The following is a 54,665-nucleotide window of genomic DNA, read 5'->3' as shown; positions in this document are numbered from 1 at the left end:
CATCCTGTGCGTAATACGTAAAAAATCCCTTCCAGCACTTTCCTTGGCGGTATCGGAGGACGGCCTTGTCCGGGTGCGTGTTTATACTTTTTCTGCGGGTCCCGCTTTTTTACTGGTATCTTATCCTTGATTTCTTCCCAAAACTCATCCGATATTGTCCATGACTGATAAGATTTCTTCTCTTTCATTCTTCTCTCACCAGTCCCTATTTTACACCTTGTTTTAATTTATGGATAGGCTCTAAGTCCCATCAGCTATCTGACCGAGTGCCGCATACGCCGGTCGAAAGAGCTGCTCCAAACCTGCGGGTGTCCCATATCGCAGGTGGCCGAGTGCGTGGGGTACACGGACAGCTTCTATTTCAGCAGGCTTTTTAAACGGCAAACCGGTTTGTCTCCCACAGAGTTCCGTAAAGGGATTCACGAAGAATCCTGGAATGGTTGAATCCGGCAGCATAAATACAGAAAAAGCCGGTAAATCGGCCGAACAAGAAGCAGGCTTTGCCTTTCGCCCGAAAGGCGTTTCGGCAAAAGTCCATGTGGATTGTAACTATGTCCATTCCAATACGCGTTGTGCTTTGGTATACTACTCTTTAGCATTGAAACCCGATTTCAATATCGAGTTAGTTGCATCAAACATAATGGAGGAAAGGACAAATGAAAAGATTAATAGGTCTTATGCTCTCGCTTGCCCTGCTGACGGGCATATTGGCCGGATGCGCCAATACAACAGCCGGGGGCAGCGGCACAGCCTCGGATGACTCTTCTGCGGTCTCGCAGACGGGAACGTCGGATGCGGAAGAAGCTTGGCCGAGAACAATCACAGACGCCTTAGGAAAACAGATCACCCTTGAGAAAAAGCCCGAACGGGTCGCACTCCTGGATTTTGGTTATATCGAAACCCTGTTTGCATTGGATATCACTCCCATCGCGTCTACCCTTGCCGAACGGTCGATCAACGGCTTCGGTACGCTGCAGCCTTATGCCGCGAAGGCGCAGATTGAGGAATTGGGGGAAAACAAGGCGCCGAATCTTGAAAAGCTTGTGGAGCTGGAGCCCGACCTGATTCTCTATACCGCTGAGGAGAGAAATCTGGATATGACGCTTTACGAGGCGGCTTCCCGAATTGCTCCCGTGGTAACATTCAACATTCCCGATTGGAAGGAACAGCTGAGGGCGTTTGCCGAATGCCTTGGCGAAGAAGAAAAGGCGGAAGCCTATATTTCCGAAACGGAAGCGCTGATTGCCGAATCCAGGAAAAAGCTGGCCGGATACAGCGACAAAACGGTGGCGATACTGTTTGAGCGCAGCAGCGACGTAGGTAATTTCCTTGTTCTCGCCTCTGATGACTATCCCGTATGGTTTGATAAAGAGAACGGCCTTGGATTAACGACTCCGGATGGCTATATCAAGACCGGGCAGGAGATGATTTCTCTGGAGGGCATATCGGCGCTCAATCCGGATTACATTTTCCTGTTAGGGTCGCTGGGAACGCAAGCGAACGGCTACAAGCAAATCTACCTGTCCGAAGAAACGAAGGCTTCCTCCGTATGGCAGTCGCTGAACGCCGTAAAAGACGGGCACGTCTACTACCTGGACGCGGCTGTGCGGGCAGCCGGCCCCCTGAGCATCAAGCTTGGGGTGGAATCCATCGTGGAAAGCATGACTGAGTAAAGGAATCAAACGGAAAAGGGGGCGCGTAAAGTGAAAATCGAGCTCAATACGCTGGTGGCGCATTTTGCCCGCGCCTCCTTCCGGGTACAGGGCGTTTACCACTATACGATCGAGCCGGGCATGGCCGGATGGCAGCAAACGGCGCCGTTTCCCGGTTTTATCTTTCCGCTCTCCGGGCAGGCGGAGCTCCAGTTTAATGGCACGCCGTATCTGGCGGGCGCCGGGAACGTGATCCACGGCGGCGCGGATATGAGCCTGGACAAGCGCGTAGTGGGCAATACGAAATGGGAATATATCTCCCTGCTGTATGACATAGTCGGTACTGAGCCGGAGGGTATTTGCCTGCGGGAGGCGCATTTTGCGTTGGCCGTCGGGCACAGTCCGCACCTGACAGAAATTCTGTGGCGTTTGTGGGAGGCATTCAATCAACCGGGGGCGCTTCCCGCGTTCCGGACGCAGACGCTGTTCCACCGTGCCCTGGAGGAGGTTTTCGTCCGTGCCCGCAGCCAAATAAGCGGCAGTGCGCAGGCGCTGTTCGAGCAGGTATCCTCTTGTATCCATGAGCACTATATGGACGCGCTGACGGTGCGCGGACTGGCGGCGCAAAGCGGTGTCAATGAAAACCGGCTGTTCTACGTATTCAGCAAGTTCGCGGGTATGGGTCCCGGCGATTACCTGATTGCTTGTCGCCTCAATCGCGCCAAAGAGCTGCTGATTACCGGCGATGGGCCGGTCGGCGAGGTGGCCAAGTCCGTAGGGTACTCGGACGCGCTGTATTTCAGCCGGATGTTCAGGGATCGGTTCGGCGTTCCGCCCAGCACACTGCGGGAGAAATTCAGGAATAATCCATGTGGATTTCAGGATGCCTCCATTCCAATAGAATGAATGTTTTGTTATACTGGTGTATGTTAGTTAGACAAGACAAACTATTTTAATTGGAGGAATCACCGATGAAACGACTGATGGGACTGATCGTCTTACTTGCGCTTTTGACAGGCATCGCGGCGGGCTGCGCCCAAACGCCGCCGGAAAATAGAAGCACGCCGGAAAGCGCGTCCTCCGCGCCGGAAGAGGGCGGATGGCCGAGAACGATCACGGATGCGGCCGGGCATGAGGTCGTTCTGGAAAAGCAGCCGGAGCGAATTACCCTTCTCCATACCTTTTATATGGAACACTTCCTTCTGCTCGGCACACCGCCCACGGCGTCCTCGATCGGCAATGCCCTGGGGCAGACGGAAGCGCTCCAGCAATCCGAAATGTTCGGGCCTTTTCTCAAAGACGTGGAAATCATGAATCTGGGCAGCGCCAGTGAGATCAATCTTGAGACGATTCTGGAATCCGACCCCGACGTCATCGTGACCTTCTCCACGCAGGGGGGGCTCGATAAGACATACGACCAGCTCGTGCAGATCGCGCCGGTGGTGCTGCTGGATTATACCTCGTCGTGGCAGGATCAGCTTCGCGATTGCGCCGAGATCGTGGGCAAAGAGGACGAGGCGCAGAGTATGATTACGGAGATCGAAAAAACCATCGCCGACACAAAAGAAGCGATGGCTCCGTACGCCGACAGGACGTTCGCCCTTTTCCGCACAGACGGAAAGAACTTTATTACCCGCGGCAACGCAGCATACTACGAAACCTTCGGCATTACAAAACCCAAAGGCTACCCGGATACTTATGAGACCGTATCTCTGGAAGCTGTGGCCGAGATGAATCCGTATTACATCGTGTTCCAACATAACCACGAGGCCGCCGCGGCCTTTGTGAAGAGCATGGAAGCTTCCTCGGTCTGGCAGTCTATCGATGCGGTGAAGAACGGGCGCATCTACTATTTTGATGAGAATATGAACACCTTCGGGCCGCTCGCCCTGCGCCTTACCGCCGAAAAACTGGCAGAGATTTATTCCGGGCAAACGTGAGCGATCATGCATGAAAACCGGGCGCAGCTTTCTCTGATAGCCTGCGCCCGGTTTTTCTTTTCAACAAGCATCCGCACGGTGTCGAGGAGGCAGTCATTGATAAGACAAACAAACGAACCGGCACAACCGGTTCAGGACATACAAACGATCAAAATGAAAGGCCGTGCGTGGGCGGCATGGCTGATTATCTTATTCGGCGGGGGCGCGCTGATCCTGCTGATGGCGTTTTCGATTACAAAAGGGGCGGCGGAGATTCCGCTGTCAACGGTGTGGGACGTCTTGCTGCACTTCAACCGGCAGGATACCCATCACCTGATCGTTGTCGATCTGCGCCTGCCCCGCGTACTGGCCAGCGCCCTGGTCGGCGCTGCTTTTGCCGTGGCGGGGGCGGTCATGCAGGGCGTGACCCGCAACCCCATGGCGGATTCCGGACTGATGGGCTTAAACGCCGGCGCGGGCTTTGTCCTTTCTCTCTGCTTTGCTTTTTTCCCCGGGCTTTCCTACCTGCAGCTCGTTCTGTTTTCCTTTGCGGGAGCGGCATTGGGTGCAGGTCTGGTCAGCGGCATCGCGTCTTTGCGGCGCGGCGGAGCATCCCCGATGCGCCTGGTGCTGGCGGGAGCCGCGGTGAGCGCGCTTCTGTCCGCGCTCAGTCAGGGCATTGCCCTTTATTTTAACGTGGCGCAGAACATCATGTTCTGGACGGCAGGCGGCGTTGCCGGTTCTACCTGGCCGCAGATCCGGATTATGGCCCCGTGGATCGCGGGCGCGCTCCTGGGCGCAATCGTTCTTTCGCGTTCCATTTCCATCATGAGCCTGGGCGAGGATGTTGCAAGAGGCTTGGGGCTGAACACTTTGCTTGTCAGGGCTCTTTGCACAGCCGTTGTTCTGATGCTGGCCGGCGCTTCCGTGGCGGTGGTCGGTTCGGTGGGTTTCGTGGGCTTAGTTGTGCCGCATGTCGCGCGGTTTCTCGTAGGCAGGGATTACCGATGGATTATTCCTGCCTCCGCGGTGCTGGGAAGTCTTTTGGTGGTATTGGCGGATTTGGGCGCAAGAATGCTCAACCCGCCCTTTGAAACGCCTATCGGCGCGGTCATCGCGCTGGTCGGCGTGCCCTTCTTCCTGTATCTGGCCCGAAGGGAAAGGAGGGCATTGTAATGAACGCACAGCAGAGTAAGAACGAAGAATATAAACGAAAAACGGCGCTCCGGAATGTCGCTGTCGTGCTCATTTTTTCGGTTCTTCTGATCTTGTCATTCATCGTCAGCATGAATACCGGCTATTCAAAGCTCTCGCCGCTGGATACGCTGCGCACGCTGTTCGGCGGCGGCAGCAGCAAGGAAAATCTGATTCTGTTTGGCTTCCGGCTGCCCCGTATCGTGATTTCCATGCTGGTGGGCGCGGGACTGGCGCTTTCCGGCTGCATCATTCAGGGGGTGTCCCGCAATGCCCTGGCGGACCCGGGGCTTCTGGGCATCAACGCTGGGGCAGGGCTGACCGTTATTTTATTCGTGCTATTTTTTGGTTCGCAGTCCTACCTGTCGGTTTTCACCCTGCCGTTTCTGGCGCTCCTTGGTGGCGGGCTCGCAGCAATTTTGATCTATGCCCTGGCTTACAAGCGCGAGGGCGGCCTTGCTCCGATCCGGCTGATCTTGACCGGTGTGGCGATGCAGGCAGGCCTTTCTGCGCTGACTACCGTGCTGGTGGTCAAGCTGGACGAAACTCAGTTTGACTTTGTGGCGACATGGCAGGCAGGAAGCATTTGGGGCTCCAACTGGAAGTTCGTGCTGGCCCTGCTGCCCTGGCTGCTGCTGCTGATTCCCTATGTGCTGTCTAAATCCCGCGCGCTGGACGTGCTGAGTCTGGGCGACGATATTGCCTATGGCCTGGGCGCTTCTGTGGAAAAGGAGCGCCGCCGTCTGCTTGTCTCTGCGGTGGCGCTGGCGGCATCCTGTGTGGCGGTCAGCGGAAGCATCAGCTTCGTGGGGCTGATCGCGCCGCATTTGGCTCGGCGGCTGGTGGGGCCGCGCCACCGGATTTTGCTTCCCGTCTGCGCTTTGGCGGGGGCGGTACTGGTATCTGTTTCGGATACTGTTGCGCGTGTGATCGCCCAGCCCTTCGAAATCCCTACCGGCATTATGGTTGCCATTATCGGCGCACCGTACTTTTTATACCTGCTCGTAAAAAACAAGCAGTGAGCAAAGGATGAGATTATGAACAGCATTGCAACACAGAATCTGGCCGTCGCCTATGAGGATAACCTTGTGGTGGACGATCTGGACATGCAGATCCCGCAGGGCAGGATCACCACGATCATCGGGCCGAACGGCTGCGGAAAGTCCACGGTGCTTAAGGCCGTGGGCCGTATCCTGAAACCAAAGGGCGGCGTGGTGTACCTGAACGGGGACGATATCCGCCGCCTGACCACGAAGGAAGTGGCGCAGAAGATGGCGATTCTGCCCCAATCCCCCCAGGCTCCGGCCGGGCTGACGGTGGGGGAACTTGTGGCCTACGGGCGCTTTCCCCACCAAAGAGGCTTTGGCAAATTAATACCTGAGGACAAAAGGATCATTCAGTGGGCGCTGGAGGTGACGCGCCTGACGGAGTTTGAAACCACGGCGGTGGATAACCTTTCCGGCGGGCAGCGGCAGCGGGTATGGATCGCGATGGCGCTTGCCCAGCAGACCGACCTGATTCTGCTGGACGAACCGACGACGTATCTTGACCTTGCCTATCAGCTTGAGGTGCTCGAGCTGCTTTACCGCCTGAACCGGGAGCAGGGCTGTACCATCGTGATGGTGCTGCATGACCTGAATCTTGCCGCCCGCTTTGCCGATTATATGATCGCCATCCGCGGAGGGGACATCATTCAGCATGGCACGCCGGAGGAAGTGATGACCGCTGAGGTGCTCGAAGAAACCTTTCATATTGACGCGGAAATCGTCAAAGAACCCCGCACCGGCCGTCCCACCTGCATTTCCTATGATCTGATCCGTCAGGCCCAGGATACTACCGGCATATATAAGAAGGTGAATCAATGAAAAAAATAGCGATTTACGGGAAAGGCGGCATCGGCAAGTCCACCACCGTATCCAACGTATCGGCAGCGATCGCGGCCATGGGACTTACCGTCATGCAGATCGGCTGTGACCCAAAGGCCGATTCCACCTGTAATCTGACAGGCGGAAAAAATATTCCCACAGTGCTGAATACTCTGCGGGAAAAGGGCGACGCGGTTCTGGAGGATATTGTGGTCAAAAGTCCCTCCGGCGTACTTTGCGTGGAATCCGGCGGCCCGGTTCCCGGCGTAGGCTGCGCCGGGCGGGGCATCATTACCGCTTTTGAAAAGCTGGAGGAACTGGATGCCTATGAAATCTACAGGCCGGACGTCGTGCTTTACGACGTACTGGGAGATGTCGTGTGCGGCGGATTTGCCATGCCCATCCGGGGCGGTTACGCCGACGAGGTGTGCATCGTAACCTCCGGCGAAATGATGTCGCTTTACGCGGCCTCCAACATTGCCCATGCAGTCAAGAGCTTCGGAAAGCGCGGGTACGCGACGCTGCGGGGGCTGATCCTCAACGCCAAGAACGTCGAGGGGGGAAACGAGCTGGTGGACAAGGCGGCAGAGGAGATCGAAGCACCGGTTCTGTACCGCCTGCCTCGTCACCCTCTGGTACAGCAGGCCGAGGCACAGGGAAAAACCGTGGTAGAGGCCTTTCCTGATTCTGATATGGCCGCCCATTACCGTGAACTGGCGCAGCTTTTGATTCAGGAGACAGCCGGAGGTGGATGTTCATGTCCAATGTAAATCATTTGAAGCGCTTGTCCGCCGTTCGATCCAACGCGGGCGTAAAATTCCTAATGCCCTGCGCCTTTCCGGGCAGCCACTGTCCCTTGCATTCGGCGCTGGCCCTTGCGGGAAATATCCGGGGCGTATCCTCACTGGTGATCGGTACGCCGGAATGCGTTACCTACAGCCGGGTCGTTCTGCAAAAGCCAGGGCGCAGACACGGGGAACTGCACTGGATGTATGTGCTGGACGCTCATGAAGTGGTGTTCGGCTGCCGCAAGGGTCTGCTGGATGCGATCCGGAAGATGGACCGGGCGGGCGCAAAAGCCATCCTGCTGATCGGTACCTGCGTGCCGGACCTGATCGGCGAGGATATCGAGGGGATCGTCCGGGAGGCGCAGCGGGAGCTGTCCGCGCGCCTTACGTTTATCACACTCGGGCATTTCAAGTGCAACAGCTTTCCCTCCGGCTCCTGGAACATGTTAAAGGCGATCGGTTCGCTGATGGAACCGAGAACGATCCGTTCCCAGGTGGTCAATGTGATGGGGCGCGGCCCGGACGAAGAACATATCCCCATGCCGCCTTTGCTGAGCGCATTGGAGAAACGGGGCTTTACCCTGCGCTGCCTCGCGCCGGGGTCTGCGCTGGAAGATTTTCTGGAGGCGCCCGACGCGGCGGCAAATCTGGTACTTTCGCCGTTTACCGATCCTCTGGCAGCGGACATGGAGCAGGCCTTCGGCACACCCACCTTCCGCCTGCACAGCGCCTATGCCCCGGCACAGATCGATTCGCTCTATTCCGCTCTTGCTGAAAAGCTGGGGATTCAATGGGAAAATGAATTCGACCGTGAACGGAGCGAGGCGCTGTCTCTTCAGGAACAGGCTGGCGGCCGCCTTCACGGCCTTCGTTATGTCGGTGCGCACCTTGGTCCGCTCAGTGCGCTGCCTCTTGCAGCCTATCTGGCATCCCTGGGTATGGAGCCGCTGATGCTGCATCTGGAAGAATTCTGGCCGGATGATAAAGAGTGTGCAAAGGCCTTGCATGCGTACGGATATGACCCGTATGTCTGCCATATGGTCAACAGCGATTCGGACGCTCCGCTTTTGGAAAGCTTTGCTCCCGATTTATGCCTGGGGGAGCTGTCGGGCGCAAGGCTCGGGTTTCCCTGCGTGCCGCATCTGTCCGACCTGTACGGTCTGTGCGGGCATGAGAGGACGGCCGGCCTTTTGAAGAAGCTTCTGCATGCCCTGGAGGAACCGGGAGAAAGGAATGACAATGGGACTGTATCAATTTAAACCGATTCCTTCCGGCCGCATGGGAACACTGTGGACGCTGGCTTCCATCCGGGACTCTGCTTTGCTGGAGTTCGGCTGTATGGGGCATATGAATTACAGCCGTGTATTCCTGGAACGGGTGGGTGTTTCAAATGCCTGTAAGCTCTATTCCACCCACATCGATGAAACCGATATTGCCCTTGGCGGCGTGCGTCGGTTCAGCAGTGCGGTAGCAGATATCGCGCAGCGGGACAAACCCGGGCTCCTTTTCCTCCTGCCCTCAGCCGTGCCGGAGATCATCGGGACAGATCTTCCCGCCCTTTGCCGGGAACTGCAGCCGGATTATCCGGACATGCGTCTGCTGCCTTTCGGCTGCGGCGGCTTTGACGTGAACCAGCATCAGGGAATACGAAAGGCGCTTACTCTGCTTTCCAGAACGCTGCCGGTAGACGTGGAGAGAACGGTGCGGCCAAGCTTTAATATTATCGGCTCGTGTGCGGATCTGTTCCGCTTCCAGGCGGACGCAGCCGAGATCGTCCGCATCGTGGAAGGAGCCTTCGGGATGAAGCCGCTGTGCGTTATGACCTCGGATACGTCTGTGGCGCAAATCGAGCGGATGGGCGGGGCAAATGTCAATCTGGTGATCCGGCGCGAAGGCCTGCCGGCTGCTGAGCACCTGCAAAAGCGATTCGGTACGCCGTACCTGCTCGCGCGGCCCTACGGCATACAGGGCACCTGCGAATGGATCGGACGGGTATCGCGGATCATGGGAATCTCCCCTGACCGCAGCTTCGTCGAGGGCGAGCGGGAGGAAGCCCTGCGCCTGATCTCTCCCGCGCTGCCGATGTTCCGGCACGCGGCGTGGGAGCATCCGGAGAACGTGCGCGTAGCCGCAGGCGGACATGCCGACGTCGTTCAAGGGATTGTTTCCTTTGCCGGCAGCGAGCTGTCCCTTTCCAAAGGCGCGTGCTGGTGCGACAGCCCCGACATGGCGGACGGGGATCTTCCTTACTATGCGGAGGAACAGTGGACTGAGACAGTACAAAAGGAAGGAAAATCACTGCTTATGGCCAGCGGAGAGGCGCTGGAATGGGCCGGGCGCAGCACAGAGCTGCAAATCGCCAATCCGGACGTGAAGTGGCGCCTGAATCCCTATGAGCCTCCTTTTGTGGGCTTTCACGGCGCCGTGCATCTGGCCAATCTGTGGGTGAATGCCATCATGGAAGAAACGTTTTGACCGCTTATAATCTATATGGAGAAGCTTGCCGTCTTTGATCGAAAGCGGCAGGCTTCTCTATCTTTCATTTTCAGAAAAACACCGGCTTTCTGATACGGATATTCTTTCATTGCGGTAAAATCGATGCGTATGCTTGCCTTGAAAGCAAGGTTGCTGATTGCCTTTTCGTACGATTGCCCTCGGTTCAGTAATTATCCCTAGTTCAATTTTCAGGTAGTAGCAATTCAGTCATTTTCAGATAGAAAATCTTGTCTTCTTCAACTGGGCATGGGATCACAGTCGGTATGTGATTTAGGAAGAAACGCAGCCTTCAGGCTCATCTGGAAAAGATTTTGCAAAATCACAATCATCGATGGGGATGCCTAAAGCGGAAGCTTCTCCCTGCCTATGAAAGTACACCTTCGGGGTGCATTCAAGAAGTCAGCGGTTTGATCCCGCTTATCTCCACCAGGGGAAGAAACCTGAAGACAGATGTCTTCAGGCTTCTTTTTCGCTTTTATAGAATGGATACAAAATGGCTGCTGAATCTTTTGTTTGGGCGCAATATGATTAGAAGCTGATTTAACAGCAGAAAGATCCGACGCGGTTTTGATATACGGCGTCGGATCTTTCTGCTATATAAAATGATGGGAACCTACCTATTCATTCTAATCGAAACTGCATGAAAACTCATACAAATTCTTCATTACTCTAAAAATATTCCATTGACAATTCTACTTCGTTTACACAAGAAAGCATGCGACGATGATGGTCGCAGCGAGGCCGGAGAACACGGGTATGACGTTTTTGCGCACCAGTTCCTCCGGTTTCACACCGCAGATCGCAGCGACAGGGATGACCGCCCATGGAATGAGCGTACCGCCGTCTACCCAGATGGTAACGATCTGGCCGAGGGAGGCGAGCATTTCCTTGTTGATGGGCAGCGCCTGCGCAAAGGTGGCTGCTGTCGCGCCAACGATGGGCAGCCCGGAGAATCCGGAACCGTCAAGCCCGGTGACAAAGCCAGCGAGCGCCTCCGCGATCACCACGGGTACGCGCGAAATAGGCACGTTCTGCGCGAGGTAGAGGCCGATATCGTTCATAATGCCCGTATCGCTGCCAAGAACGGCCTTCGCACCGTCCGCGCCGCCGAGGAAGAAGAAGCCCGCGATGAAGATGACCGGCGTGAAGATATCGATGCCGAAGCCGAAGCCCGCCTTTAGATGCTCGATGACTTTATCAAATGCCTTCATGATGCCGCCGTTGACACAGGTCGCGGCGACGAGGATCATCAGTGCCGTGCCACCCACAAGCGCCGTGGCATCTCCGCCCTGCAATTTGAAGAGCAGCATGAACACGATGTCCAGTGCGAATGCGACGGGCGTGGCAATCGCGATTGCCACCGCGGCGGGCTTAGCCTTTTCCGTGGAAATTGCAGGCCGTTCAATCTTGATCGGCGGCAGATTTCTCACGTCGCGCCGGAACATGATGAACGCCACCGTTGCGGTAACAACGGCCATCACGGCCCAGAGCACAAAGCCCTCGCGCATCAGCGCGCCAACCGTTGTATCTGCGGCTTTTGCGGTGATGGTGGGCGCGCCCTGTATGAAGAAGTCCCCCGAGAGCGCCATGCCGTGACCGAACAGGTTCATTGCTACGGCAGCCCACACAACGGGTATGCCCGTCTCAAGCGCAAGGGGCAGGATAACGGCGCCTACGAGAGCGACTGCCGGGGAAGGCCATATGCACATGGAAACGGCAAACATGACGAAACCGAGCAGAAGGAAGGTGGCGCTTCTATTTTTCATGTAGCGGCTAAACGGGCGGATCATCAGTGCGTCCGCGCCTAGGGCAGAGAGTGCCTTGGACATCGCCACGACGAGTGATATCACGGCGATAACGCTCCAGAATTCTCCCCCAGACCAGACCAGTGCATTGAAAAGCGCCTGTATGCCGCCGATCGCGCTTTGGGTAGTCACCCAGCCGATGATGAGGATGCCTGCCACACAAGGCAGCACGATGCTTTTGCGAAAGACCATCAGGCCGAGCATGACAAAGATCAGCGTGATATATAAGATGTGGAGATAGCTTAAAGTTACCAACGGATGGCCCCCTTTTCACAGGTGTTGATATTTGAAATATACTATGTTGGAAAATACAAGCATGTGAAGGGGTCCAACCAAGGGTTGATGGTGCGGTACGTTTTTTTCTCGCCAGCAAAACCGGACCGGGGAGCTATTTTCTACTGGAAAAAAGCAAGTGTTCTGATAGCATCTTCCAGATGCTATCAGAACACTTGCTTTGATGCGGGCTATCCTTTCTCAAAACCGATTATCAATTATATGGTAGTCGATATTTAACGTTTTTATTGGATGTTATTGGGTGGATGTAAAGTATATAAAAGTTAAAATATCATCAAATCAAATAAAGATTCTTTCTCGTAAAAGAGTTGAGAATTTTTAAAATAATGGAAGTCATCGCTATTTCATTTTCCGGTTATTTACATGTCATACATTACCATATTTAAAGATAGGTTATTTATATTGACGGCGTTCTATCTTTCCCTTATGCTTTAAACTTGACGGCGCCGAACAAGCATAAGGGAGTAGAACATGAATAGGTTATTAAAGCACACTGCGGCATTTTTATCCGCAGTAATTTTGATGCAATCTTTCACCTCTGTGGCGCTTGCGGCAGAAGCACCTCCGGAGCAGAACGGCGCAATTTCCATCAGTGATCAGGCGCAGGAGGCGGGCATTCCGGAAAATTCGGATACCACCTTTGAAAATGCACAGATCATTACAGAATACCCGAAAAAACGAACAGAAACTTCTAAAACATTTTTCATGAGCGACGGTACCTTTCTAACCGCTTCATATAGAGAACCGATCCATTATCAGGATGCTTCCGGCAGCTGGCAAGACATCGACAACACTTTACAGGTTGTCAATTCCAAGGTTGCGGAAAGTGCACAGCAGCTGGAAACAAAAGCAGGCAGCATGAAGGTCAGCCTATCAAAAATCATGTCTGCGAAAAAAGCGGTGTTTGTAAAAGCTGGGGCCAACACCATCAGCTGGGGACTAGATGGAGCCGCGGCGACCAAATCAAAGATCGTACCGCAAAAGACGGCATTGGCAGCTGAGAGTAAAAATGATCAGTTTCTGACGCTGAAAAAGCTGAATAACGAACTTCTTTATTCAGATGCATACCCGAATGTAGATGTTCAGTATCTGCTCTCTTCTTCCAAGGTCAAGGAAAATATCATCCTGAAATCAAAAGAGGCACAGAAGCAGTTTACCTCTACTTATCAGATCGGTGCACTGGTTCCGAAACAAACGGACAGGCAGACCATCGAGCTGTATGAAAAAGCGGATACCGAACAGAAGAATCCGGTTTTCACGATCAAAGCTCCGGTCATGTCGGATGCTAAGGGCCAGATCAGCGATGCGATCACCTTGGAAATCCTGAAGCAGGAATCGGCCACACTTCAGATCGCAATCCATACCGATGAAACCTGGCTGAATGATGAAGCCAGAGTTTATCCCGTTACGATTGATCCGTCCATTGGTTCGGGCGGTACTACCCGCGATACCTTTGTAAGCTCCGGTGCCCCGAATAATAATTTCGGTTACATGGGGAGTATGTACATCGGCAATGAAGTGACCACATACAAAACCTGCCGGATGTTACTAGATTTTGATCTGCCGAAAATGTACAAGGGCGATATGGTTGTACAGGCGCAGCTGAACCTGGTACAGTTCGCAAATGGGATGAGTCCTTCTACCGGTACCATGCAGATCAACGCGTATGAAATGAGCTCCGCCTGGAATGAACATACCGATACCTGGAGCAATACCAGCGCAGCGGTCGAAACGGCAAAGAACAGCCCTATCCTCGATTACGCCATCACTTCACAAAGTACGAATCAGAAGGTTGTCTCTTGGGATTTAACTAAACTGGCCAAAGGCTGGTACGACAGTTCAAGAACCCACAAGGGAATCTTGCTTGCGGCAAACGATGAAGTTGCAGCCGTACGAAATCAATTTTACACTTCCGATTACCCGTCAGGTACCGGATTGTATCCTATCCTTACCATCCGTTATGTCAACCATACCGGTCTGGAAGAATACTGGAGTTATCACCAGCAATCCGCAGGCCGTGCCGGAACTGGTCATGTGAATGATTATACCGGAAATCTGGTATTTACCATTCCGATTACCGGCACAACAGGAGAACTGATGCCGCTGGATTTTGGCCTGACCTTTAACAGCAGTTTGTCCGGTACGCAGTTTAAGGATGGTCAACGCGGCGGAACTTTTGGCTTTGGATTTCGGAGCAATCTGAATCAGAGAATTGAAGGAATCTCTGAAGCCAATGCAACCAATGCGGCGGAAAAGGAAAAATTCAGATTGTTGGCTGCGGCCGGATACAAATTTTTCTATCTGGATGAGGATGGAACAGAGCATTATTTTGTGACAGATCCAACGAATTCTGCCAGATATAAGGATGAGGAAGGTTTTGATCTGACCCTTACCACCGGCGGGCCTACCGATGAGTACTATACGCTCAGTTATGCGGATGGTTCCAAAAAAACATTCACTCTTTCCGGTTATTTAAAGAAAATCTACGACAGTGATAATAATGCGCTGAACCTCACCTATAGCGGAGCAAAAATTGCTTCTGTTACCGACGGCGCGGGCCGTGTTACTACCTTAGGCTACACTAGCTATGGAACTTTGGATTCCATCACTACGCCAGACAGAAAGGCGACACGTTTTCGCTACGACGCGAACTACGAGCGGTTGACCTCGATTACTCACTTTGATGGCAAAGTTACGCTCTATACCTATCATGACAATGATCTCTTGAAGTCGGCAACAGACATTGACGGAAGTAAAATGGAGTATGGCTACCAACTCAACGCATCTGATTGGATGGTGAGAAACCGCGTTACCAGTGTGAAGGAGTATTCCGCAGACGGTGAAGCTGGAAATACCCTTTCTATGACTTATAACACGGATAACACGACCGATTTTGTCTATTTGAGCGCACTCGGAAAGAATCAAAAAGAGATCTACGGTTTTGACCGGTACGGACGTGCAGTCAGTATTGTTAACGCGGATGGTTCTGCCGAAGATGTCTCGCCCACAGATGCTTCCGCCGCAACCTATAAATTCACCGATAACGGAGAAAATGATGTACGCAAAAATAAGATCGCAGAACAGGCAAAAACCAGCCTTCCAGTTGTCAACCTGCTGACAAATCATAGCGCGGAGCTCACAGATTCATCCTGGACTCTGTATAATCAGACTTCGCCCGGGGGGCAGATGACGATTGCTTCGGACGCTGCTTATCTGGGCAATAAGTCCTTAAAGGTAACGCAGGAGCAATCAAATCCCACCCTTGTCAGCGCAAAGCAGGTGGTAAAGGGGCTGAAAGGCGGCGATACCTACACATTTTCCGCCTATATCAAAACCGATCTGGTTACCGGCGGGCAAGGTGCAAATTTGTTTGCCGTAGCCTCTGATGGCACCAAAGAGATCACCTTTCAGGGACAGGGTGTTTATGGCACCGGAGAATGGCAGAGAATCAGCGTAACTTTTACCTTGCCTCAAAACGCCACAGAAGTGGCTTTGCATGCCGGGCTGATGAACGCAAGAAAAACCGCCTGGTTTGACTGCCTGCAGCTGGAAGCCGGGAATGTAGCGAATCCTTATAACCTGCTGGAAAATCCGTCGCTGAAATATTCCTCCGGTAGCCCCACTTACATTCCTTCCTTCTGGACTCCTGCCAATTTTGAATCAAATGACGGAATTTCTAACGGGGAGCTTCACATTAAGGGGAATCCCAGTAAAAACAAATCGCTTTCCCAGAGCATTCCGATCAACAAAACAGCAGAAACCATTGCTTTTACCATGGCGGGAAAAGCGAAAGGAAATTCCGTTCCCCTCTTTGGTAACCGGCATTTTGCGATTGATCTTGGCCTTTATTTTACAGATGGAACCACTCAGTGGACGGTCATCCCGTTTAACGCAGACTCCAATGGAGAGCAATATGCTACCGGCCCTGTCTATGCGAAAACGGAGTATTCGCAAAAAACAATTGAAAAGGCCGTATTTTATATCATCTATTATCAAAATGCAAATTCCACCTACTTCTACGACATGCAGCTGAATATGGATGAAACCGGTTCTGCCTTTGTTTATGATGAGAATAACGGAAAATTAAAGATTTCGCGACAGAATGCCCAAAACAATAAAACGTACAGCTACGACACCAGTTCCAAGGAGCTGATAACCGCCCAAAACGGAAATAATGAATCGTACCGGTATTTTTATCAGGATGCTAAGATTCATCAGCTGAAATCTGCTCGGTCGGAGAAAACCAAAATTGGGATGTACTATACCTATGATGGCAAGGGTAATGTTGTCGACACCAAAATGGGAACGATCAGCACATCCGGCGCGATAGACACCACCGTCCCCGCCAACCCTTACCTGCAAACCACACAGGGCTATAGCGCGAATGGAAACTATGTGACTTCCATCTCCGATCAGCGAGGTAAAACCACCACCTACAATATTGACGGAACCACCGGCCTGACGAATTCTGTCACCGACCCCAAGGGGAATCAAACCAGTTACACCTATGACAGCAAAGATTACTCCCTGACGGGCGTCAGCGCGCAAAGCAGTGCAGGAACGGTACAGAACAGCTACGGGTATGATGCCTCCAACCGTCTAAGCCGGATCACTCACAACGGTTTTGATTATGGTTTTACCTATGATGGTTTTGGCAATCCCACGAATGTAAAGGCCGGTTCTCAGAATTTGATTACCCACTCCTATGCCGCCGGCAACGGAAATCTGCTGTCTTCCACCTATGGCAACGGTTTTCAGCTTGGTTACGAGTACGATAAGTACGATCGGGTGTATTCCATCAAGAAAAACGGCGCGGACGCTTATCAATATGATTACGATGCGCGCGGTAACTTAGCCAGAATTACCGATACTACCGGCGGCACATCGAAGCCAACAGAATTCTTCTACGATGTTGGCGACCGGCTCGTGCGAAAGACTTTTGGGAACGACACCGAAATTCGGCAAGGCTATGACAACATGGATCGTTCCACCAGCCAGTATTTTCGATTTGCGGGGCAAACCCGGCTGACTGCTTTCTCTTATGATTTAGACAGCAGAAAAGAAGCAACCAGTCTGCTGTCCGGTGGAAAAATGAACTTCGTTTATGACACCCTGAACCGAATTGGATTTACCACCTTAAAACCTGACGCCGGGATCAATAATTCTCTGAATGCTCAAGCAACTTTTGTAGGAGACGGCAACCGTACCACCACCTTGGTGGATACCTACAGCAATTATCGGAGCATTGGAGATCAGGTAACCAAACTTTCATCCTACAAATACACCTATGATGACAATGGGAATATTCATACCGTAAAAGATGCCGACGAGAATGTGACTACCTACACGTATGATCAGATGAATCAGCTGACAGCGGTAGAAGATCAGAAAGCGAATATTGCAACCTGGTACACCTATGACGCAGGCGGAAATTTAATCAATCGAAGAGCATCCATCGGCGTATATGGTGCGGTCGGAAAAGAGATTGAAAACGTAAACTATTCCTACGGCAACGCCAACTGGAAGGATCTGCTGACCAGCTATAACGGCCAGAGTATCACCTACGACCAGATCGGCAATCCCCTCACCTACCGCGACGGTATGAGCTTTACCTGGGAAGGACGCCAGCTGAAAACCGCCGCTGTGAACGGCAAAGAAACAAGCTATGCCTACAACAGCGACGGCATTCGTACCAGCAAAACAGTGAATGGCATCACCACCGACTATTTTGTGGACGGCAATACCATACTGGCGCAAAATACCGGATATGATCCCATGTGGTTCATGTATGACAGCGATGGAACCCGAGTAGGCTTTACCTATAAGGATGCCGCCTATTATTACACGAAAAACGCCCAAGGCGACGTGACCGGAATTGTTGACAGCGACCTCAGCACCGTTGTAGAATACAGCTATGACGCCTGGGGCAAGCTGCTGACTACAACAGGCAGCAAAGCGGATACCATCGGCAAACTGAATCCGTTTTTGTATCGCGGGTATTACTATGATGCAGAGACAGGACTATACTACCTGAACAGCAGATATTACGATGTGCAGACCGGCAGGTTTTTGAATGCGGATGATACCGATATTCTTTTGGAAGATCAGGAAAATCTGACGGAGCATAACCTTTTTGCCTATTGCCTGAATAATCCGGTTAATATGGCGGATGACGACGGAGGAATTGCTTGGTGGATTGCTGCTGCCGTTGGCGGAGCCGCGTTTGACACCGCGGCATATATCATCGGCGCTGCGGTCAGCGGGCAAAAGGTAACATGGGCCGGTGTCGGCAAGGCTGCGCTTGCTGGAGCTATTACTGGCGTTGCTTTTGGGGCAGTAGGTAAAGGTATTAAGGCTATTAGCGGAGCAGTTAAAGCCAGCAAGTCAGTAAAAATGGCGGCAAAGGCAGCTTGTTTTGTGGCCGGAACATTAATTGCTACTGAGGATGGATTCAAGCCCATTGAAGATATTAGGAAAGGAGACTATGTCTACTCTGAAAATCCTGAAACGGGAGAAAAAGGGTTAAAAACTGTTGTACAGACTTTTGTTAACAAAACAAGTGAACTTGTCCATGTTTTTGTAAACGGTGAAGAAATCGTTACAACACCGGAGCATCCCTTTTATGTGCCTCAACAAGGTTGGACTGCCGCAATCAATCTCCGTGCGGGCGACGTGTTGGTACTTAGCAATGGAGCGTATGTAACCATCGAAAAAATTCAGCATGAGTTGCTCGAAAAGCCCATTGCAGTTTATAACTTTGAAGTGGAAGATTTCCACACGTATTATGTTGGCGAAAATAGCATTTTGGTGCACAATACGTGTGGCTGGGACATGGTTCGAGAGTCAACTTCAGCTTGGAATACTGTCAAAAACTTTACCTCTAAGCAGATGCAAATATATGATGATGTCTTAACAAAATTAGCGAGCGGGAATACCAGAGGACTAAATGCTCATAGGCTTACAAATGGAAATTATGCTGCCGATTTGGCAGGATTCGGTAAAGGCCGAGGAGCAGGACGAGTTATATATCAAATTAGAAATGGTATTGTAGATGTAATCGAGGTATCATTAACTCACTATAAGTAAGGGGGATATCTTATGTTTAAACATATTCTGTTGGAAGTGTATTGCCATAAAGACGCAGGCCAAGAAATCCCATCTTTTTGTGAATCTCATGGCATAATTCCTAGCTATTATTGCATTTTAAATCATTGTATGCATATGTCTTTTACTTCACATGAAAATGCCTTATGTTATATTAATGAAAAGTCAACTGCGGAAGAAATTATCACTTTAGGTGGCGAAATGACTCCTGAATCTGTAAATGAATGTGAATCTATTGAATTATGGAGAGCGATATCGGTTTGCAAGATAAATGAAGCTTATGATGAATATATGAAACAATTAAAAATCAGGCAGGCTTAAACCCATATTTTACAACGATTTAAGAATAGGGTAGCCTTAATAAGGAAATCGATAAAGTGAACAGCGCCACCTTTTTAGGTGGCGCTGTTCTTGTGTTAAAAATAAGCAAATTATCTTTACAAAGAGGTGACCACCCATGTCTGGAGCAAGGCTAATATCAAACTCCCACTATTTCCATATCGCCCACACTGACGAGCAGGCAGACGGGAAGCGCATTTTGAGAGTGACGGAACGAGAGTAAGCTTTACCTACTAGGATGATGCCTATTATTACACCGAGAACGCCCAAGGTGATGTAACCGGAATCGTTGACAGCGACCTCAATACCGTTGTAGAATACAGCTATGACGCATGGGGCAAGCTGCTTACTACAACCGGCAGCAAAGCGGATACCATTGGCAAGCTGAATCCGTTTCTTTACCGTGGTTATTACTATGGTGCGGAAACAGGTCTGTACCACCTGAACAGCAGATATTACGATGCGCAGACGGGTAGGTTTTTGAATACGGATGGAGAACTAAATCTTGGCAGTAGCCTTACAGATACTGATCTTTTCACATATTGTGGGAATAACGCTGTTAATCGTGTGGATTTTACGGGGCATTCTTGGTTCACTGCTTTTCAAGTATTTGCAGTCATAGCTGTAGTCTCAACTGTAGTGTTTTTAGTTGCTCCGTATTAGCAGCAGTCGGGAGAGGTATTACCACTTCTACCATTGTTTATGCAGTAGGTACTATGGTCATAATGTCAACAGGCGCAGCATTATATTCATTTGGACAGGTTGCCATCCGGTCAGCACCAAAAACTTTTGCCAAAGCGAAGGTGGAATCAAAAGATAAAGTATCTGTCATAACTCAATCCAAGTCAGATGATAAATCTCCGGGAGCTAAAGTTTATGAAGACCAGCCCTTAACTCTAGAAATGGCTAAGGATAAACTTACACTTGGTGCTGATATTTGGGCGGCAGACTCTGAATCAGCTAAAGTGCTTTGTACTGCTGCTGGGGGAGGCTATTTTGGTCCGATAAGAGATGGTATCCGTTAAATGCTATGCACTATTACCCAATTTCGTATATAAAACGAGGACACGTTTTCTTTGGAAACGACCCCAATTTACAATTTGTCCGCATTTTTGATTAGGAGGTGAGATCATCTGATGAGTTTACGATTAGGCATGATTTTATCATGTGATTGTACCGAGAACGTATTAGAATTACTAAGAACTGAATTGCATCTAGAATTTATTCGCATTCAAAATATTACATTTTCAAAACAATTGTCTGATGATGAGATGTTAATTGAAGCAACGGGATTATATGATGATTCTAAAACGGGTATTGGTTCATTTGATCTTTATAATAAGGATATTTCAGAAATAAAAGAGCGGTATAAAAATGATCCTTACGCTTATCATGTGGTAGTTGACGAATACTTAGATAGGAGAGACGCTTACAGAAAGGATGCTCTAAAATGGCTAGATATTATAAAATCAATGAGATGGAAATACAGCATTTCAAAAGTAGGACTCTTTTATTTCGATGGCTATGATATAACAGCGAGAATAAAATTCCCTATATACATTCGTAAATATTATATTTTGGATGAAACGAATGAATATGATTTGATGAAAATAGGAAATTGTGAAATTGCTTTTTTCGAATAAATATTTCTGCTCATTCATCGCTTATAGATAACTCATGGATAGCAAGTAACAGCGAATTTTCGGCTAAAGGATTTCAGTAGTTCTCAGATTTTTTCTTATTTTTAATAAAGTTTTAGGTCGTAATCCTTGCCCCGTTTCATTTGAAGCGGGGTTTTCTTTATTACAAAATCAGAATTGAAGGTAATAAAATGCCCGGAGCAAGGCTTATCTTAAATATTCGATACTTTCATATTGCCCATGCCGGTGAGTAGGCAGATAGAAAACACGTTATGATAAAAGTGAAGAAATAGAAGTAGAGTTTACCAACAATGATACCGCCATCACATAAAGAACGCGCAGGACGATGTGACCGATATCGTTGACAGGAGCGCCAACGCCGTTATAGAATACAGCTATGATGTCTGCGGGCAAGCTGCTTTATCGGCAAGCTGAATCCTTTTCTGTACCGTGGGCACTACTTTGATGCGGAGACAGGGTTATATTATCTCAACAGCAAATATTATGATGCACAGACAGATAGATTCTTGAATGCGGATGATACAGATATTCTGTCTGAAGATCAGGAAAATTTCCTGCAACACAACTTGTTCGCTCACTGCCTAAACAATCCTGTCAGTATGGCAGATGAAGATGGTTATATAGTGGCTGATATAATTGGTGGTATCATTGGGGAGTTGCTGTGCGGCTTGCTTTAGGTATATTGTCCAAAAAACAACTCGGGTTAACTAATTGGAAAAAGTGGATGCTTATTTCAATGGCAGGCTTTACAGTCCAGATATTATCGAATCAAGTTAACTCTTTATCACATAGCCGCCAATTAGGCGGCTATGTGATACTATTTTACTCAGACCTATGTTTATGCGAGAAACATATAATAGAACTTATAGAAACTGGGGGATAGAATGTGAAAAAAATAATTCTGCTTGTAATAGGAATCGCTTTGCTAATATGTGGATGCAGTCAAAATGTAATGGGTTCCAATAACAGCTCAAGCTCCTCTTCTGTTGAAAGCGATATAGCGGCTGAATCCACTTCTGAATGGTTTGATGTCTACCAGATTACAAATGATTCCCCCGAATTTACTATGGCCATAAAAGAAAATCCGATTGATAAAGATTATAATACTGAATTTTTCCAAAAGGCTACAACTACAGCCGAAATTGCCACCGCACAATGTAAATATCTGAATCTTTGGAAGGCCGAGTTAGAGAATTCCATTAAAAGTTTCAGTGAGAATCTATCTGATGTTGATAAAGATCGATTTGCTTTAGTACAAAATGAATGGGAAAAAAGCATGAACGAAAATCTTGATTTTGAACATACAATATTAACGGATGATTCCTATTCAGTTGAATTGGGTTCAGCTTTTAACTTTCTCGCATTATCAGAAAAAAGGGAAATGTATCGGCAGAGAACAATTCGCATTAAATATTTACACTATCTTTTAGAAACTGCAAGTTCGAACTCAAAATCAGTAAGTGAACTGGAATCGTTAAGATTCCTATATAAGTAATCTTTTTATTCAAAGGTTCTCTATGATTATAAAAGTGGGGGTTAGTAAGAGAGGTCAATGAAGTAATACATTGAGTGCTCCTCTTCATTCGAAATGAGACATCTCTAAGTAATTGATCAATTTTTCGAAAAAACTTTACTTGCTATGACACAATCTGTTACTACACGAAGACCATCTCCTAAGGCGATGCAATCGGAATATGACGGCATCGCCGACACTTGGTTTTAGAACACAGCAATGCCGTATGTGACAGGCTGATTGACAGGCACTGATACCCTACCGTATCACAGAAAGGATTATGAGGGGAGACGTTGAAAATTTGTTTGGATCATAAAATGATTTTCAAAAACATTAAGCCTATCATTGACAATTGGGATCCGATCGATTTATTGCCGTATTCCCCGAATGATGAATACGACGATGAAACGAGTTGGATTGCGAACCAAGTCGAAGGAAAAAACGCCGACGAAATAGCTCAAATCATCTTTGATGTGTTTTCTAGTTCGTTTAATCATGGTGTTTTTCAAAAATCCTTGAAGGAGTATAAAACGATCGCATTAAATATTTTGAGCACATTATCCATGATATAAGTGTTCAAAGTACGAATGAGGCCCTTATATTTGTAAGTAAAAAAGGAGCGGTATCGAAAAGATACCGCTCCTTTTTTACTTACATCTTTACCGATTCTTTCTCTTCGCTTTTCTGCCGATCGTTCCATTCCGTCTCTTTTAGTGGCGCGTCAGGGTTAGGGGAACGGTTAAATCCTGATTGATTTGCATCATTTTGCTGCGATCAGCGGGTACAGCTTTACATCTTCGTTTTTGATTCTCTCTTCAATTAGCTGGAAAATCTTTTGGCTTTCCGTGATAAAATGAATTTTATCCTGAATGATTTTGGAAGAGGTGTTATATTTTTGCGCAAAGGAGCGGAATAATTCCGCAAGATTTCCCATCTCATGGTTGAATGTCTGCGCTGTGTTGCGGATGGTCTGATTGCCGTTCTGCATCAGTGAGGGGTAAAGGAACTGATCCTCCGACATCAGGTGCATTTTTAATTTGCCGGACAAAGCATTGATGTTGAATGCGATCTCCTTCGATTTTTCTTCCGGATGATCGGCAATCAAAACGGTGATGGTTTTCATGAGCGCAAGAACTTCTTCATGCTGCTTTTTTAACATATCCAGATTACTCATTTGCTTTTCCTCCTTGATGCGGGGCCATAATGACTCTTGTCTATGGAAAACTCTGGAATTATCATACTCCATTTTAAATTCCATTTCTGTTGTATTTGCAACATAAAAATGAATTTCTATTTTATGTGATGAAAGATTGTTCAGTAAGGAGAAATCAACCGATCAAAAGAAAAAACCAGCGGCGATCTGTTTGGACATGATCGCCGCTGTTTTGATTCTGTTACCGGTAATCGTAAAAATGGAAAGCGTCTGCAGAAAGATGGTTAGCTTCTGGGGTAAGGGAACACCACTGTCAGCAGCATTTTAAAAGGCTTTTCCGCAGCAACCGCATGCGGAATTCCCGCGGGCATCACGATGGTCTGTCCCTGCGTTACGGAATGCACCTGCCCGCCGATGGTAATCTGCGCGTCGCCCTCCAGCACGGTCACCATGGCATCTCCGTCGGAAGAATGTGTGCTGATCTCTTCCCCCTGATCAAAGGAGAAAAGAGTGATGCTGACCGCCGGATTCTGGGCCAGGGTACGGCTTACGACCTGACCCTCCTGATATTGCACCAAAGAGGAAAGCTCCAGTTCTTTTTCAAATTCGATGTTTTTCAAATATTGTGCGCTCATACGAATTCCCTCCTAATTTGTTTGTGCGGCATCCTCAACGAGCCGCTTTTCTCCGGAAATCTCTTGTATGGGCCGGATGTTCTGAGTGACTTCCAACACACCCAGGTATTCGCCGGCCTCACTTCGGACTGCAAAGTACCGGATCAAGATATATTTGTCGCCCATCTTGATCCAAAAGTCCTCCTGATCCTTCCGGCCGTCCCGGAAATCCTCTACCAGTTTTTCCACGATGTGCACGCTGGCCGGGGGATGGCAGTTGGAAACCTTTCGGCCGATGATGGCCTTTGTCCGCGGGAAGACCCGTTCCGCACCCTGCGAAAAGTATTTTACCGTATCGTCCTTATCGACAAAGGTAATGTCGATCGGCAAGGTGTCGAGCATCCGGACAAGCTCTTCTGTTTTTAAGATGCCGGTCGGCAGGGTGATAACGCCGGGGCCGGCTTCTTCCCGCAGTTCGGTCTGCGGTTTGTTTTCCGCTGTGGGCTTCCATACAGGAGCGCTGTCAATCAGGCAGTACCCCAGGTCGGCAACTTCATCAGCGATGATTTTCCACTCATCCTGCGTCAGGTTTTGAATCAGCATGGGGAAGAGGATGTTTTCCTCTTTAAAGATCATCTCGGTAATCCGATTGAACAGCGTTTCCAGCCGCGGCGCAAGCTGTGCTGCGGATTCCGACGGAAGTTTTTTCAGAACCTCTTTGAGCTCGTTCCGGATTTCATCATCCACACCCCACATCACCTTGGGCGGAGCGGTAATCCCATACTGCTCCAGATAGGGGAAGAGCAGATTCTCTTTTTTGCTGTAATGCCGGTCGATTTCCATCAGTCTGGTGAGGCCGTCCTTCAGCTCGCTCTGTGCGTCGGCTCCGGACGAAAGCTTAGACTGCATGTCCTGAATCAGCGTTTCCAGCGCCCGGTTTTCCCGCCACAGTGTGTTGATCGGGTGCCCGGGGATTTTGGCCGGGTCGGACGGCTGATGGATTTCTTCAATCGAACCCTTAAAAACAGCGGCGTGAACGTCGCAAAGACGCTGCACCTCACCGACGGGCAGTCCGCCCAAGATCAATGCCTGCTCTGCCTGTGCAATCTCTTCTGCGGAAACATTGCCGAACACAGCGGCAAATTGATCCTTGACCTCGTCTACACTTTTGCCGTCGTGCAGCTGAGAAATCAGTTCCTTTAACACTTGCTGGCGGTATTCTCTGTTGTTGATTTCAGCGCTCATATGGCTCCTCCTTTATCTGCTGATTGCGGCCTGTGAAAGCCTGTATTTCTTTTGAAAGAGCGGCGGCAAACTGCCTGCCAAATTCCCGGCAGCTTTCCAGCTCGGCTTCATCGGGAACCCACAGGGCCCTGTGCCCGCTGCTGACGATTTGAAAACCTGCCTTTTCCAGCTCTTCGGTCAACTGCTTGACTGCTTCGCCGCTCCAGCCGTAGCTGCCGAACGCGGCGGCGCGCTTCTCTTTGAATTTTAGCCCCTTGATCATCTCCAGCATGCCGCCGATGGAAAACAGATAACCGTTGTTGATGGTGGAGGAGCCGACCAAAATAGCCTTGGAGCGGAACACCTCGGAAAGGATATCGTTTTTATCCTCTTTTGCAGAGTTCATCAGCTTTACGGTGATGGAGGGGGCTGTATCGCGGATGCCCGCCGCGATGGCCTCCGCCATTTTGCGGGTGGAGTTCCACATGGTGTCGTATACCAGGGTGATCTGGTTTTCCTGGTAATTGTCCGCCCATTTCAGGTACTGCTCCACAATCGCGGTCGGGTTTGACCGCCAGATCACGCCGTGGCTCGGGCAGATCATGCTGACCGGCAGGTTCAGATCCAACACTTCGTGAATCTTTTTGGTGACGAATTTGCTGAACGGAGTAAGAATATTGGCATAATATTTCAAAGCCTCGGCAAGAAGCTCCGCCTGATCCACTACATCGTCATACAACGATTCGGTCGCGTAGTGCTGCCCGAAGGCGTCGTTGCTGAAAAGGATATTTTCCCCCGTCATATAGGTGAACATGGTGTCGGGCCAGTGGAGCATCTGCGCCTCCACAAAAATCAGCTTGCTGTCCCCGATATCGAGGGTATCTCCGGTTTTTACGGTCACAAAGTTCCAGTCCTGGTGGTAGTGTCCTTTCAGGATCTTTGCGCCGTTGGCCGTGCAGTAAATCGGCGTATTCGGAATTTCGCGCATCAATTCCGGCAAAGCGCCGCTGTGGTCGATCTCGTTGTGGTTCATCACAATGTAATCGATGCTTTTCAGGTCGACCTCCTGCTTCAGGCGGGCAACAAATTCCTTATCAAAGGGCTGCCATACCGTGTCCATCAGTACGGTTTTCCGGTCGCGTATCAGATACGAATTGTACGACGACCCTCTATGTGTAGAATACTCATCACCGTGAAACCTGGTAAGCTCCCAGTCTACCTTGCCGACCCAGCTGACTTTATCCGTTAATTTCTTCCCCATAGGAGTACCTCCGTTCTTTTTGTCTTTCGTTAGTTTACCGAAAATTTTACAGGGTATAACTTCTTTTCTTCTTAAAACAGTATATCATAGATAATTTTGGAAGTTGGTTGCAAGTGCAACGGATGGAATCAATTTTTCCTGTTACTATATCAATAGGAAAAATGAAGGCAGGTCTTTTGTGGAAAAGGAGTTTTGTCCTCCTGTGGAATTATGGTAGAATAATTACCGGATGACAAGGAGCGCACCTTTGTATGTTAAAGGTATGGCGCCGATGGCGCGGTGAAGAGAGGGTGGAGTATGATTTCTAAAATGAAAAAGAGTCCGCTGTTCTTTGAAATGTCGGACAGCGACATCGAGAACTGTCTGAAATGCAGCCGGTCGGAGATCGTGAGCTATGAAAAGGACGAGCTGATTTTCCGCCAGCACGATGTTCCCCGAAAGCTGCTGGTGCTTCTGGAGGGGGCGGTCGTTGTCGGCAATGATTCCAGCTCCGGAAAGCGCAGCATTGTGGCGACGCTGGATCAGCCCGGGGAATTGTTCGGGGAAGTGTTTCTGTTTTTGAACAAGCAGGAATACGACCACTATGCGCAGGCGGTCGTTCCCGCGCAGATCCTGCAGATTCCAAAGGATTTTCTGTATAACCCGTGCGGGGAAAACTGCGGCTATCACACAAAGCTGATTTCCAATATGCTGTCGATTCTCGCGCAGAAGGCGTATTATCTGAACCGCAAGCTTCAAATCGTATCGTGCGCCACCCTCCGGCAGAAGATCGCAAAGGTTCTGCTGCAGAATTCATCGCCCGATGGTCGGGTGACACTCTCGATGAACCGGGAGGAGCTGGCCGATTTTATGAATACCGCGCGGCCGTCCTTATCCAGAGAGCTGATGAAGATGCAGGAAGACGGAATCATCAAAATCGAAAAACGAAACATTCAAATTGTCGATTTTGATGCACTTCAAAATAATTGATATCGTCATTTTATTTTTTTACGGGCTGCTCGTGTCTTCTCTCGCCTATGGCAGGGGAAGATATTGTTGTTTTCATGCAAAATCACTTTTTCAAAAATTTGATTATCATTTTCAGAATCCGTAACCGGCGTTACGGATTTTTTTATCTTCGGCTGGTATGATGAGGACAACAAAAGGCCGCGAGGCCACCGAGCGAAAATGAAGGAGGATACTTTCATGAAAAATAAAATGTTTTGCTATCAGTGTCAGGAGACCGCCGGCTGCACCGGGTGCACGCAGATGGGTGTCTGCGGAAAAAATCCGGAGGTTTCTGCCATGCAGGATCTGCTGGTATATGTGACAAAGGGCTTGTCGTCTGTCACCACGCAGCTGCGGGCTGAGGGCAAGGAGGTTTCCGCCGAGATCAATCATCTGATTACGCTGAATCTGTTTGCCACGATCACCAACGCAAATTTTGATGAAGACGCGATTGTTGACCGCGTTTTTGAAACGCTGTTCCGCAAGCAGGAGCTGCTGAAACAGGTTGATCACCCGGAGGTTCTGCCGGAAGCTGCGCGCTGGACCTCTTCGAGCCGTGCGGACTTTCAGGCAAAAGCGGTAGAAGTCGGCGTACTGTCCACAAAGGATGAGGATGTCCGCAGCCTGCGTGAGCTGATCACCTACGGCCTGAAGGGCCTTTCCGCTTACAGCAAGCACGCAAACGTGCTGCTGAAGGACGACGGAGAGGTCGATGCGTTCCTGCAGAGCGCTCTGGCAAAAACACTCGACGATTCCCTGACCGTGAACGATCTGATCGCTCTGACGCTCGAAACCGGTGAGTACGGCGTGAAAGGCATGGCGCTTCTGGATGAGGCCAATACCTCCGCCTATGGCAACCCGGAGATTACCAAGGTCAATATCGGCGTTGGCACCCGTCCCGGCATTCTGGTTTCCGGCCACGATCTGCGCGACCTGGAAATGCTGCTCAAGCAGACCGAGGGCACCGGCGTGGATGTATATACCCATTCCGAAATGCTGCCGGCCCACTACTACCCGGCATTCAAGAAATATTCCCACTTTGTCGGCAACTACGGTAACGCGTGGTGGAAGCAGAAGGAAGAGTTCCAGAGCTTCAACGGCCCGATCCTGATGACCACCAACTGCATCGTGCCGCCCAAGGACAGCTACAAGGACCGCCTTTATACCACAGGCGCCGCAGGCTTCCCCGGCTGCAAGCATATCCCGGGTGAGATCGGCGAAGAGAAGGACTTCTCTGAGATCATCGAGCACGCAAAGCGCTGCGCCTCCCCCGCGGAAATCGAGCGCGGCGAGATCATCGGCGGCTTCGCGCACAATCAGGTGCTGGCTCTGGCCGACGCTGTGGTCGACGCGGTCAAGTCCGGCGCGATCAAAAAGTTTGTGGTAATGGCCGGTTGTGACGGCCGCGCAAAATCAAGAAACTACTACACCGATTTTGCCAGAGAGCTGCCGAAGGACACGGTTATTTTGACTGCGGGTTGCGCAAAATATAAATACAATAAGCTCGCCCTCGGCGACATCGGCGGCATCCCCCGCGTACTCGACGCCGGACAGTGCAACGACTCCTATTCCCTGGCCGTGATCGCGCTCAAGCTGAAGGAAGTGTTCGGCCTGGACGATATCAACGATCTGCCGATCGTATACAACATTGCCTGGTACGAGCAGAAGGCCGTCATCGTTCTGCTGGCGCTGCTGCACCTCGGCGTAAAGGACATTCACCTTGGCCCGACGCTGCCTGCCTTCCTTTCTCCCAATGTGGCAAAGGTTCTGGTTGAGAACTTCGGCATTGCCGGAATCGGCAGTGTAGAGGATGACCTGGAGCTGTTTTTCGGCAAGGGTGCGGCGAGCAAGCCCTCTATCACCGAGGATATGCTGATCGGCGAAATCCTCCGGCAGTATCCGGACGCCGCCCCTGTTCTGATGGAGTGCGGCATGCACTGCCTGGGCTGCCCTTCTTCCCAGATGGAATCCCTCTCGGACGCCTGCATGGTGCACGGCCTTGATCCGAAAGCGGTGCTGGGACAGCTCAATCAGCGTGTTGCAAGATAAGATGGCATCATGATGTAAAAAGAAAGATCGACCAAATCAAATAAAGTAAAGCAGAGGAGCTGTGAATGAACACTTGTGTGCTCATTCACAGCTCCCGTTTTCTGGAAAGAATACGATACATCAGCAAAAAGTCCGGACTGTTTTGAAGAATCCCTAAAATGAGCAAACTGCTCTCGGGATAAAAGAGGAAGAAAGCGATCAATTGCTTTTTTTCTCTTTGAAAGCTGTAACAGAGACGATTGTGCTTGTGATCAGCAGCAAAAGGAAAAGAAGAAGCACGACCCATGCTCCGGAAGCAGTACCGGAAGTAAAACCATATCTTTTCTGGGAAAAAGAAAAAATAGCCGCAACGGCCGCTGTGGCAACGGCGCCTATAAATTGCTGAAGAGTATTGACAAAGGCGTTTCCGTCTGAAATCTGGCTGGATGACAATGCGTTTAAGCTGCAGGTTGTCAGGTTGCTGTAAGAAAGACCAACCCCTGTCATCAAAATCAGATGAGAGCCGATCAGGAGCACCAGTGAATTGGTATGCAATAGCGTGCCAAGCAGAATGATTCCGACGACGGCTGTGGAAAGACCGATTAAAACAGGCTTTTTTGCTCCAATTTTATCTAACAGCCTCCCCGAAAGGGGGGCCAGAAAAGCGCCCATCAAAGCACCCGGAAACATAAAGAGTCCTGCTGCAGACGAAGGAAAGCCGGCAGAAATTTGCAGATAGTTTGTCAAAAGGAAAGACAATCCCAACAGCAATGCCTGGTAAATCAGAAGGCTGAATAAGAATGAGGAAAATCTGCGGTTTCTTAACATAGATAACTGCAGTAAGGGCGTTTTGCGGTTCGACAGTACAAACAGGACAGAGCTCGTAAGGCCAATTACCAGGAACAGTATGAAAAGTATCTTTGATGCGGCGCTAAGGGCCAAAATAAAGGAAGTAAAGGCAATGGCCAAAAAGAAGACGCAGCGAAAAGGCAGATATTGTTTTTCTCTGGAAGACTCATCTGGAATAGAGCGCAGGCCAACAGTGAGAGAAATCAGGATAAGCGGGATCAGAAAAATATAAATGTAGCGCCAGTCCAATGAATTGGAAATCAATCCGCCATAAGTAGGGCCAATGGCGGGGGCGATAGAGGTGGTCAGCGTTCCAATGCCCATCATCATTCCCCGCTTTTCAACAGAAGCTTTTGTGAGAATCATGTGGAACATGAGGGGAAGACCGATCCCTGTTCCCACCCCTTGCAGCAAGCGGCCCAGCAAAAGCAGGAAGAATGTAGAAGAAAAGCAGTTGATCAAAACTCCTGCCATAAAGAACAGGTTTGCAGTGATAAATAAATTTCGTGCTGAAAAGTTCTGATTCAAATAAGAAGAAATCGGAACAATGACGGAAATCATCAGCAAATAAATGGTTGTTACCCATTGAACCCCCGATGTAGTCACATGAAACTCTTGTATCAGAAGCGGAAACGTTACATTCATTGCCGTTTCAATTAACACCCCGGAAAAAGCCAGGATACCCGCGGCTGCGATTGCCCCAGACAAATGGAAGGTTTTGTTTTTACTCATGCGGAAATTTGCCTCCTTAAATAACAATAGAGGCGAAATTATTATTAAAAAATAATAATTTCGCCTCTATATCAACACAATATCGTGTTCTCTGTACGAAAGTAACTGTTAAATTGTAGCCGTTACATCGCAAAAAGTCAAGGGCCAAATTCCATTGAACAAGGTTTGAAGAAAGATGCCGCATTCCTATCGTTTCGGCAAACGGCAAACAGCGGCGCGCCGTTTTTTAAAAAGGTTTCTCAAAGCCTGCCGTCCCTGCCGTTGGGCTTTGATTCTCCATAACTTCTTCAAATTTGCACGGTATACTTTCTTTCAGAATCACTCGGGAGGAGGCTTCCCAATGGAATCCGCTGTGAAAAGCAAACGGCTGCACATTGGCGGTATGACCTGCATCAACTGTCAAAACAAAATTGAAACAAAGCTGCGCAATACCGCCGGCGTAAAAAGCGCAAAGGTAAGCTACAACGACGGAACCGCCGAGATCACCTACGATACGGATATTATTTCCCTGCGCGATATTTGCGCGGTGATCGAAAAGCTGGATTATCAGGTGCTTACCGAACGCAAAAGCTCCACGCCGGGGGTCAGCCGCATCATTGGGATGCTGGTCATCATTGTTTCGCTGTATGTGCTTTTGCAGCAGTTTGGAATTTTAAATCTGCTCGTACCAAGTCAGCTGGCAGATGCCCGGATGGGATACGGAATGCTGTTTGTGGTCGGCCTGATTACATCGCTTCACTGCGTTGCGATGTGCGGCGGCATCAATCTTTCCCAATGCATTCCGCGTGGGGAAACTCAGGGTCCGGGAGGATCGGAAGGCGAGAAGACCGGCCGGTTTTCCACCATCGCGCCGGCTGCTTTGTATAACCTGGGGCGGGTCATTTCGTACACCGTTATCGGTTTTATATTGGGGGCGGTCGGCCTGCTGTTTGGCGGCGGCTCCGGCGCGGGAGTACCGGTGCTGGCGCAGGGGATTTTAAAGCTGCTTGCGGGCGTGTTCATGGTGGTCATGGGCATTAATATGCTCGGCCTGTTTCCGTGGCTTCGCAGATTACAGCCAAGAGTTCCCAAATTCATTGCCCGTAAAGTGAATATGGAAAAGGCGAGAAACAAAAGCCCCCTGATCGTTGGGCTGCTCAATGGATTCATGCCGTGCGGCCCTCTGCAGTCCATGCAGATCGTAGCGCTGGCTTCCGGTAATCCGTTTGCGGGTGCCCTTTCCATGCTGCTGTTTAGCCTGGGTACCGTACCGCTGATGCTGGGGCTTGGCTCGCTGGTTTCGGCTTTGGGCAAGAAGTTTGCGAACAAGGTCATGCGGGTCGGCGCGGTACTGGTTGTCGTACTGGGGCTGGCAATGCTTTCTCAGGGTGGCAGCCTTTCCGGCTTTCTGCCGCCGGACCGTCTGCTCGCCGTTATTTTAGGGCTCTGCACAATCGGGGTCGTGGCCAGTATTCCTTTTCACAGGCCTGACCAAAAAACTGCTTCCACCATCATTGCATCCATTGCCGTGGTGATCGCCATAGCTACGTGGAACATGCAGAGCGCATCTGCTGCCGGCAGCGATACCAGCAGCGGAATTCAGATTGTCGACGGCAAGCAGGTCATCACCAGCACCCTTTCCTCAGGGCAATACCCCAATATCACCGTGCAGGCGGGAACGCCCGTCAAATGGGTGATCAACGCACCGCAGGGGAGCATCAACGGATGCAATTATCAAATCAACATTCCGGAATACGGAATTTCCAATTACTCCTTTCAAACAGGTGAGAACGTCATTGAATTCAATCCCACCACAACGGGCAAATTCCAGTACAGCTGCTGGATGGGGATGATACACGGCTCGATTACGGTAACGCAGGCGGGCGCTCCGGTAAGCGCTTCCTCGAGCTCGGACGGCAATAACGCGGTAGGGGCGGCTGAGGCGGTTCCTGCCGGGTATCAAATTCCAACCGACCAGCTGGCCATTGCAAAAGAAACGAAGTATGCGGGTACCTACCAGGTTCAGGAGGTTACCGTCAAGCTGACCAATCAGGGCTTCAGCCCCGCGGTTGTTGTGGTTCAGTCCGCGATGGATGTCAAGTGGAACATCGTAAACGCCGCTTCGGATCAACAGAGCACAACGCAGGTTTTGATTCCCGATTATGCCACGAAACTCATCGTGAACCAGGGGGAGAACCCGGTGTTCTTTTCTCCGGAAAAGAGCTTCGATTTTTCTACCGAAGACAACGCCTATTACGGGTATGTAAAAGTGGTAGACAGTCTGAAAAATGTGGATGCCGCCGCAATCAAAAAAGAGGTGGGAGCGTTCCAGACGATGATCTGGCCGCCGGAAACCTTTGAGGTTGGCGCAGGGGAAGCAGACACGGCACAGGCGGCTGAGTCCACCGTAAAGGACGGCGTGCAGTACGTCACGTCCACGGTGAGCAGCGGTGGGTACGGGGCGATTCGGGTTCAGCAGGGGGTTCCTGTCAAATGGACGCTGAAAGCACCGGAGGGTTCCCTGAACGGCTGCAACCAATCCATTGTGATACCGGAATACGACCTGAAGATCGACCTGAAAACCGGGGAAAATCTGATTGCATTTACGCCTGACCGGTCGGGAACCTTTGTGTTCAGCTGCTGGATGGGTATGGTGCGCTCCAGCATTACGGTAGTGGGCAAAGACGGTACGGTAGTCGCCACACAGGACGACGGTTCGGATGAACTGCCCGCCGGCTGCTGCGGATAACGAGAAAGGTAGGAACAGCATGCAGTTTTTATTGCTTCATTGGCATTGCATATTACCGGCCGCGGCCATTCTGATCAGTATGGTTTTGATGGGCAGAGACAAAAAGACACAGGGCAAGGGCTCTGCGGATGAAATAAAAACCCAGGATTCCCTGGAAGATAAGGAGTTACGGAGATGACGAAACAAAATACAGTCAATCAGAAACCGGCGCGCAAAGCGGTATCGGCCATCCTTTTCACATTCGCGATGGTATTCGCGCTGACCGCCTGTTCCGCAGGCAGCGGAGCACCTTCCGAAAATCCGGCCGGTGCGGCCGGGCAGCAAAGCACGCAGCAGGCTTCCGATCAGGCGTCCGTGCAGGACAGCGATCTGGTAATCCCCACCTCGGATGTAACGGAACAAGCAACCTTTTACCCGGTGGAGGTCGACGGTACCAAAATGGAAGTCATCGCCGTCAAGGCCCCGGATGGGACAATCCGCACGGCGTTTAATACCTGTCAGGTCTGCTACGATTCTGGCCGGGGGTATTACCAGCAGTCCGGCGACCTGCTCATCTGCCAAAACTGCGGGAACAAATTCTCTATGGATCGTGTTGAGGTAGAAGCGGGCGGCTGTAATCCGTGGCCGATTTTTGCAGAGGATAAGACGGTAACAGATGAATCGATCACCGTTTCGTATGATTTCCTGCAAAAATCAAAGGATATCTTTGCAAACTGGAAGCGGACGTATTAAAGAAGAGGGACGCTGAAAATCCGGCGCCGGTTATATCGGAAATTCCCTTAAAAAGTAAATAGACAGGATAACAGCGATTCCCTTCTCCGTTTCGGCGGGGAAAGGAATCGGAGCTTTTTAAAAATGGGCATTACTATGGAAAGAAACAGGAAGACGACAGGCGAGAAGAAGCGGAAGTGTTTTTTGGGGGTCTTGCCGCTTCCTGAAAATAAAAGTTGCCGAATCGCGCCTGATCCGGTAAACTGAAGGTAACGCATCGCCGCATCAGAGCACGGGAACCACGCGATCGTGGTTCCCGTTTGGCGCATCCTTTACGGTTGGGGGAAGAGAAATGTCACCGAAAAACAGGAATATCCTACTGGTAGATGACGAACCCAAAATTCTGGAAGTCCTGAAAGCCCTTTTTGAAAACAAGGGCTTTCAGGTCTTTTCTGCGGAAAGCGGCTCCGAAGCGCTGAAAATCTTTCATTCGCAGAATATTGCGCTCGTGATTCTCGATCTGATGCTGCCGGATATTTCAGGCGAAGAGGTCTGCAAAGCGATCCGCAGGATTTCGCGCGTGCCGATTTTAATGCTCACGGCAAAGTCGGAAGAAGACGATCTGGTCGCCGGCCTCGGGATCGGCGCGGATGATTACATCACGAAGCCGTTCAGCCTGAAAGAGCTTTCCGCGCGGGCAGAAGCGGTGCTTCGCAGAGCGCAGGATGATCTGGTTCCGCTTATGGCCCGCAATTCGTTTTGCGGGGGCGATCTGGTTGTCGACTTTGATAAAAATATCTTTCTGAAAGCGGGCCAGCCGGTGAACCTGACGCCGATTGAAACCCGGATGCTGGCCGCCATGATGAAATACCCGGGCAAGGTGTTTACCCGCGATGATCTGATCGCCGTGGCTCTGGACAGCGCATTTGACGGCTATGACCGCACAGTGGACAGCCATATCAAGAATTTGCGGCAGAAAATAGAGGATAACCCCAAAGACCCCGTGTACATTCTCACGGTTCACCGCCTGGGGTATAAGTTTGGGGGGGAATAAGCATGCTGCGCAGTCTTCGGGCACAGCTGTCGCTGTCCATTTTACTGATTTTGCTGGTGATGGTCACGCTGATCAGCGCCGCCTCCAACTGGTTCATCAACCGCGAGTTCGAAGAATACATGATACGGCAGGAGAACGAGCGAAGCGTGAGCATTGTCAATGATCTCGGCAATCAATATAATGATCTCACAGGTGGCTGGAATCAGGATTTTCTGCATACCATCGGCATGTATTCTCTGTACGACGGCTATCTCCTGAAAATCTACGGCGCGCGCGGAACGCTTTTGTGGGATGCCGAAAATCACGATATGTCCCTGTGCGGACAGATCATGGGCGAAATTTCAGACCGGATGAAGGACGCGAAAAAATCCGGGGCTTTCGTCACCCGCACCTATCCGATCAGCCGCAATGGGAAACAGGCCGGTTCGGTTTCCATCACCTATTACGGGCCTTACTTTTTTACGGAGAATGATTACCGGTTCATCAAAACCCTGAATGGCATTCTGCTGGTGGTCGGGCTTCTGTCCGCCGCGTTTGCCGTTGTTGCGGGAACCCTGCTGGCGCGCCGCATCGCGCGGCCCATCTCTAAAACGGCCTATATTGCCACGCAGATTTCAGAGGGGAATTACGGGATTCGATTCGAAAGCACGCCCAATACCCGCGAGCTGGAGGAAATGGTAACCGCCATTAACCATCTGGCCCAGGCGCTGTCTGAGCAGGAAAGCCTTCGAAAACGCCTGACCTCCGATGTTGCGCATGAGCTGCGTACGCCGTTGTCGGCGGTCAGCTCTCATTTGGAGGCGATGATCGAAGGAATTTGGGAGGCGACCCCGGAAAGGCTGCAAAGCTGCCAGGAAGAAATCAAGCGGCTGGGGAGCCTGGTAGCCGATTTGCAGCGGCTGGCCAATATTGAGGACGGCAATTTAAAGCTCAGCAAGACCCGGGTAGATTTGCATGAGATCGCGCAGACAGCGGTCCGAAATCTGGAATCCGAAGGCATGAAAAAGCAAATATCCCTTTCTGTCAGCGGCAGCCCGGCTTATGCGGATGCAGACCGGGAGAGGATCATTCAGGTTGCGATGAATCTTCTGTCGAATGCGCTTCGTTACACTCCCCAGAACGGGCAGATTGAAGTGGAGACACTCGAAACAGAGGCGGAAAGTATTCTTCGGGTAAAGGACAACGGAATCGGTATTCCGGAACAGGAGCTGCCGTACATTTTTGAACGCTTTTATCGGACGGATAAATCCCGGAATCGGAAAACCGGGGGAACGGGAATCGGACTGACGATCGCCAAATCCATCGTCGAGTCGCACGGCGGGAAGATCACCGTAGAAAGCACCGTGGGTGAAGGCAGCAGCTTTACGGTTCTGCTGCCCAAAAGGACGTAAAGCTGGGTGGCCGCTGCTGGAACTTTTCAAATTTGATATTGAGCCGGTGATGTAGATGGAAAAATATGAGCGCATTCGTGAACTGCGGGAGGATTCAGACTTAACGCAGGAGAAAGTCGGCAGAGCAATCAATGTCCCTCAACGCAGCTACGCCTACTATGAAAGCGGACAGCGGATGGTTCCGCCGCACGTTTTGTGTGCCCTGGCGGATTTCTACGGTATCAGCGTGGATTACATCCTTGGGCGTACCAACCGGAAAGAAACAAACCGATAACTCAAAAAAACAGCGGTAAGGCAATTTATGCCTTACCGCTGTTTTTTAATACCGATCAGATGCGAACAGATGAAAAAAGCCTTTGTTCCGGCCTGATACAGGCGTATAATAAGATTACGGCTTGATCGAGGTTTCGTCGATCTCTGCCTGTGCTTCGCTGATGACTTCCTCCACGTCCTCTTTCAAATCCTCAGAAAGCCCCTTGTTGTGCTGGAGCCGGATTCCGGGGACAAATGCGACGACGGAGCCTGTTAAAATAAAGAGGATGCCGACCACCATGGGGAACGTGATCGCTTCTTTCAAAATGAGAAAGGCGAAAAGCGGCGCAAGGATCGGCTTGATGTAAAATACAAGCGCGGCTGTCGCGGCCGATGTTTGTTCCATCGCCAAAAAGTAAAAGGTGTACCCAAGCCCGGTAACGAAAATACCGGCGTACAAAAGGCCGGGCAACGTGCCAAGGCCGATTCCGCTGACCAGCGGAACACGGGCAAACAGGCTGAGGCCGGCGGCGTTCAGTCCGTCCGCAACCGGGCCGATGTGCCCGATCCCAATGAGAAGGAGCATTTCGGCGCATCCGAACAAAAAGCTCAGGCAGGTCAGCGTGATTCCTCCGTACCGCCCGCTGCGCGTGCGGCCAATCACATTGTACAGCGCAAAGGTCAGGGCTGCGCCGATGGTGAATAGAATGCCGATAAAATTGGAAGGCGCCAGATGCAGCGGGTCAATAATGACGATCATTCCGATCACGCTGAGAAGGATCGAAATGATGGTGTGTTTATATACCTTTTCCGCCAGCATCAGATAAGCGAACAGAACGGTAAAGACAGAATTGCAGCTGAACAGAACCGCTACCACAGAAGCCTTCGAGTACAAAATACCAAGCTGGAACAGAATCATGCTGACAACGACGCAGATAAACCCGGTAAAAGCGAAGAAGGCAAAATCCGACCGTTGCAGCTTCAGTTTTTTCTCTTTTTTCTCCTTTGCGGCCAGCGGCAGCAGAATCAGCCCGCCGATGAGAAAACGAAGAAAGGTCAGCTGAATCGCGTTCAGCGAAGCGGCGGTCAGCTTCAGTGCAATTTCCATGGAGCTGAACAGAATCGTTGCCAAAAGAATGTAAAGATACCCCTTTTTCAAGCAGAAAAACCTCGAATCTAACTTTGTTCTTTTTGGATCGTCAATACCCCCGCCTGCCCGGGATGGACAATCATGATTTTCATTTCGGCAGGAGGATTAGCCATAGAAAGTAATTTCAGTATAGCATGCTGCAAAAGCAGAGTAAAATATCGATTTCGTATGAATTGATATGTATTTCGTTTCAAAGGGGAGGATATGGATGGATATCCGTCAAATGGAATATTTCCTCACGGTGTGTGAGGAGGGGCAGATCACAAAGGCGGCCCGCCGCCTGAATATGGCGCAGCCGCCGCTGAGCCAGCAGATTCAAAAGCTGGAGGAAGAGGCCGGTACCGCTCTGCTCGAGAGAAACGGCCACCGGATCTTCCCAACGGAGGCGGGGGCGCTTCTGTATGAGCGGGCAAAGCAGGTGCTGGCCCTGGTGCGCACCACGGAAAAGGACCTTTATAACATGGGGGAGGGGCGTCAGGGCACCCTGCGCCTCGGCATGGTGATGTCCTCTTCCGCGTTTGTCCTGCAAAGCTGCCTGCCGGTGTTCCACAGCCGCTATCCGCAGGCCCGGCTGCAATTATGGGAGGGCGATACAAACCGGGTCGCTGGTTTGGTGGATCAGGGCATTGCGGAGATCGGGATCATCCGCACTCCTTTCTCCTTTGAAAATTACAGCTATGCGGATGATGGTTCCGGGAACCGCAGCCCAATGCTGGCCGTTTTTCAGCCGCAATGGATTCCAGATTTGGGGGCTGGGGATCTGCCGCTCAATCTGCTGAAGGGCAAGCCGCTGATTATTCATCGCCGGCACGAACAGAATGTGATAGAGGCGTGTACGGCGCATGGATTTGTGCCGGACCTGTTCTGCCGGTGCGACGATGTGCGCTCTATGCTGACCCTGGCCGCAACCGGTATGGGAGTGTGCCTCATCCCGCAGCCGCGTTTTCATTGGAAGCCGGAAAGCGGGGTGCGCACGGTGCGGGTAGAGGAGCCGCTTTTGATGACGGGCACGGCGGTTATCTGGAGAAAGGATGTTTCTCTTTCGCCGGTCGCAGAGAACTTTATCCGCATTTTCTGCGGCCCTGATGTAGACAAAGGAGAGCCTCCGGAAAATCAACCGGGTGAATAAAAAGAAAGAATAGAAGTCCACCGGCTATTCCGGTGGACTTCTATTGATTTAGGCCCAATTTAAAGATTGGCCCTTCTAAAACCGGACAGGAGGCTCCAGTTTAGTTGTATTATATTGCGTAATCCTCTACCGAATCCATCAGCCCGTGCTCCAGAAGGATTTCTTCCAGCCGGGCCTGTGTCATGGGCTTCGGAATCGTAAACATCGTATTTGCGTCAATTGCCTTGGCAAGGTTGCGATATTCCTGCGCCTGCCGGGATTCCGAGTTGAATTCGATCACGGTTTTGCGGCGGATTTCCGCCCGCTGCACCACGTTGTCGCGGGGAACAAAGTAGATCAGCTGTGTGCCAAGCTCTGCGGCAAAGGCCCGGAGCAAATCCAGCTCGCGATCCACGTTCCGGCTGTTGCAGATGATTCCCCCAAGCCGCACGCCGCCTGTTCTGGCATACCGTGCGATTCCCTTGGAAATATTGTTTGCGGCATACAGCGCCATCATTTCGCCGCTGGCGACGATATAGATTTCCTTTGCCTTTCCTTCCCGGATCGGCATGGCAAACCCGCCGCACACCACATCGCCCAGCACGTCGTAAAAAACGTAGTCAAGCTCTTCCGTATATGCTCCGAGCCGTTCCAGAAGATTGATCGAGGTGATGATTCCGCGTCCGGCACAGCCCACGCCGGGCTCCGGGCCCCCGGATTCCACACACTTGATTCCAAGGTAACCCTCGCGCAGGATATTGGGAAGCTCTATGGAATCCCCTGTTTCGCGCAGGGTATCGAGCACGGTCCTCTGGGCCAGTCCGCCCAAAAGCAGTCTGGTGGAATCGGCCTTGGGGTCGCAGCCTACGACCATCACCTTTTTGCCGCTTTCCGCCAGTCCCGCTGTTAAATTCTGTGTTGTAGTGGATTTGCCGATTCCGCCTTTGCCGTAAATGGCGATCTGTCTGAGTGGCTTTTTGTCTGACATGCTATAATCTCCTTAAATGGTATATTCCGGCTGCGGGGCAGCGCTGGCCAGGTGCAGTTTTTCCAGGATGCTGCCGCGCATTGCCGCAAAATCATGGCTGTTTCTCGGCCTTGGTCTGGGCAGGGGGACTTCCAGTATCTCACTGATTTTTCCGGGCCGGGGTGTCATGATGACAATCCGGTCGCTTAAATAGAGCGCTTCATCTACGTCGTGGGTCACCAGTATTATCGTTGTTTCGTTGTTTTTCCAGAGCTCAAGCAGCTTATCCTGTAAATCCGCTCTTGTAAAAGCGTCCAGCGCGCCCATGGGTTCATCCAGCAGTAAAACAGTCGGGTGATTGATGAGAGCCCGGGCAATAGCCACCCGCTGAGCCATCCCGCCGGAAATCTGATGGGGATACGCCTTTTCAAAGCCGTTTAGCCCGATCAGTTCAATAAACTGCGGTACTTCTTCTTTGCAGGCCTGATATGTGTTTCGGGCCTTTAATCCCGATGCGATGTTTTGTGTTATGGTCAGCCAGGGGAACAGACTCCCCTGCTGAAACACATATCCCCGGTCGGGGCTGGGGCCTGTTATGGGTTCCCCTTTCAATGTGATTTCCCCGGATTCCGGGAAGTCCAGACCGGCAATCAGCCGCAGCAGCGTCGTTTTGCCGCAGCCGGAGGGCCCGATGATGGAAATGAATTCCCCGTGTCGGACCGAAAGATGGATATCCCGAAGGGCTTCCACCGAATTTTCGTCGGTATCCAGGTAAGTCCGGTTGACGGATTCGATCTTAAGCAAAATTTCGCCGCTCATCTCACCACTCCTTTCTGCCACCGCAGAGCACGGCCCTGAATTGCGCCAATCACCTTCATGATCGCCGAAAACAGGATCGCCATCACCAGAATGGCCGCAAAAACCTTATAGTAAGCGGACCATACCTTAGAGGCATTGATGTAATACCCAAGTCCGCCGGGCTGGCCCATCATTTCCGACATGACCAGCGTGGTAAAGGCAAACCCGTTGGCGGTAGAGATGCCGGTGAAAATCTGCGGCATAGCGTGGGGAATCGCCACGTGAAAGACCAGATAGGGCGTTTTTGCGCCCAGAGTACGCGCAACCTCAAAGAGGGTTCTGGGTGTGCTGGCAATTCCCTGTGCCGTTAAAAAGGCCACGGGGAACCACGCGCAGATGACGATCAGAAAAGCGGCCGCTGAAAACGGGGTGGGGAAGAGCGTCAGAGCGAAGGGCATCCAGGCCACAGCCGGAATGACTCCCGTGATTTTCAGGACCGGGAACACCCAGTAATAGACCTTCGGGAACCAGCCGATCAGAATCCCCGTGCCGACCCCAAACGCAACGCCCGATGCGAAGCCTACGGTGAAAAGGCGCAGCGAATACAGCGTGTTCTGAAAAATGAATCCGCCTTCCAATAAGAACGCTTCTATGATCCTGGAGGGCCCGGGGAAAAAGGGCATCGGCAGCCATTGCAGCTTTGTGCCGAGAATATCCCACAGGGCCAGCGCCAATCCACTGGCAAAGCGGAAAGCGACACGGCTTAAAAATTTTTCTTTTCGAGCCGGGTCAAAGAAAGAAAAGACGGAAAGCCCGGCATATAGCAGCACAATCCCTGAAAGTACAATGCGGTAGGCCAGATTGGCCGTCAGTTCCAGGCCGCCGATCCGGTAAATCTTTGTTTCGATTTCGGCAACCTGAGGGAAGAGGACGTTGACCAGTATGGCGGCGACAAATCCGGTAACGGATACTGCGGATTCGAGCAGATATCTGGAATTGGATACAAAAAGGCTGGGGGACTGCCCCGGCTTTGGCCGGGGCAGCGCCGTACCCTTTGAGATCAAAGAAAGGATGCTCACAGAATAACCTCCCAACAGAAGTCCTTTTATGTCCCTGAGGTGACGTCTACCTCTTCAAAAATCTGGTTGGCGAAGGCATCCGGATCGTTTGTTTTCAGGTAGCCGATGTTTTTCAGCTGCTGCACAAAATACAGTACATTTTCTTTTACGCGTTCCGGGTTGGCCTTGCGATTTTCAGTGGACGGATACTCATAGCTGGTGATCAGCTTTTCCGCCAGTTCCTTATCCTCAATAGCAGAATATTTCTTGTCGGAAATAATGTCGACCGCTTCTTTCGGGTTTTTGGAAATCCAGTCCTGCGCCTTTCGAATTGCACGAAGCAGAGCGGATACCTTTTCCGGATCCTCTTTCAGGACTTTGGAAGAGGCGTACAGGAAGCAGCAGTATTTCCCGGCGAAGGTGGGGTCTTTGGACAAATCAAAAATCACGCGGTAATCGCCGCTTTCCTCCGCGATAGAACCCAGCGGATCCCACAGCGCGGCCACATCGACGTCACCCTTCTTTACGGCCTCCAGCTCCAGGTTTCCGTCCGTATACGGGACGAAGGTGACCTCGCCGTCCTCCTGTTTGGCGGAAATCCCCGCCTTTTCCAGCCATACGCTCGCTACCTGATGAGGCGTACCGCCGATTTCGTCAACGGCGATCTTTTTGCCCTTCAGGTCGTTGACGCCGGTGATTTTGGAATCCTTGGGGACGACGAACTTGATGCACCCATTATGCAGGCCGTCTACCACTTTGACCTGAACGCCTTCTTCAATGGAAGGGAAGAACTGGAAATCACCGTTGACCAGCGGGATGGTTCCGTTGTTCAGGCCGATCTTGCGGGTTTCGGTATCTGCGGAAATCAGGGTCACGTCAAAGCCTTCTTCCGCGAAAAAGCCCTTGTCGTATGCAATGTAGATCGGGGCTCCGCAAAGCGCGCCGTCTTTGCCGAGAAGGTCGATTTTCCCGTATTTGTATTCGGTTTTTGCGGCAGGCGTGCCAGAGGCGGCCTGTGACCCCACGGTACTGGTGTTCGGCGAGCACGCCGACGAACTTACGGCGATGGCAAGCGCCAGCGCGGCTGCAGTCAGTCTGGTTTTGTTTTTCATCATTTCTCTTCCTTTCGTTCAATCAAATAGATGGCTAAAGCTAGATGGCTAAAGCTCTTTGAAATGCCTGTTCCAGGTCCGCAATCAGGTCGGCAGGGTCCTCAAGCCCGGCAGAAATCCGGATCAGATTTTCCGGAACATCGGCCGGCAATTTTTCGTGCGGTTCCAGTTCCCCATGCGTTGTCTGGGGGGAGTTCACGATCAGGGACCGTGCGTCCCCGATATTGACATGGTAGTTGAACAGCTTGACAGCGTCGAGAAACGCTTCGCGCTGCGCCTGCGTTCCCTTGAACCCAAAAGCCAGGATTCCGCCGGCGCCCCTGCCAAAATCGCGTTCATACAGCGCGTGATAAGGGCTGGATTTCAATGCGGGATACCGTACCCACTCCACGGCCTCGTGCGATGACAGGTATTCGGCCAGCGTGTGCGCCGTATGAGATTGCTTCCCCAGCCGCTCCGACAGAGTTTCCAGCCCAATGATGGCCAGATAAGCGTCGAAGGGGGAGAGCGCAGCGCCAAAATAGTTGAGGTAATTCAGGCGGATGCGCGATGTAAAGGGAGAGGCCGGGAACACATCCAGATAGCTGCGCGGGGTACCGCTTTGATCGCGCAGGGTATAGTATTTTTCTGAAAACTGAGGGAATTTTTCCGATGAAAAATCAAAATGACCGCTTTCCAAAACCAGTCCGGCGATCAGGTTGCCGTGGCCGCTCAGACCTTTGGTGGCGGAGTAAATCACAATGTCCGCGCCGTGGGCAATGGGATTGTAAAGATAAGGCGTCGCCACCGTGTTGTCGACGACCAGCGGAATGCCGTGCTCGTGCGCAACCTTCGCGATTGCGTCCACATCCAGCAGCACCGCACTGGGGTTGCTGATGCTTTCAATGTAGATGGCTTTGGTATCGGGCGTGATTTCCTCTGCCAGCCGTTCGGGCTGCTCAATATTTTTGGCTTGGTCGAAATAAATCGCCAGTTTGGGATAAATCTTTTTAAAGCTGTCGGCGCTTCCGCCATATAAGAAAGGGGAGGTCAAAATCCTTCCGCCGCCCTCCGCCAGATTCAGCAGAGTATAGCTGATGGCTGCCATTCCCGAACCAACGCCTATGGCCGCGGCGGCCCCGTCAAGAATCCGCACCCGCTCTTCCAGAACCGTTACGGTCGGGTTGCCGATGCGGGTATACAGGTAACCCGCATCCTGAAAGCTGAACAGGCCTTTGGCGTTCTCCACATCCCGAAATTCATAGGCTGTGGTTTGGTAAATCGGGGGTGAAACGGCGTAATGATGCTCCTTGGGATCATACCCCGCCCGAACTTTCAGGGTATCGAATAAGTGCGTTTTGGGCACTGTGTCATTTGACATGTCAAGTCTCCTTTCGGTTTTAAAAAACGGCTACAATCCGGAAGCTCACAGTCACACATCATATAACACCACCCCCTTATGATTCGAATTTCGCCCGGTTTCCCGCAAGGGCCTTACCCGTGAGAAAAAGTGTTTTGCTGTACCACCGGACGAGTGTAGATTTGCCGGGCAAAATCCTCTCCTCCGGGGATTCCGACCGCGTCGGCCCGGCAGCGCTGGCAGTGCCGGAACACATCGATATATGCTTCCGCCTCGCAGCGCGCCTGGTTCAGCACGGCGCACCCCGGAACCGAACACCACGAAAGCTCGTGCTGCGGGATCAGCGGAATGATGTTGTAAATCCTCGCGCCCGCTTCGGCGACCGTTTGGGCAACGGCTTCGATGTGATCGGCGTTGATCTCCGGGATCAGCACCGTGTTGACCTTTACGGTAATGCCGGCCTCCGAAACGATTTCGATCCCTTTGAGCTGATTTTCGATCAGGATTTCCGCTGCCTCAACCCCCTCGTAGCGCTTGCCGTGGTAAACGATCCCGCTGCAGATCTGCGCCTGTATTTCCGGATCCAGCGCGTTGACGGTGACGGTGAGGGTGTCGATCCCCACGTCGATGATCTCCTGCGCGTACTCCGGCAGAAGCAGGCCGTTCGTACTCATACATTTGATGATATCGGGGAATTCCTGCTTGATGAGCCGGAAGGTTTCCAGCGCGTACGGCGTCGCCAGCGTATCGCCCGGCCCCGCGATCCCGGCCACTGTAATGTCCGGGCAAAGCTCCACGGCCCGGCGGACCACCTCCACCGCTTCCTGCGGTGTGATGATCATCGACGCCACTCCCGGCCGGATATCCACGTCGTTGATTTTCCGGTCGCAGAAGCGGCAGCAGATATTGCACCCGGGCGATACGGGCAGATGAACGCGGCCTTTATTGACCTTATCGCCAACGGAAAAGCAGGGATGCGTCAGCGTCAGCTCCCGAAATGTTTTTGCCAAAATGTTTCACCCTTTCTGAAACAGGTTTTCTTCGATCACCTTTTCCATAATCGCATCCACAGAGCCGTAGGCTTCAAATACCCGCTTCCCGTGGCTGATCATATACGCGCTGGCCCCCTGGCCGATTTTCAGCACAAAGACCGCGTCACAGTCCGAAAGCGCTTGAAACAGGTGATCAAAGCCGCCTTCGCAGCTTCCCTGGCACAGAGCGTCCGTTTTTCGGGTTTCCACCCGCTGATAATCCGAACCGTCCGTTTCGTAAATCTGGAAGATGCGCGCGCTGCCGAAATGCTGGTCGACCTCAAAGCCGTCGGTGCTTGCAAAGGCAATTCGTGTATTCATTCGCGTTCTCCTTACCGATAGGTCGCAAGAACCGTGCCGTAAATGTCTTCAATTACCCGCAGCCCGCCGGAAAAACCGACATAATTGGTCGTCATCACCAGCCGGTACGGGGTGGGAACAGAGGCCGAGAGAAAATCGTAATCCTTTTCCCGTGCCAGCTCCTTATCCCAGCCGCTGCCGATGATCAGGCCCCGGCCGCCGTGATGGAGCGAACGGATAGTATCCTGAACCTTGCCGGCATCCGGCTCGAAGGTAAGCGGAATCACCTTTTTGTCGGAGGTGCTCTGCAGCTCCGCCGCAATCTGTTCCTGAAATCTCTTCGGGGTATTGTCTACCGCAAACTGTTCCTTGGGAACGATGCCGACCTCGTGCAGCAGGAATTTGGAAAGCCCCAGAACATAACCGGCGTCGTGCACGATATGCACATGGTTGGGCAGGCCGTAGCGGAATTCCAGCAGGAAGGTCGCCAGATTATCGATTTCCTCGTAGTAGGCTTCGCGTTCCTGCCGGATGAACTTTTCCGCGGCGTCTAAATCCAGCTCCGCGCCCTGTTCGTTCGCAAAGGCCAGCACCTGGCGCAGAAAGCGCTCCGTTTCATTGGCCCCGATGGGGATGTTGGGGTATTGGGTGAACGGCTGGCCGTACACTTCTTCCAGATGCTCTGCGATCGGCAGGCCGTACCAGGGGGATACCAGAATGTTGAAGTTCGCTTTCGGAATCTGCTGCCATTCGCGAACGCCCCCGGATTCCGGGCCGAACAGCACATGAACCGAAAGGCCGATTCCCTCCAGCAGGCGCTTGTATTCCCGCAGGTTCCCTTTCCAGAACGGGTCCTGATAGGGGAGGGAGGCGAACAGGTTCACGGTGTTCTTTTCGCTGCGGAATGGATTTTCCTCTTCAAAGCGGCTGACATATTGGTCGATGACCGCGTTGACCACCAGACTGTGGGCTTCAAAATTGCTGCACTTGAACCCGGCTGTTTCCACAGAGACGATCGGCTTTCCGTCCTCGCGGAATTCCTCTACCACAGGCTCTATATCGTCGCCCACGATTCCGGCGGTGCAGCCGGTCAGGACGACCTGAAGATCGGTGTCCAGAATCTTGTAGGTGTTGGCGATGTTTTCGCGCAGGCGGTCGGTTCCGCCGAACACCACTTCCTTTTCCGTGAAATTGGTGCAGGGGGAGGTGCTGCCCCCGGCGTACCCGGTAGAGCGTTCGAAGAAGCCCTGGATCATGTTGCCGCAGCCGGGGCCGGAATGCAGGATCGGCACGGCCCGGGGAATCGCGACCACGCTCTGCAGCGCGCCGATGGCGCAGGTGTAGCGCTCCTGTTCGATGATGCCGCTCATTTCGCCGCACCCCCTTTCAAAAAGGTATAGGGCTCCTGATCCAGCCACCATTTGGTGTAGGGATTGATCGCGTGCTGCTTCAGATTTTTCACGAACTCATCATTTTCGATCGTTTCGAGAATCCGTTCGCCATAGCGTACGATTCCCTCGTAGCCCATGCTGAAATGCTCGTCGCCGATCAAAAGGGAGGGGATGCCGAGCTTCGCGCCCCACAGGGTCATGCCGCCGTGGCGGGCGAGAAGAACATCCGGCTGAAGGCGGTTGAGCATATTCACCAGCTCGAATTCCTGCTTGTTGCAGATATTGAAGTTCGGGACGTCCCCGTATTCCTTCACACGGTTTACCAGCAGATCGCTTTCTTCGTTCTCGTTGTCGTAGATCGGGTCATGGTGGAAGATGGCCGCGCCCTTTGCTTTCATTCCAAGCTCGCCGAGAAGGTTGAGCAGCGCGTGGCCGTGGGCCGCACCGGCCGTGACATAAGCGGTTTTTCCGCGCAGCTTTTCCCGCAGCGCTTCGATTTTCGGCAGGTATTCCGCCCGTTTTGCCGCGATCAGGCGTTCGGCCTCATCCTCTTTGTGCAGCAGCTTCCCCAGCGCGCGGAACCAGCGGTCTGTCTGCGCGATGCCGTAGGGCGGCGCGGCATTGATTTCGGGAACGCCGAATTCCTGCTCGAGGGCGGCGCCGAGGTAAGAGCCGAGGGTGGGGCAGATCTGAACGCTGGCGGCGGCCTCCGAAGAGCGGCGCAGATTTTCAATGGTGGAGTAGGGGGTAATGTAATTGGGCTTTGCCCCGAATGCCTCGAACCAGTCGCCGAACACATCCGAGCCCCAGAAGTTGATCACGTTGATCATATCGCTCCGGCGCTCGCGGGCTGGCTGAATCAGCTTTCTCGCGATGGCATGGTAGCTGGCGTCAAAGCCCGTCGTCCAGACCTTGGAGCGAAAGCCCTCGCAGAAAATGGCAATGACGGGAACGCCCAGCTCCTCTTCTGCTTCGCCGCACACGCTTTCCACATCGTCGCCGATGATCCCGGCCGCGCAGGTGGTCAGCACGAATACGGCGTTCGGGTGCGTGCGTTCATACACCTCGTGGATTCCCTTCGTGAGCTTCTGTGCGCCGCCGTATACGGTGTCGGTCTCCTGTAAATTGGTGGAGAATATCTTTCGCTGTGTCGGATGCTCCACCCCCCGCAGGGGGGAGTTGACCCGGTAGGTAAACGCGAATTCATGGAAGCAGGAGGAGCAGCCGACCGGCCCGTGGCTGATCACGGCGGCGTCCTGCACCAAAATTACCATACACGCTGCCTGTGAGGTAGAGCAGCCAAGGCACTGGGAGAAGGAACGGCTTTTGTCCTTTAGTCCGCAGCGCGAACAGTTTACCAGTTCTTCTGCGCCGCCCTGAAAGCCCGTGATGGAGCCAAGGCGTATTTCCCGGATGGAAACCTCCGGTATTTGCAAATTAATTTTACTCATGGTATTCCTCCTGATGAAGTGGTGGGTCATTCCGATGCGGCAAAGGCGGCCAGCCGCTCGCCGCTGAGCCGGAATACCCGGCGGTCATCCAGTACCTGTGCGCCGAGCCCTTTGTAAAAGCCCGCCGCCGCAAGATTCCAGTCCAGGCACAGCCAGTCGAGACGCTCGCAGCTATTTTTGACCGCGATTTGAGACAGGTATTGAAGCATGGCCCTGCCGATGCCCTGCCCGCGAAATTCTTCTTTGACATATAGATCATCCAAAAACAGATTTGCTTTCCCAAGAAAGGTGGAATAGTTGTAGAAATACAGCGCGAATGCGGCGGGCTGATGATCGATCCACCCGATGATGACCTCTGCCTGCTGCCTCTCAAAGATGGAATGGCGAAGATCCTCTGCGGTCGCTGTGATCTGGTCCTCCATATTTTCATAAACGGCCAGCTCCCGGATGAACGAGAGAATGAGCTCCGCATCTTTTTCCTGTGCGGGCCGGATCGAAAGTCGATTTGTGCTGCTGTCCATGGAATCAGTCCTGAAAGACGCTGTCGAACGCCTGCTGCAGGTCTTCGATCAAATCCTTCGGGCTTTCCAGCCCAAGGGACAGGCGGATGGTGGAAACCTCAAGCCCGACGAGTAACCGTTGTTCCTCGGTCAGCTCTACGTGGGTGGTCTGCGCGGGATTGATGATCAGCGAGCGGGCGTCACCGATATTGGCCTGGTAGCCGAACACCTTCACAGAGGCCAGAAAGGCTCTTTTCTGTTCTTCCGTGCCGCGAAAACCGAAGGATAAAATAGAACCCGCCCCCTTTGGGAAATAACGGTCGGCCAAAGCGCGGTATTTGCTGCCCTGGGCGTACGGGTAGCGCACCCACAGGACATGCTCGTTCTGTTCCAGATATTCCAGAACCGCAAGCGTGTTTGAAACCTGCTTTGCCACCCGTTCCGAGAGGGTCTCCAGACCGATCAGCACCAGATACGCGTCAAAGGGGCTCAAGGCCGCGCCGAGATAATTCAGGTGGATTGCCCGAAGCCTGCCGGTAAAGGGATTTTGCGGGAAAACCTGCAGAATGCTGCGCGGCTCGTCGTGCTCATCGCGTAAAAACCACAGCGGCTTTTCAAAGTGAGGGTAATTTCCGTTGCCGTAATCGAATGTTCCGCTTTCCAGCACCAGGCCGGCAATGACATTCCCGTGGCCGGAGAGCGCCTTGGTGGCCGAGTAAACCACAATATCCGCGCCGTGTTCAAACGGGTTAAAAAGGTACGGAGTCGCCACGGTGTTGTCAACGATCAGCAGAATTCCGTAGGCATGGGCGATGCGGGCAATCGCCTCAAAATCCGGGATGGTCGCGAAGGGATTCGTCAGGCTCTCAATCAAAATCGCCTTGGTGTCGGGGGCCAGCTTTTCCTCAAATTCCTCTATGCGGTCGGGATTTTCCACAAAATCGATCTTGACGCCGAGTTCTGGGAACAAGTGCCCCAAACTGTCCACAGTTCCCCCGTACAGGCGGGCGGTGGTCAGAATCCTTCCGCCCTTCCCGGCGGCACTGAGCAGTGCATAGGAAACTGCGGCCATACCTGATGCAAGCGCGATCGCGTCCGATACGCCGTGCAGCGCGGCGGCGCGCTTTTCCAGAACGTCGACAGTCGGATTGGAAAGCCTTGTGTAAATGGGGTCGCTTTCCGAAAAAGAAAACAGACGATCGGCGCGGTAGCTGTCCCCCAGCGCAAACGCCGTGGTCTGGTAGATCGGTACGGATACGGCATAGTTGTGTTCGGACGCACGGTACCCCGCCTGCACTTTCAAAGTATCGAAATCATAGCTCATTTTTGCTCCCCCTTCTTCGGGTGTTCAGTTCATTTCCTGTTTATTCAGACAATTCCCCGGGGCTCATGACGAGTATCCGGTGATGTATCGTTAGCGGTGAATGGCGGATGCTGAAACGGAAAGGAGCGTCTATTCGCCGAAAATGTGCTTGCTGAAATATCGTTCGCCCCTGTCGGGGAGGATGACGACGACCGTTCCGGAAGAAACGGTTTTTGTCAGCTTGTTCACAGCGGCCAGCGCGGCCCCGGACGATGAGCCTGCAAAGATGCCTTCTTTCTTCGCGGCGATTCTCACCTGTTCAAAGGCTTCCGCATCGCTGACCTTGATGACCTGATCAACAAGACTCATATCCATTGTGTCGGCGATAAAGTCGTTCCCAATGCCCTCAATTTCATAGCTGGAGTGCTCCCCGCCCCCGATGGTGGAGCCGATCGGGTCGGCCAGAACGCCCTTGATCGCCGGATTTTGCTCTTTTAAATACCGCAGAACACCGGTGTAGGTGCCGCCGCTTCCGGCGCCGGCCACCACATAATCGATTTTGCCGTCAAGGTCGCGGTAAATCTCCGGCCCGGTCGTTTCGTAGTGGGCCTGCGGGTTGCTTTGGTTCTTGAACTGCTCCAGAGAGACGGAGTTGGCGATCTCTGTGCGCAGCTCCTCTGCTTTTCTGGCTGCGCCCAGCATTCCTTCCTCCGTTGAGGTGTGAATGATTTCGGCGCCCAGCGCTTTCATCAGCGTCTGTTTTTCCTGAGAGAATTTCTGCGGCACCACAAAGATCAGCCGGTAGCCGCGGTTTAAGGCTGCAAAGGCAATTCCAAGCCCGGTGTTGCCTGCGGTGGCTTCAATAATGGTGCTGCCGGGCTTTAAAATGCCGCGGCTTTCGGCGTCCGCAATCATCGATCTGCCGATTCGGTCTTTGACGCTGCCCGCCGGGTTATACAGCTCCAGCTTGGCATAGACGTTCAGCTGCTCCGGGAACCCAAGCTGCGAAAGCCGTACGAGCGGCGTGTTCCCGATCAGCTCCTGCATGGAGGGGTACAAACTCATACTTTTGCCCCCTCCATCGACATTCGCAGGTCTTGTATCAAATCGCGCAGATTCTCAATGCCCACCGAAAGGCGGATCAGCCCGTCGGTGATCCCGACCTTCTGGCGAATCTCTCTGGGGATGGAGGCGTGGGTCATGCTGGCTGGGTGGCACACCAGCGATTCTACTCCGCCAAGGCTTTCCGCCAGGGCGATCAGGCGCAGATTTTGAAAAAACCTGCGGATATCATAGCCCTCGTTCAGCTCAAAAGAGATCATGGCGCCGCCGTTTTTGGCTTGCCGGCCATTGATTTCAAAACCCTGCGCGTCGGGCAGGCCGGGGTAGTACACGGTCTTTACCGCCTCGTGATCACGCAGCAGCCTGGCAAGCGCTTCGGCATTCTCCACGTGCCGGTCCATCCGCACACCGAGGGTCTTGATGCTGCGGATCAGCAGATAAGAATCAAACGGCTGTAAAATTCCGCCGGTGGCATTCTGAATAAAATGAAGCCGCTCGGCCAGCTCCTTTGTTTTTACGACCGCCAGCCCGGCGATCACATCGCTGTGGCCGCCCAGATATTTGGTGGCCGAGTGCAGAACAATGTCTGCACCCAGCTCCAGGGGCCGCTGAAGATAAGGGGTCATGAAGGTGTTATCCACAATCAGAAGAGCGTCGTGGCGGTGCGCGATCTCGGCGGCCGCCGCAAGGTCGGTCACCGTCAGCAGCGGGTTTGCCGGGCTTTCGACCAGCACAGCCTTTACATCCGGCGTGATGGCGGCTTCCAATGCCTTTAGATCGGTGGTGTCCGCGATGGTATATGCAAAACCGAAGTGCCGGAAGATCTGATCCAGAACACGGAAGGTTCCGCCGTATACGTTGCTGGAAATCACGATCCTGTCGCCGCTCTGGAACAGGCTGAGTGCGGCGGTGATCGCCGCCATGCCGGACGCAAAGGCAAAACCGGCTTCACCGCCCTCTAACTCGGCGATCAGCGCCTCCAGGGCCTCGCGGGTCGGGTTCCCGGTTCGGGAATACTCGTACCCGCGGTGCTTTCCCAGCTCATCCTGCATGAAGGTTGAGGTCTGGTAGATCGGCGTGCTGACCGCGCCGGTGCGTTCATCACCGTAAATGCCGCCATGAATCAGTGCGGACTCGATAAATTCATAATGTTTCAAGTGACAATCCCTCCCAGTGTGAAAATGGTTCGACGGTAAGCTTGCATAAAATGGCGGAACAGATTTTCTGTTTTGGACTGACCGGCAGCAGGGGATTAGGAACCCAGTTTGGCCGGAATGACAGCGCCCTTGTAGGTGTCCTCAATGAACTTTCTGGTATCCTCCGACTGCAGCTCTTTTACCAGAGCAGCAATCGCGGGATTGTCTTTATCCTCTTCCCGCACGGCAATGATGTTGGCGTAGGGGCTGTCTCCGCTTTCGCTGAACAGCTTGGTGGAGGTGATCTTCGCTTCCAGCGCCTTGTTGGTATTTGTAATGAAGAAATCGTAGTCGGCTTTGGTGGGGATGATCTGCGCCGAATCCAGCTCTACAATTTTGATCGGGCGCACATAGCTTTGAATGTCCGTTACCGATGCGCTCAGAGAGGTGGCGGTTTTTTCGTTCAGCTTGATAAAGCCGTTCTGCTCTAAAATGAGCAGGGCTCTGTATTCGTTGGTGCCGTCATTCGGGATGGCGACGGTCGCATTCTCCGGAATTTTATCCGTAGAGCTGTATTTGTCGGAATAAGCTGTAATGGGCTCCACGTGAATATCCCCGGCGTTGACCAGATTGAAGCCGTTCGTGTTGTTCCATTCCTCCAGGTACGGTTCATGCTGAAAGTAGTTAAAGTCGATTTCGCCCTTCGCAAGCTTTTCGTTTGTGGTGTTGTCGGCTGCCGTTGCCACCAGATCGATGATGATTCCTTGCTTTGCCAGCTTGGGGGTGACGTATTTGATGATTTCCGAGTGGGGGACAAGGTCGACAATTCCCTTGAGGGTAACGGTCTGCTGCGAGCTGTCGCCGGACGCGGCGGGCGTGGACTGCGCCTGAGAGGAAGAGCCGCCGGCGGTGCCGGCGCACCCGGCCAGCAGGCTGAGGGAGAGGGCCGCCGCGAAAAGGGCAGATGCTGCTTTGATCGATTTCATAATGAATGCTCCTTCTATGTTTTTTTACAGAGATTTCAATAAACGCAGATGAATTTTTTCATTTCTTTTCCCGCCGCAGGAGGGGAAAAGAAACCACATAATTAAGAGCCTATCCATAAATTAAAACAAGGTGTAAAATAGGGACTGGTGAGAGAAGAATGAAAGAGAAGAAATCTTATCAGTCATGGACAATATCGGATGAGTTTTGGGAAGAAATCAAGGATAAGATACCAGTAAAAAAGCGGGACCCGCAGAAAAAGTATAAACACGCACCCGGACAAGGCCGTCCTCCGATACCGCCAAGGAAAGTGCTGGAAGGGATTTTTTACGTATTACGCACAGGATGCCAGTGGAAGGCT

At 51.9% G+C, this 54,665-nt stretch carries 45 protein-coding genes and 1 pseudogene; 24 read left to right on the top strand and 22 right to left on the bottom strand.

Annotated features, from left to right (window positions below; translation table 11 throughout):
• Positions 1-188 (bottom strand): annotated as a pseudogene (locus HMPREF1141_RS17630) (IS5/IS1182 family transposase); the annotation flags it as partial.
• A gap of 61 nt (positions 189-249) precedes the next feature.
• On the opposite strand from HMPREF1141_RS17630, the gene HMPREF1141_RS17180 reads away from it, so the two are divergent.
• From HMPREF1141_RS17180 to HMPREF1141_RS13100, 10 genes are all read left to right on the top strand, one after another.
• On the top strand, positions 250-444 hold the full coding sequence (locus HMPREF1141_RS17180; protein WP_081488020.1) for a helix-turn-helix domain-containing protein: 195 nt from the start codon (positions 250-252) through the stop codon (positions 442-444).
• A 212-nt stretch (positions 445-656) separates the two neighbouring features.
• Positions 657-1,673, top strand: a complete 1,017-nt coding sequence (locus tag HMPREF1141_RS13140; RefSeq protein ID WP_009065164.1) for an ABC transporter substrate-binding protein — start codon at positions 657-659, stop codon at positions 1,671-1,673.
• Between the two features lie 30 nt (positions 1,674-1,703).
• Complete coding sequence (locus tag HMPREF1141_RS13135) at positions 1,704-2,558, top strand: AraC family transcriptional regulator (RefSeq protein WP_009065156.1); 855 nt, start codon at positions 1,704-1,706, stop codon at positions 2,556-2,558.
• Positions 2,559-2,623: 65 nt separating this feature from the next.
• Positions 2,624-3,592, top strand: a complete 969-nt coding sequence (locus HMPREF1141_RS13130; RefSeq protein ID WP_009065171.1) for an ABC transporter substrate-binding protein — start codon at positions 2,624-2,626, stop codon at positions 3,590-3,592.
• 153 nt (positions 3,593-3,745) lie between these two features.
• Complete coding sequence (locus tag HMPREF1141_RS13125; protein WP_155863651.1) at positions 3,746-4,747, top strand: iron ABC transporter permease; 1,002 nt, start codon at positions 3,746-3,748, stop codon at positions 4,745-4,747.
• On the top strand, positions 4,747-5,787 hold the full coding sequence (locus tag HMPREF1141_RS13120; RefSeq protein WP_009065187.1) for an iron ABC transporter permease: 1,041 nt from the start codon (positions 4,747-4,749) through the stop codon (positions 5,785-5,787). The genes HMPREF1141_RS13125 and HMPREF1141_RS13120 overlap by 1 nt, the downstream gene beginning before the upstream one ends.
• A 15-nt stretch (positions 5,788-5,802) precedes the next feature.
• Positions 5,803-6,630, top strand: a complete 828-nt coding sequence (locus HMPREF1141_RS13115; protein WP_009065157.1) for an ABC transporter ATP-binding protein — start codon at positions 5,803-5,805, stop codon at positions 6,628-6,630.
• Entirely contained in the window at positions 6,627-7,400 is a 774-nt protein-coding gene (locus HMPREF1141_RS13110) for a nitrogenase iron protein NifH (RefSeq protein WP_009065150.1), read from the top strand. Before HMPREF1141_RS13115 ends, HMPREF1141_RS13110 begins: the two co-directional genes overlap by 4 nt.
• A complete protein-coding gene (locus HMPREF1141_RS13105; RefSeq protein ID WP_009065169.1) occupies positions 7,388-8,677 on the top strand; it encodes a nitrogenase component 1 in 1,290 nt (429 codons plus the stop codon). Before HMPREF1141_RS13110 ends, HMPREF1141_RS13105 begins: the two co-directional genes overlap by 13 nt.
• Positions 8,658-9,893 carry a nitrogenase component 1 gene (locus HMPREF1141_RS13100; protein WP_009065140.1) on the top strand — a complete coding sequence of 412 codons (1,236 nt, stop codon included), beginning with the start codon at positions 8,658-8,660 and terminating at the stop codon, positions 9,891-9,893. The genes HMPREF1141_RS13105 and HMPREF1141_RS13100 overlap by 20 nt, the downstream gene beginning before the upstream one ends.
• Before the next feature lie 722 nt (positions 9,894-10,615).
• Here HMPREF1141_RS13100 and HMPREF1141_RS13095 read toward each other — a convergent pair.
• Complete coding sequence (locus tag HMPREF1141_RS13095) at positions 10,616-11,764, bottom strand: hypothetical protein (RefSeq protein WP_242824610.1); 1,149 nt, start codon at positions 11,762-11,764, stop codon at positions 10,616-10,618.
• Positions 11,765-12,484: 720 nt separating this feature from the next.
• On the opposite strand from HMPREF1141_RS13095, the gene HMPREF1141_RS16925 reads away from it, so the two are divergent.
• The 5 genes from HMPREF1141_RS16925 to HMPREF1141_RS13065 all read left to right on the top strand — a co-directional run bounded on the left by HMPREF1141_RS16925 (position 12,485) and on the right by HMPREF1141_RS13065 (position 22,612).
• Positions 12,485-19,099, top strand: a complete 6,615-nt coding sequence (locus HMPREF1141_RS16925; RefSeq protein ID WP_009065189.1) for a polymorphic toxin-type HINT domain-containing protein — start codon at positions 12,485-12,487, stop codon at positions 19,097-19,099.
• 12 nt (positions 19,100-19,111) lie between these two features.
• Positions 19,112-19,438, top strand: coding sequence for a hypothetical protein (locus HMPREF1141_RS13080; RefSeq protein ID WP_035317134.1), 327 nt, complete (start codon positions 19,112-19,114; stop codon positions 19,436-19,438).
• 743 nt (positions 19,439-20,181) lie between these two features.
• Entirely contained in the window at positions 20,182-20,481 is a 300-nt protein-coding gene (locus tag HMPREF1141_RS13075) for a hypothetical protein (RefSeq protein ID WP_155863648.1), read from the top strand.
• Between the two features lie 111 nt (positions 20,482-20,592).
• Positions 20,593-21,099 (top strand): hypothetical protein, encoded by a 507-nt coding sequence (locus HMPREF1141_RS13070; protein WP_035317132.1) that lies wholly within the window; start codon positions 20,593-20,595, stop codon positions 21,097-21,099.
• 904 nt (positions 21,100-22,003) lie between these two features.
• A complete protein-coding gene (locus tag HMPREF1141_RS13065) occupies positions 22,004-22,612 on the top strand; it encodes a lysozyme inhibitor LprI family protein (protein ID WP_035317131.1) in 609 nt (202 codons plus the stop codon).
• A gap of 778 nt (positions 22,613-23,390) precedes the next feature.
• Here HMPREF1141_RS13065 and HMPREF1141_RS13055 read toward each other — a convergent pair.
• The 4 genes from HMPREF1141_RS13055 to HMPREF1141_RS13040 form a co-directional block, all read right to left on the bottom strand.
• Positions 23,391-23,804 carry a hemerythrin domain-containing protein gene (locus HMPREF1141_RS13055; RefSeq protein ID WP_009065123.1) on the bottom strand — a complete coding sequence of 138 codons (414 nt, stop codon included), beginning with the start codon at positions 23,802-23,804 and terminating at the stop codon, positions 23,391-23,393.
• A gap of 263 nt (positions 23,805-24,067) precedes the next feature.
• Entirely contained in the window at positions 24,068-24,418 is a 351-nt protein-coding gene (locus tag HMPREF1141_RS13050) for a cupin domain-containing protein (protein ID WP_009065183.1), read from the bottom strand.
• A gap of 12 nt (positions 24,419-24,430) precedes the next feature.
• Positions 24,431-25,642 (bottom strand): DUF438 domain-containing protein, encoded by a 1,212-nt coding sequence (locus tag HMPREF1141_RS13045; RefSeq protein ID WP_009065201.1) that lies wholly within the window; start codon positions 25,640-25,642, stop codon positions 24,431-24,433.
• On the bottom strand, positions 25,632-26,882 hold the full coding sequence (locus HMPREF1141_RS13040) for an anaerobic nitric oxide reductase flavorubredoxin (RefSeq protein ID WP_009065165.1): 1,251 nt from the start codon (positions 26,880-26,882) through the stop codon (positions 25,632-25,634). The genes HMPREF1141_RS13045 and HMPREF1141_RS13040 overlap by 11 nt, the downstream gene beginning before the upstream one ends.
• 297 nt (positions 26,883-27,179) lie before the next feature.
• Between HMPREF1141_RS13040 and HMPREF1141_RS13035 the strand changes: the two genes are divergently transcribed.
• Complete coding sequence (locus HMPREF1141_RS13035; protein ID WP_009065173.1) at positions 27,180-27,851, top strand: Crp/Fnr family transcriptional regulator; 672 nt, start codon at positions 27,180-27,182, stop codon at positions 27,849-27,851.
• A 216-nt stretch (positions 27,852-28,067) separates the two neighbouring features.
• Entirely contained in the window at positions 28,068-29,918 is a 1,851-nt protein-coding gene (hcp, locus tag HMPREF1141_RS13030; RefSeq protein WP_009065194.1) for a hydroxylamine reductase, read from the top strand.
• Positions 29,919-30,116: 198 nt separating this feature from the next.
• On the opposite strand, the gene HMPREF1141_RS13025 is transcribed toward hcp, so the two are convergent.
• Entirely contained in the window at positions 30,117-31,478 is a 1,362-nt protein-coding gene (locus HMPREF1141_RS13025) for an MFS transporter (protein ID WP_009065138.1), read from the bottom strand.
• 340 nt (positions 31,479-31,818) lie between these two features.
• Here HMPREF1141_RS13025 and HMPREF1141_RS13020 point away from each other — a divergent pair, with 340 nt between their 5' ends.
• The 5 genes from HMPREF1141_RS13020 to HMPREF1141_RS13000 all read left to right on the top strand — a co-directional run bounded on the left by HMPREF1141_RS13020 (position 31,819) and on the right by HMPREF1141_RS13000 (position 37,636).
• Positions 31,819-34,206 (top strand): sulfite exporter TauE/SafE family protein, encoded by a 2,388-nt coding sequence (locus HMPREF1141_RS13020; RefSeq protein WP_009065119.1) that lies wholly within the window; start codon positions 31,819-31,821, stop codon positions 34,204-34,206.
• 174 nt (positions 34,207-34,380) lie between these two features.
• Positions 34,381-34,938: a DUF2318 domain-containing protein gene (locus HMPREF1141_RS13015; protein WP_009065162.1), complete on the top strand. Its 558-nt coding sequence runs from the start codon at positions 34,381-34,383 to the stop codon at positions 34,936-34,938.
• Positions 34,939-35,269: 331 nt separating this feature from the next.
• Positions 35,270-35,971, top strand: a complete 702-nt coding sequence (locus HMPREF1141_RS13010) for a response regulator transcription factor (RefSeq protein ID WP_009065121.1) — start codon at positions 35,270-35,272, stop codon at positions 35,969-35,971.
• Between the two features lie 2 nt (positions 35,972-35,973).
• A complete protein-coding gene (locus HMPREF1141_RS13005; RefSeq protein ID WP_009065196.1) occupies positions 35,974-37,362 on the top strand; it encodes a HAMP domain-containing sensor histidine kinase in 1,389 nt (462 codons plus the stop codon).
• Between the two features lie 55 nt (positions 37,363-37,417).
• Positions 37,418-37,636: a helix-turn-helix transcriptional regulator gene (locus tag HMPREF1141_RS13000; RefSeq protein ID WP_009065192.1), complete on the top strand. Its 219-nt coding sequence runs from the start codon at positions 37,418-37,420 to the stop codon at positions 37,634-37,636.
• A gap of 114 nt (positions 37,637-37,750) precedes the next feature.
• Here the strand turns inward: HMPREF1141_RS13000 and HMPREF1141_RS12995 are convergent, their stop codons facing one another.
• The gene (locus tag HMPREF1141_RS12995; protein WP_009065117.1) at positions 37,751-38,773 is read right to left on the bottom strand and encodes a DMT family transporter; all 1,023 of its coding nucleotides are present in this window, start codon (positions 38,771-38,773) and stop codon (positions 37,751-37,753) included.
• A gap of 199 nt (positions 38,774-38,972) precedes the next feature.
• On the opposite strand from HMPREF1141_RS12995, the gene HMPREF1141_RS12990 reads away from it, so the two are divergent.
• Positions 38,973-39,893 (top strand): LysR family transcriptional regulator, encoded by a 921-nt coding sequence (locus HMPREF1141_RS12990; RefSeq protein WP_009065142.1) that lies wholly within the window; start codon positions 38,973-38,975, stop codon positions 39,891-39,893.
• A gap of 109 nt (positions 39,894-40,002) precedes the next feature.
• Here HMPREF1141_RS12990 and nifH read toward each other — a convergent pair whose 3' ends face one another.
• The 14 genes from nifH to HMPREF1141_RS12920 all read right to left on the bottom strand — a co-directional run bounded on the left by nifH (position 40,003) and on the right by HMPREF1141_RS12920 (position 54,306).
• Positions 40,003-40,860, bottom strand: coding sequence for a nitrogenase iron protein (nifH, locus tag HMPREF1141_RS12985; RefSeq protein WP_009065146.1), 858 nt, complete (start codon positions 40,858-40,860; stop codon positions 40,003-40,005).
• A gap of 12 nt (positions 40,861-40,872) precedes the next feature.
• Positions 40,873-41,658 carry an ABC transporter ATP-binding protein gene (locus HMPREF1141_RS12980; RefSeq protein WP_009065144.1) on the bottom strand — a complete coding sequence of 262 codons (786 nt, stop codon included), beginning with the start codon at positions 41,656-41,658 and terminating at the stop codon, positions 40,873-40,875.
• Positions 41,655-42,716, bottom strand: coding sequence for an ABC transporter permease (locus HMPREF1141_RS12975; protein ID WP_009065136.1), 1,062 nt, complete (start codon positions 42,714-42,716; stop codon positions 41,655-41,657). Before HMPREF1141_RS12975 ends, HMPREF1141_RS12980 begins: the two co-directional genes overlap by 4 nt.
• A 26-nt stretch (positions 42,717-42,742) precedes the next feature.
• Positions 42,743-43,807 (bottom strand): ABC transporter substrate-binding protein, encoded by a 1,065-nt coding sequence (locus tag HMPREF1141_RS12970; protein ID WP_035317129.1) that lies wholly within the window; start codon positions 43,805-43,807, stop codon positions 42,743-42,745.
• 40 nt (positions 43,808-43,847) lie between these two features.
• Complete coding sequence (locus HMPREF1141_RS12965) at positions 43,848-45,167, bottom strand: aminotransferase class V-fold PLP-dependent enzyme (protein ID WP_009065130.1); 1,320 nt, start codon at positions 45,165-45,167, stop codon at positions 43,848-43,850.
• A gap of 113 nt (positions 45,168-45,280) precedes the next feature.
• Positions 45,281-46,156, bottom strand: a complete 876-nt coding sequence (locus HMPREF1141_RS12960) for a radical SAM protein (RefSeq protein WP_009065186.1) — start codon at positions 46,154-46,156, stop codon at positions 45,281-45,283.
• Positions 46,157-46,162: 6 nt separating this feature from the next.
• Positions 46,163-46,498, bottom strand: a complete 336-nt coding sequence (locus HMPREF1141_RS12955) for a NifB/NifX family molybdenum-iron cluster-binding protein (protein ID WP_009065167.1) — start codon at positions 46,496-46,498, stop codon at positions 46,163-46,165.
• 11 nt (positions 46,499-46,509) lie between these two features.
• Positions 46,510-47,847 carry a nitrogenase component 1 gene (locus HMPREF1141_RS12950; RefSeq protein ID WP_009065170.1) on the bottom strand — a complete coding sequence of 446 codons (1,338 nt, stop codon included), beginning with the start codon at positions 47,845-47,847 and terminating at the stop codon, positions 46,510-46,512.
• Positions 47,844-49,319 (bottom strand): nitrogenase component 1, encoded by a 1,476-nt coding sequence (locus tag HMPREF1141_RS12945; protein ID WP_009065181.1) that lies wholly within the window; start codon positions 49,317-49,319, stop codon positions 47,844-47,846. The genes HMPREF1141_RS12950 and HMPREF1141_RS12945 overlap by 4 nt, the downstream gene beginning before the upstream one ends.
• Before the next feature lie 26 nt (positions 49,320-49,345).
• Positions 49,346-49,840: a GNAT family N-acetyltransferase gene (locus HMPREF1141_RS12940; protein ID WP_009065154.1), complete on the bottom strand. Its 495-nt coding sequence runs from the start codon at positions 49,838-49,840 to the stop codon at positions 49,346-49,348.
• A 4-nt stretch (positions 49,841-49,844) separates the two neighbouring features.
• The gene (locus tag HMPREF1141_RS12935; RefSeq protein ID WP_009065159.1) at positions 49,845-51,143 is read right to left on the bottom strand and encodes an aminotransferase class V-fold PLP-dependent enzyme; all 1,299 of its coding nucleotides are present in this window, start codon (positions 51,141-51,143) and stop codon (positions 49,845-49,847) included.
• Positions 51,144-51,272: 129 nt separating this feature from the next.
• The gene (locus HMPREF1141_RS12930) at positions 51,273-52,187 is read right to left on the bottom strand and encodes a cysteine synthase family protein (RefSeq protein ID WP_009065132.1); all 915 of its coding nucleotides are present in this window, start codon (positions 52,185-52,187) and stop codon (positions 51,273-51,275) included.
• A complete protein-coding gene (locus HMPREF1141_RS12925) occupies positions 52,184-53,341 on the bottom strand; it encodes a PLP-dependent aspartate aminotransferase family protein (RefSeq protein WP_009065125.1) in 1,158 nt (385 codons plus the stop codon). Before HMPREF1141_RS12925 ends, HMPREF1141_RS12930 begins: the two co-directional genes overlap by 4 nt.
• 95 nt (positions 53,342-53,436) lie before the next feature.
• Complete coding sequence (locus tag HMPREF1141_RS12920; protein ID WP_009065152.1) at positions 53,437-54,306, bottom strand: MetQ/NlpA family ABC transporter substrate-binding protein; 870 nt, start codon at positions 54,304-54,306, stop codon at positions 53,437-53,439.
• A 158-nt stretch (positions 54,307-54,464) separates the two neighbouring features.
• Here HMPREF1141_RS12920 and HMPREF1141_RS12915 point away from each other — a divergent pair.
• Positions 54,465-54,665: transposase (locus tag HMPREF1141_RS12915; protein ID WP_035317125.1), on the top strand; the 201-nt coding region annotated here is incomplete at its 3' end.

This window comes from Clostridium sp. MSTE9 (assembly GCF_000277625.1).
GTDB lineage: Bacteria > Bacillota > Clostridia > Oscillospirales > Acutalibacteraceae > Faecalispora > Faecalispora jeddahensis.
The sequence above is the reverse complement of the archived record's forward strand: the minus strand, read 5'-3'. Positions and strand labels throughout refer to the sequence as shown.

Bases quoted from the DNA above. Each gene is read 5' to 3' on its own strand.
- HMPREF1141_RS12945 (WP_009065181.1), bottom strand. From the start codon at position 49,319: ATGAGTAAAATTAATTTGCAAATACCGGAGGTTTCCATCCGGGAAATA.
- HMPREF1141_RS13045 (WP_009065201.1), bottom strand. From the start codon at position 25,642: ATGAGCGCTGAAATCAACAACAGAGAATACCGCCAGCAAGTGTTAAAG.
- HMPREF1141_RS13100 (WP_009065140.1), top strand. From the start codon at position 8,658: ATGGGACTGTATCAATTTAAACCGATTCCTTCCGGCCGCATGGGAACA.
- HMPREF1141_RS12935 (WP_009065159.1), bottom strand. From the start codon at position 51,143: ATGAGCTATGATTTCGATACTTTGAAAGTGCAGGCGGGGTACCGTGCG.
- HMPREF1141_RS13055 (WP_009065123.1), bottom strand. From the start codon at position 23,804: ATGAGTAATCTGGATATGTTAAAAAAGCAGCATGAAGAAGTTCTTGCG.
- HMPREF1141_RS13080 (WP_035317134.1), top strand. From the start codon at position 19,112: ATGTTTAAACATATTCTGTTGGAAGTGTATTGCCATAAAGACGCAGGC.
- HMPREF1141_RS13010 (WP_009065121.1), top strand. From the start codon at position 35,270: ATGTCACCGAAAAACAGGAATATCCTACTGGTAGATGACGAACCCAAA.
- HMPREF1141_RS13005 (WP_009065196.1), top strand. From the start codon at position 35,974: ATGCTGCGCAGTCTTCGGGCACAGCTGTCGCTGTCCATTTTACTGATT.
- hcp (WP_009065194.1), top strand. From the start codon at position 28,068: ATGAAAAATAAAATGTTTTGCTATCAGTGTCAGGAGACCGCCGGCTGC.
- HMPREF1141_RS13105 (WP_009065169.1), top strand. From the start codon at position 7,388: ATGTCCAATGTAAATCATTTGAAGCGCTTGTCCGCCGTTCGATCCAAC.
- HMPREF1141_RS12940 (WP_009065154.1), bottom strand. From the start codon at position 49,840: ATGGACAGCAGCACAAATCGACTTTCGATCCGGCCCGCACAGGAAAAA.
- HMPREF1141_RS13110 (WP_009065150.1), top strand. From the start codon at position 6,627: ATGAAAAAAATAGCGATTTACGGGAAAGGCGGCATCGGCAAGTCCACC.
- HMPREF1141_RS12930 (WP_009065132.1), bottom strand. From the start codon at position 52,187: ATGAGTTTGTACCCCTCCATGCAGGAGCTGATCGGGAACACGCCGCTC.
- HMPREF1141_RS13050 (WP_009065183.1), bottom strand. From the start codon at position 24,418: ATGAGCGCACAATATTTGAAAAACATCGAATTTGAAAAAGAACTGGAG.
- HMPREF1141_RS12950 (WP_009065170.1), bottom strand. From the start codon at position 47,847: ATGAGCGGCATCATCGAACAGGAGCGCTACACCTGCGCCATCGGCGCG.
- HMPREF1141_RS13040 (WP_009065165.1), bottom strand. From the start codon at position 26,882: ATGGGGAAGAAATTAACGGATAAAGTCAGCTGGGTCGGCAAGGTAGAC.
- HMPREF1141_RS13140 (WP_009065164.1), top strand. From the start codon at position 657: ATGAAAAGATTAATAGGTCTTATGCTCTCGCTTGCCCTGCTGACGGGC.
- nifH (WP_009065146.1), bottom strand. From the start codon at position 40,860: ATGTCAGACAAAAAGCCACTCAGACAGATCGCCATTTACGGCAAAGGC.
- HMPREF1141_RS12990 (WP_009065142.1), top strand. From the start codon at position 38,973: ATGGATATCCGTCAAATGGAATATTTCCTCACGGTGTGTGAGGAGGGG.
- HMPREF1141_RS13130 (WP_009065171.1), top strand. From the start codon at position 2,624: ATGAAACGACTGATGGGACTGATCGTCTTACTTGCGCTTTTGACAGGC.
- HMPREF1141_RS13115 (WP_009065157.1), top strand. From the start codon at position 5,803: ATGAACAGCATTGCAACACAGAATCTGGCCGTCGCCTATGAGGATAAC.
- HMPREF1141_RS12980 (WP_009065144.1), bottom strand. From the start codon at position 41,658: ATGAGCGGCGAAATTTTGCTTAAGATCGAATCCGTCAACCGGACTTAC.
- HMPREF1141_RS13075 (WP_155863648.1), top strand. From the start codon at position 20,182: ATGTCAACAGGCGCAGCATTATATTCATTTGGACAGGTTGCCATCCGG.
- HMPREF1141_RS12920 (WP_009065152.1), bottom strand. From the start codon at position 54,306: ATGAAATCGATCAAAGCAGCATCTGCCCTTTTCGCGGCGGCCCTCTCC.
- HMPREF1141_RS13035 (WP_009065173.1), top strand. From the start codon at position 27,180: ATGATTTCTAAAATGAAAAAGAGTCCGCTGTTCTTTGAAATGTCGGAC.
- HMPREF1141_RS13000 (WP_009065192.1), top strand. From the start codon at position 37,418: ATGGAAAAATATGAGCGCATTCGTGAACTGCGGGAGGATTCAGACTTA.
- HMPREF1141_RS12970 (WP_035317129.1), bottom strand. From the start codon at position 43,807: ATGAAAAACAAAACCAGACTGACTGCAGCCGCGCTGGCGCTTGCCATC.
- HMPREF1141_RS12955 (WP_009065167.1), bottom strand. From the start codon at position 46,498: ATGAATACACGAATTGCCTTTGCAAGCACCGACGGCTTTGAGGTCGAC.
- HMPREF1141_RS16925 (WP_009065189.1), top strand. From the start codon at position 12,485: ATGAATAGGTTATTAAAGCACACTGCGGCATTTTTATCCGCAGTAATT.
- HMPREF1141_RS12965 (WP_009065130.1), bottom strand. From the start codon at position 45,167: ATGTCAAATGACACAGTGCCCAAAACGCACTTATTCGATACCCTGAAA.
- HMPREF1141_RS13070 (WP_035317132.1), top strand. From the start codon at position 20,593: ATGAGTTTACGATTAGGCATGATTTTATCATGTGATTGTACCGAGAAC.
- HMPREF1141_RS13020 (WP_009065119.1), top strand. From the start codon at position 31,819: ATGGAATCCGCTGTGAAAAGCAAACGGCTGCACATTGGCGGTATGACC.
- HMPREF1141_RS13125 (WP_155863651.1), top strand. From the start codon at position 3,746: ATGAAAGGCCGTGCGTGGGCGGCATGGCTGATTATCTTATTCGGCGGG.
- HMPREF1141_RS13025 (WP_009065138.1), bottom strand. From the start codon at position 31,478: ATGAGTAAAAACAAAACCTTCCATTTGTCTGGGGCAATCGCAGCCGCG.
- HMPREF1141_RS13015 (WP_009065162.1), top strand. From the start codon at position 34,381: ATGACGAAACAAAATACAGTCAATCAGAAACCGGCGCGCAAAGCGGTA.
- HMPREF1141_RS13120 (WP_009065187.1), top strand. From the start codon at position 4,747: ATGAACGCACAGCAGAGTAAGAACGAAGAATATAAACGAAAAACGGCG.